This window comes from Stenotrophomonas geniculata ATCC 19374 = JCM 13324 (assembly GCF_001431625.1).
Classification (GTDB): domain Bacteria; phylum Pseudomonadota; class Gammaproteobacteria; order Xanthomonadales; family Xanthomonadaceae; genus Stenotrophomonas; species Stenotrophomonas geniculata.
This window is the reverse complement of record NZ_LLXT01000003.1, coordinates 1-57,398: the sequence shown is the minus strand read 5'-3', so window position 1 is coordinate 57,398 and position 57,398 is coordinate 1. Positions and strand designations below refer to the sequence as shown.

Here is a 57,398-nt window from a genome sequence, read left to right as displayed (position 1 = left end):
CGCTGGACACCGCAGACGTAGGCCAGAAAACCGACGCCGGTTAAATGGCGCGTCACGGCCCAGAATCGCGCCATCTATCTATCCATGCCGTGGATCAAGCGTGTCGACCAAGGTCGACACCCACCAGGAGCAGCATGCCGACCAACGGTCGGCACCTACCAACAGCAGCGGGAAACTGTCGAAGGCGGGGTGGGTCCGGTTGCGGGGGTGTCCGCGGCATGGATGCCGCGGCCAAGCCCCCAAGGACGGGTTTACGGCGTCCCCCGCAACCGGACCCACCCGGCCACCCCTCAGGAAGCCAGCTTTTGACGTTGACGTTGACGTTGACGTTGACGTTGCCTCTGCGGGTGCAGGGCCGCAGGCCCTGCCGCTACCCCTCTTCCCGGCGCCCGCGCAGGATGTCCCGGAACCACTGCCGGTGATGCTTGTACGCCCACCCGTAGGTCACCTTGCCCTGGGTCATCGCCCGCACCGACCCCTTGATCCAGATCGCCGCATAGATGTGCACCACGATCGCGCAGATCAGCACCCAGCCGAACAGCGCATGGGCAAGCACCGAGAAGCGGATCACCCCGATCGGGAAGAAGTGGCTGAAGTACTGCCGCCAGATCACGAAGCCGGTCAGCAGCAGCGCCGACAGGCATCCGATGATGGCCCAGAACAACAGCTTCTGGCCGGCATTGAAACGGCCCACCGGCGGCAGCTTCTCATCCTCGTTGCGCAGTACATCGCGCATGCCGCGCATCCACGCGCGGTCGTCGGCGGTCGGCAGGTTATCGCGCCACATGCGGAAGGCCAGCAAGGCAAAGCCCACCACCATGGCCAGGCCAACGAACGGGTGCAGGATGCGCGTCCACGGTCCACCACCGAACAGCTGGGTCAACGGGAACAGAGCAGGGTGGAACAACGCCAACCCGGACAGCGCGGTCAGCACGAAGCAGATCGCCACGATCCAGTGATTGATGCGGGTCGGCGCACGGTAGCGGATGATCTGGCGCGGGTGCGGGGCGTACTTCATGGCCGCTGCTCCTCTTCGATCTGCTTCGCCTCGTGTTCGGCTTCCTCTTCTTCCTCGTCATTGACCGTGTTGCGGCCGATGCCGATGTAATGCAGGAAGCCGGCGAAGGCGGTGGCGGCGATCGCCAGCACGCCCAGCGGCTTGGCCACGCCCTTCCAGACCTCCACCATCGGGCTGATGCGTGGGTCCTTGGGCAGATCGGCGTACAGCTCGGGTTTGTCCACATGCTGCAGCACGTACATCACGTGGGTGCCACCCACGCCCTGTGGGTCGTACAGGCCGGCGTTCTCGTAGCCGCGCGATTTCAGGTCTTCCACACGGCCGGCCGCATGTTCGGTCATCGCCTGCTTGCTGCCGAAGGTGATCGCGCCGGTCGGGCAGGTCTTCACGCAGGCCGGTTCCTGGCCCACTGCCACCCGGTCCGAACACAGCGTGCACTTATAGGCCTTGTGGTCCTTCTTGGAAATGCGCGGCACGTCGAACGGGCAACCGGTCACGCAGTAACCGCAGCCGATGCAGTTTTCTTCCTGGAAGTCGACGATGCCGTTGGCGTACTGGATGATCGCGCCGGGCGATGGGCAGGCCTTCAGGCAGCCCGGATCGCTGCAGTGCATGCAGCCTTCCTTGCGGATCAGCCACTCCAGCTTGCCCTTCTCGTCCTCGTACTCGCGGAACTTCATCACCGTCCACGACTGGTCGCTGAGGTCTGGCGGATTGTCATAGCTGCCAACGCAGCTGCCCACTTCGTCGCGCAGGTCGTTCCACTCCATGCACGCGACCTGGCAGGCCTTGCAGCCGATGCATTTGCTCACGTCGATCAGCTTGGCGACCTGGCCGGTGTGCGCGCTGCGCGCCTGTGGCGACGGCGTGGTGGTGGCCGAGCGGCGGATGATGTCCAGCGATTGCAGTGACATGGCGTGTCTCCTACACCTTCTCGACCTTGACCAGGATGCACTTCGATTCGGGCGTCTGCGAGTTGCCGTCACCGATGGCGTTGGTCAGCGTATTGGCGATGTAGCCGGGTTTGGCCGCACCGAGGAAACCCCAGTGGATCGGAATGCCCACCTGGTGCACGGTCTTTCCATCGATCTGCAGGGCCTTGATGCGCTTGGTCACCATCGCAACGGCTTCGATATGGCCGCGCTTGGAACTCACGCGCACGCGGCTGCCGTTGTTGATGCCCAGCTCGTCGGCCAGTGCAGCACCGATTTCGACGAACTGTTCGGGCTGGATGATGGCGTTGAGCTTGCCGTGCTTGGTCCAGAAGTGGAAATGCTCGGTCAGGCGGTAGGTAGTGGCCACGTGCGGGAACTCGTCCGGCGAACCGATCTGGGCACGGTCGCTGGCGAACACGCGCGCGGCCGGGTTGTTGAGCGTCTGCGCCTGGCCCGGGCTGAGCGGGTTGCTGCGCAGCGGAGTATCGAAGGGCTCGTAGTGCTCCGGGAACGGGCCTTCGGCCATGCCGGCCTTGGCGAAGAAGCGCGCGATGCCTTCCGGGTTCATGATGAACGGGCCCATGCCGCCGGCCGGGTCTTCGTCGGCCTTGAAGTCCGGCACGTCCACGCTACCCCAGTTCTTTCCGTTCCAGGCCAGCAGCGTGCGCCGCGGATCGAAGGGCTGGCCGGCCACGTCGCACGAGGCGCGGTTGTACATCACGCGGCGGTTGGCTGGCCACGCCCAGGCCCAGCCCAGCGTGTTGCCGATGCCGGTGGGGTCGCTGTTGTCGCGCCGCGCCATCATGTTGCCGGTCGGGCCCCAGGCACCGATGTAGATCCAGCAGCCAGAGGAGGTGCTGCCGTCGTCGCGCAGGTCGCCGAACGCGGCCAGCTGCTCACCGGCCTTGCGCACCAGCTTGGTCGGGTCCTTCGGATCGAACACGTCGGCCAGCGCCTTGCCGTTGTATTCCATCGCCAGTTCTTCCGGCGTCGGCAGTTCCGGGTTGGAATACTTCCAGGCCAGGTCGCGCACCGGCTCCCACCACGCACCGCCGTCCTTCTCGTACATCGCTTTGATGCGATGGAACAGCTCGGACATGATCTCGATGTCGCTGCGCGCTTCGCCCGGCGGATTGGCCCCCTTCCAGTGCCACTGCAGCCAGCGCGAGGAGTTCACCACCGCGCCGTTCTCCTCGGCGAAGGAAGTGGTCGGCAGGCGGAACACTTCGGTCTGGATCGCGCTCGGGTCGACGTCGTTCAGCGCACCGTGGTTCTGCCAGAACGCGATGGTCTCGGTTTCCAGCGGGTCCATGCTGACCATGAACTTCAGCTTGGAGAACGCACTGATCAGCTTGCCCTTGTTCGGCGCCGAGGCCAGCGGATTGAAGCCCTGGCAGATGTAGCCGTGGATCTTGCCTTCGTTCATCAGCTCGTACGCCTGCAGCATGTCGTACGGCTTGTCGAGCTTGGGCAGGTGGTCGAAGCACCAGTTGTTGTCGGCGGTGGCAGCGTCGCCCCACCACGACTTCATCAGGCTGACGTGGAACTTCGGGTAGTTCTGCCAGAACGACATCTGGTTGGCGCGCAGTGGCTTCTGCGTGCGCTTGGCGATGTAGGCGTCGTAGTCCTGCTCGTCCTGTTTCGGCAATGTCAGGTAGCCGGGCAGCAGGTCGGACATCAGGCCGATGTCGGTCAGGCCCTGGATGTTGGAATGCCCGCGCAAGGCGTTCATGCCACCACCGGCCACGCCGATGTTGCCCAGCAGCAGCTGCACCATGGTGCCGGCACGCACGTTCTGCGCACCCACCGAGTGCTGCGTCCAGCCCAGCGCGTACAGGATGGTCATCGCCTTGTCCTTGCCGGCGGTGGACGCGATCATCTCCCAGACCTGCCGGATGCTGTCGGCGGGCGTGCCGCAGATGCGCTCGACCATCTCCACGGTGTAGCGCGCGTAGTGCTGCTTGAGCAGGTTGTAGACGCAGCGCGGGTCCTTCAGCGTCGGGTCGCTGCGCACGAAGCCATCGTCACCGTAGGCATAGTCCCAGCTGGAACGGTCGTAGCTGCGCTTTTCTTCGTTGTAGCCCGAATACAGGCCGTCCTTGAAGGCGAACTCGTCCTTCACCAGGAACGACATGTCGGTGTAGTTCAGCACGTACTCGTGCTGGATGCGGTCCTCGGTCAACAGGTAGTTGATCAGGCCGCCCAGGAACACGATGTCGGTACCGGTGCGGATCGGCGCGTACACGTCGGCCACCGCGGCCGAGCGGTTGAAGCGCGGATCGACCACGATCAGCCGGGCCTTGTTGTGTGCCTTGGCCTCGGTCACCCATTTGAACCCGCACGGGTGCGCCTCGGCGGCATTGCCACCCATGATCAGGATCAGGTCGGCATTCTTGATGTCGACCCAGTGATTCGTCATCGCACCACGGCCTAGCGTCGGGGCAAGACCTGCCACCGTCGGGCCGTGTCAGACACGTGCCTGGTTGTCGAATGCCAGCATGCCAAGGGAGCGGACGACCTTGTGGGTCAGCACCGCGGTTTCATTGCTGGTGGCCGAGGCTGCCAGCATGCCGGTGGTCAGCCAGCGGTTGACCGTCTGCCCGGCCTCGTTCTTCTGCACGAAATTGGCATCGCGGTCTTCCTTCATCAGCCGTGCGATGCGGTCCAGCGCATCGTCCCAGCTCAGCCGCTTCCACTCGTTCGAGCCGGGCGCGCGGTACTCGGGGTAGAGCAGGCGCGACTTGCTGTGGATGATGTCGGCCAGGCCGGCACCCTTCGGGCACAGCGTGCCGCGGTTGACCGGATGGTCCGGGTCGCCTTCGATATGGAAGATGCTCGGCTCGGCGTTCTTGGCGCCATCGCCGAGGCTGTACATCAGGATGCCGCAGGCCACCGAACAGTAGGTACAGGTGTTGCGGGTCTCGGTCGCGCGGGTCAGCTTGTACTGCCTGACCTCCGCGAGCGCGATGCCGGGCGCGAAGCCCATCAGTGCCAGACTGGAGCCGACCAGGGTTGTCCCGGTCACTTTCAGGAACTGGCGGCGGCTCATCGATGGCATGCCGTTCTCCTGGGATGGCGGGGAGGCGCAGGCCTCCGGGCTGTCGTTGGGTACGGCCCGGTTATAGCACAGGCCCCCGCACGCCCATGTGGCACAAGGCCCGGCGCCTGCCGGGCGGGCGCGCAACGGGGCGGCTCTGGTAAAGTTGCGTGCCCGCCCCCCGGGGAAAGCGTCTGCCGGGCCTGGTTCCAGAATGTTCCGCGCAGCCCCCGCCGTCCTGGCGCGATCCTCCGCGCCGGATCTGGAACATCGAGGAAAAATTTTGCGAAATCAACCCGTTGGATCCCCCGCATGAGCGCACCGTCGAAGCCGTCGGAGGCCGTTGCGCGCGGCACGCTGTACATCGTTGCCGCCCCGTCCGGTGCCGGCAAGAGCAGCATCGTCAATGCCACCCTGGCGCGTGACCCGCAGATCGCCCTGTCGATCTCCTTCACCTCGCGTGCGATGCGCCCGGGTGAAGTGAACGGCCAGCACTACCATTTCGTCTCTGCGGAAAAGTTCGAGGAAATGATCGCCGCCGGCGACTTCTTCGAGCATGCCTGGGTGCATGGCGACTGGAAGGGCACCGCCCGCCAATCAGTTGAACCGCAGCTGGCCGCCGGCCAGGACGTGCTGCTGGAGATCGACTGGCAGGGCGCGCAGCAGGTGCGCCAGCTGGTGCCGGGCACGGTCACCGTGTTCATCCTGCCGCCGTCCAAGCAGGCCCTGCAGGACCGCATGCGCAAGCGCGGCCAGGACAGCGAGGCGGTCATCGCCCAGCGCCTGGGCGCGGCCCGTGACGAGATGCTGCACTTCAACGAGTTCGACTACGTCATCGTCAACGAGGTGTTCGACACCGCCGTCGACGAGCTGTGCGCCATCTTCACCGCCAGCCGCCTGCGCCGGGAGGCCCAGAAGGTCCGCCACGCCGGCCTGATCCAGGCCCTGTTGACCCCTGATTCGGGCGCAACTGACTGATTCCAAAAGAATCGGGTGAGGGTTGGCTTGATTTTGTCCAGCCCCTGCCAGTACACTCCGTCCCCTTTCCCTCATTCGACTGAGCGGCCGACCGGTCGCCGGGAGCCCGTATGGCCCGCATCACCGTAGAAGATTGCCTGGAAGTCGTTAACAACCGTTTCGAACTGGTCATGATGGCTTCCAAGCGTGCCCGCCAGCTCGCCAACGGCGTGCAGGCCACGCTGGACAACAGCGAGACCGAGGACAAGCCGACCGTGCTGGCGCTGCGCGAAATCGCCGCCCGCAAGATCGACAACGCGCTGATCGACGAAGTCGAGAAGGCCGAGCGTGAGCGCGCCGAGCGCGAAGCGCTGGAGTGGGCCGCCGCCGAAGTGGTCGCCGACGAAGACATGTCCAAGAACGACGATTGATCGCATCGATCAACGTCATTGCTGGATCGCCGAACAGCCCGCCCCGTGCGGGCTGTTTCGCATTCAGGATTTGCCGTAAACGTCGCGCTGGAATAGGCTTCGGGCATGAACCCAGGCCCCACTGCCAAGGTCGCCGCAGCCCCCGCTGCCGCCGTACCCGACTACGTCCTCCAGCTTGAACGCGCCGCCCATTACCTGCCGCCGGAACAGCTGCCGCTGTTGCGCCGCGCCTGGGAAGTCGGAGCCGCCGCGCACGCTGGGCAGACGCGCAAGTCGGGCGAGCCCTATATCACCCATCCGGTGGCCGTGGCCCAGGTGCTGGCCGAGCTCGGCCTGGACGTGGAAGCGCTGATCGCCGCGATCCTGCACGACACCATCGAAGACACCCCGCTGACCCGTGAGGCGCTGGCTGCCGAGTTCGGCGAAGCCGTGGCCGAACTGGTCGACGGCGTGACCAAGCTGGACAAGCTGAAGTTCCGCGACCGCCAGGAAGCGGCCGCCGAGAGCTTCCGCAAGATGCTGCTGGCAATGTCGCGCGACCTGCGCGTGATCATGATCAAGCTGGCCGATCGCCTGCACAACATGCGCACGCTGGGCGCGCAGAGCCGCGAAGCGCGCGGCCGCATCGCCCGCGAGACGCTGGAGATCTATGCGCCCATCGCCCAGCGCCTGGGCATGAGCCTGGTCAAGAGCGAGTTGCAGAACCTGGGCTTCAAGGCGCTGTATCCGTGGCGCCACGCGATCCTGGAAAAGCACATCCGCAGCCAGCCGGTGGTACGCCGTGAAGCGCTGGCACAGGTGGAAGTTCAGCTGTCGCAGCGGCTGGCGAAGGAAGGCATCGAGCACCGCCTGGTCAGCCGCATCAAGACGCCGTGGAGCATCTACAACAAGATGCGCGACGAGAACAAATCCTTCGACCAGGTGATGGACGTGTTCGGCTTCCGCCTGGTCGTGCGCAGCGTGCCCAGCTGCTACCACGCGCTGGGGTCGGTGCATGCCACCTTCAAGCCGCTGGATGGCCGCTTCCGCGATTTCATCGCCATTCCCAAGGCCAATGGTTACCAGTCGCTGCACACGGTGCTGTTCGGGCCGTATGGCTCGCCGATCGAAGTGCAGATCCGTACCGAGGAAATGGACCTGATCGCCGAACGCGGCGTGGCCGCGCACTGGACCTACAAGTTCGGCGGCGATTCACCCAACAGTGCGCAGAGCCGTGCGCACGCCTGGATCGTCGAACTGATCGATTCGCAGCGTGCTGCCGGTTCCTCGCTGGAGTTCCTCGACAACGTCAAGGTCGACCTGTTCCCGGACGAGGTCTACCTGTTCACCCCGAAGGGCAAGATCCTGGCGCTGCCGCGCAACTCCACCGCGCTCGATTTCGCCTACGCCGTGCATACCGACGTCGGCAACATGGCCGTGGCCTCGCGCGTGGACAAGAAACTGGTGCCGCTGCGTACCAAGCTGGTGTCGGGCCAGTCGGTGGAGATCATCACCGCACGCTCGGCCACGCCGAAACCGCAGTGGCTGGAATTCGTGGTCACCAGCAAGGCGCGCACCGCCATCCGCCACCAGCTCAAGCAGCTGGAGCACGAGGACGCCGTGCAGCTGGGCCACCGCATGCTCGACCGCGCGCTGGAAGCGATGGATTCGTCGCTGGAACGGCTGCCGAAGGGGCGCCTGGATGCGTTCCTGGCCGAGCATCGTTTCCCACGCCTGGAGGCGCTGCTGGCCGAGGTCGCACTGGGCAACTGGATGCCGACCCAGGCCGCGCAGGCGCTGATGGCCTACGCCGAACTGCGTGGCGGCCCGCATTCGCGCCACCACTCGCAGGAAAAGATCCTGATCAACGGCAGCGAGCGCGGCGTGGTCACCTTCGCCGGCTGCTGCCAGCCGATTCCCGGCGACGAGATCATGGGCTACCACACCGCCGGCAAGGGCATCGTGGTGCACCGCATGGACTGCCCGAACCTGGCCGAACTGCGCAAGTCGCCCGAGCGCTGGGTGCCGATCGGCTGGGACACCACCGTTTCCGGCGACTACGACACCTCGCTGGTGGTGGAAGTGGAGAACGGCACCGGCGTGCTGGCGCAGCTGGCTGCCGCCATCGCGCAGAGCCATTCCAACATCGAGCGCGTGGATTACCTGGACCGCGACTTCAACGCCGCCGTGCTGGCGTTCAACATCCAGGTACGCGACCGCAACCACCTGGCCGAAGTGATGCGCCGCCTGCGCCGCTTGTCGGTCGTGCAATCGGTACGCCGGCAGTAGAGCCACGCCATGGGTGAATGCTTTCTGTAGAGCCGAGCCCATGCTCGGCTGCTCCAGCCCGAGGCAGCCGAGCATGGGCTCGGCTCTACAGACGGCGCATCACATGACCGGATTGCCGTAGATCCACGCCATGCGTGGATGCACCCCCAGCCGGTACAATCAGCGCTCTGTTTTCCCCCAAGCACCGGAGCGACCCATGTCCCGCCAGATCATCAACACCGAAAAGGCTCCCGCCGCCATCGGCCCGTACTCGCAGGCCGTGCGCGCCGGCAACACCGTGTACTTCTCCGGCCAGATCCCGCTCGACCCGGCCACCGGCGACATCGTCGGCGCCGGTGACGTCGAAGCACAGGCCCGCCGCGCCTTCGACAACCTCAAGGCCGTGGCCGAAGCCGCCGGCGGATCGCTGGACAAGGTCGTGCGCCTGGGCCTGTACCTGACCGACCTGGGCGAGTTCGCCAAGGTCAACGCGGTCATGCAGGACTACTTCAAGGCCCCGTACCCGGCCCGTTCCACCATCGAAGTCTCCGGCCTGCCGAAGGGCGCCAACTTCGAGGTCGACGCGGTGATGGTCATCGACTGACCGCCACGTGGCACGCAAGGCGGCGGTCACCCCGGTCCTGTCACCGTCCGGCGAAGCATCCCTGGCGATGCTCGCGGGCGTCGGTCCGGCCGTGGCCGCCAAACTGCAGGCGCGTGGCCTGGCCACCCTGCAGGATCTCTGGCTTCATCTGCCGCTGCGCTATGAAGACCGGACCCGGCTGACCCGCATCGAAGACCTGCGCAACGGCGTGCCGGCGCAGGTGGAAGGGCGGGTGGTCGCGGTCGAGCGCGGCATGCGCTACCGGCCGATGCTGAAAGTGGCAGTGGAAGACGAAGGGCAGGGCACCCTGGTGCTGCGCTTCTTCCACTTCCGCCAGCAGCAGGTCGGCCAGTTCGCGGTCGGCAACCGGCTGCGCTGCTTCGGCACGCCCAAACCGGGCCAGCTCGGCCTGGAAATCGTCCACCCCAGCTACCAGGTACTGGGCCGCAACGACGATCCCGAACTCGGTGACCGCCTCGACCCGGTGTATCCCACCGTCGAAGGCGTCGGCCCGATGACCATGCGCAAGCTGATCGGCCAGGCGCTGGACCGCCTGCCCGAGGAAGGCACGCTGGAACTGCTGCCCAGCGGCTGGCTCGATGGCCTCGGCCTGCCGTCGCTGCGCAGCGCGCTGCTGACCGTGCACCGGCCGCCGCCGGATGCCGACCTGGCCGCGCTGGCGGCCGGCACTCATCCAGCGCAGCGTCGCCTGGCGATGGAAGAGCTGCTGGCCCATCACCTCAGCCTGCGTCGCCAGCGTATCGCGCTGCAGGCGCATCATGCGCCGCCGCTGGCCGGCCCCGGCAAGCTGGCCAAGGCGCTGCTGAAGCAGCTGCCGTTCGCCCTGACCGGCGCACAGGCGCGCGTGTTCAAGCAGATCCGCGAGGACCTCGCGCGCCCCAGCCCGATGCTGCGGCTGGTGCAGGGCGATGTCGGCTCCGGCAAGACCGTGGTCGCCGCGCTGGCGGCGATGCTGGCGGTGGAGCAGGGCAAACAGGTTGCGCTGGCAGCACCGACTGAGCTGCTGGCCGAACAACATCTCAACAATCTGCGCGGCTGGCTGGAACCGCTCGGCGTGCGCATCGCCTGGCTGGCCGGCAAGGTCACCGGCAAGGCGCGCGCCAAGGTGATGGAGCAGGTCGCCAGCGGCGAAGCGCAGGTGGTCGTGGGTACCCACGCGCTGATGCAGGAGGCGGTGGTGTTCCAGGATCTCGCCCTGGCCATCGTCGACGAGCAGCATCGCTTCGGCGTGCACCAGCGGCTGGCGCTGCGTGACAAGGGCGCAGGCGGCAACAGCGTGCCGCACCAGCTGGTGATGACCGCAACACCGATTCCGCGCACGCTGGCGATGTCCGAATACGCCGACCTGGATGTCTCGGCCATCGACGAACTGCCGCTGGGCCGCACCCCGGTGCAGACCGTCGCATTGAACAACGATCGTCGCCCGGAGCTGATCGAGCGCATCGCCCTGGCCTGCCAGGAAGGGCGGCAGGTGTACTGGGTGTGCACGCTCATCGAGGAAAGCGAAGAGCTGGACGCTACGCCCGCGCAGGCCACCTACGAATCGCTGCAGGCGCTGCTGCCCGGCGTACGCGTGGGGCTGGTGCATGGCCGCCTGAAAGCTGCGGAAAAGCTGGCCACGATGGTGGCGTTCAAGGCCGGGCAGATCGACCTGCTGGTGGCGACCACCGTCATCGAAGTGGGCGTGGACGTACCGAACGCCTCGTTGATGGTGATCGAGAACGCCGAACGCCTCGGCCTGGCCCAGCTGCACCAGCTGCGCGGCCGTGTTGGCCGCGGTTCGGCGGTGTCGCGCTGCGTGCTGCTGTACCAGGCACCGCTCTCGCAGATGGCACGCGAGCGCCTGCAGACCATGCGCGAAACCAACGATGGTTTCGTCATTGCCGAAAAGGATCTGGAACTGCGCGGCCCCGGCGAACTGCTCGGCACCCGCCAGACCGGCCTGGCCGGTTTCCGCATCGCCGACCTGGCCCGCGATGCCGGCCTGCTGCCCGGCGTGCACGACCTGGCCGAGCGCCTGCTGGCCCAGCAACCCACGCTGGCCGACCGCGTGGTGCAGCGCTGGATCGGCACCGCCGTGCGTTACGCCTCGGCATAATGCCGCCTTGGTGGGTGTGGACCTTGGTCCACACATCCACGCATGGCGTGGATCTACTGTAGAGCCGAGCCCGCGCTCGGCTGCTGTTCGCGCTGCGCGCGGGAGTCGAGCATGGCTCGTCTCCACAGACGGCGCTTTCGATCATCCTCCCGTCATCCACGTATGGCGTGGATCTACAACACCAAGCGTTCCGAAAGGCCGGGAAGCACGAGATACTCGGAGGCCTTCCCGACGCGCTCTTTGCTGACAAGTCCGGCAGCCACCAATCCATTCAGATCCTTCAATGCGGTCGGATAGGTAATGGTGTGTGCCGCCTGGTGGCTGGCGACGGTGTAGGTCCGGTCAGGATCTTTCAGCGCGTTGGCCAGCAACGCGCGCTGACGGTGATTGAGCTGCATACCGCCAAGCCGGGCGGTTCGCAACATACGTCGCGCCGCTTGATCCTCTGCATGCTTCCTGGCGATGTAGGCATGCAGTCCCTGGATCGATTGCTCAATGGCCTCCAGTTGTTGCGCAACGAAGTAGCCAAGATCCCGGTTGTCACTTTCGGTGTACAGGTAGGCCCGCATGTACTTGCCTGGAGACTTCTTCAGCACGCTGGAAATGGAGAAGTACTCGGTCATCCAGTACCCGGCATTCATCATTGCCCAGTAGAACAGTGCGCGCGCCGTACGGCCATTTCCATCCACGAAAGGATGGTCATAGCCAATCTGGAAATGTAGTGCGATGGCTTTGGCGACGGGATGCACGAACGGTGTGCTTTCTTCATTGATGAACGTGCACAGCCGCTCAATCCGTGCAGGCACTTCCTCGGCCGGAGGAGGGGTGTGCAGAAGCGTAGGCGGTGAGCCGCGATCGAAGATCGCAACGTTGTCTTCGGCGGTTCTGAAACGCCCGCTGTCGGTTGGCAGCTCCAGCGTGCCGTCGGTGAGGATGCTGTGCAGTTCCAGAATCTCGCCGGGAGTGATCGGGCGTATGCCGCGCTCGCGGATCACGTTCATTGCCACGTAGTTGTTGTAGATCATGCGCTCGGACTGGTCGCGCGGCGCGCGGCCCGTGCTCAACATTTCCTTTGCCACGGCCCGCGTGGTCGAGGCGCCCTCCAACTGCGATGAGGTCATCGCTTCCTCAATCAGCGACCGGATCATGAACCGTCCTTGGCCGCTGGCAGCATCCACACCCTTCACCGAGCCTGCGGCCTCCCGGTCAATGTAGTGCAGGTGCCGCTGCATTGAATCGGTAAGTGCGAGCTTGAAGGGTTGCTGCGTCTTGTCCAGCAACAGCGGCAGCGGCTTCAGCAATGCTGCGCGCGTCCACGTGATACCCAGCCACCACTGCTCCGCGTTCAGGCCTGCCGGTGGCGCTCTGTGGCGCACCTTGTCCCAGTGCTCATAGGCGCCGTTCACCTCTGGCCCAATCCGGGCGTCCAGTATGGTACCGAGGGTCTCAATGTACTTCCGGGTGAGGGTTGCCAGATCGGGAGCTGGCATGGGCAGCTTCATGGCGGATTTCTATAAAATATGTATTACTTTTTATAGCAGGTGATGTTGAGCGCTCCAAGCGTGCTCAATCAAAATCTGTTCATTTTTGTGAAAGAGTCGGGCGGGGCCGTTAGTGGCGGGCAAGGGAGCCCACGCTCTCCCCGACACCTTATGCCGTTGGGATAGTGCGGTATTGCAACGGTCATCATCCCGGTCCACACTTCGTTGCCGATCTGAAGACGGCAACGATGACCCACAAGATCCCGCTGTTGATCGACACCGACCCCGGTGTGGACGACGCCCTGGCCCTGCTGATGGCCTTCGCCGATGAACGGCACGACGTGGTCGCCCTGACCATCGCCGCCGGCAATGTCGGCCTCGAATACACCGTCCGCAACGCCCTCAAGCTCTGCGACATCGTCGGCCGCGCCGACGTGCCGGTGTTTGCCGGCAGCCCGGATCCGCTGCTGCATCCCTCCGTTGACGCTGCCCACGTGCATGGCCGTGACGGCTACGGCGACGTGGACCTGCCGCCGCCGAGCCGCCAGGCCGAAGCCGAGCACGCCGCACTGGCCATCCTGCGCCTGTCGCACGAGCACGCCGGCGAACTGATGCTGGTGATGCTCGGCCCGCTGACCAACCTCGCACTGGCACTGAAGCTGGACCCGACCCTGCCACAGCGCATCAAGCGCATCGTGGTGATGGGCGGCGCGGTCACCTGCCACGGCAACATCACCCCGGCCGCCGAATTCAACATCGCCTTCGACCCGGAAGCGGCGCACGTGGTGTTCACCTCGTTCAAGCACCTGCTGGTGTCGGACTGGGAAGCTACCGTCGCCCATGGCCTGCCGCTGCAGGACGCCGAGAAGTGGCTGCAGGCCGATTCCGATCGCGCCCGTTTCTACGAGCTGATCTCGCGCAAGACCCGTGGCCTGTCCGAAGACAGCAAGGGCGGCCGCTGGTACACCGCCGATGCGGTGGCCATGGCCTGGGCGCTGAACCCGGAAGGGCAGCTGCGGGTCGAGTCGCGCCCGCTGAACGTGGAGCTGAACGGCACGTTCAGCCGCGGCGCCACCATCGTCGACTGGAACCGCCAGACCGGCCAGCCGGACAACTGCGATCTGCTGATGGCCTACGACCAGCAGCGTTTCGAGGCCCTGGTGCGCCAGGCCCTGGGCGCGGACTGAAGCCGATTGACCCGCACCGGTTGCCCCGAGCGGCAACCGGTGCTTATAATGCCGCTCTTGACCACCAGCCCATTTACGGTGTGAGCCCATGAAGGCCGATATCCATCCGAACTACCGCGACGTCGTCTTCCATGACGTCACCTCCGATTTCAAGATCCTGACCCGCTCGACCATGGCGACGAAGGAAACCATCAAGTGGGAAGACGGCAACGACTACCCGCTGGTGAAGGTTGAAATTTCCTCGGCTTCGCACCCGTTCTACACGGGCAAGCACAAGGTCATCGACACCTCGGGCCGTATCGACAAGTTCCAGAAGCGCTACGCGCGCTGATCTGTCGATCCAGCTTCGAACCAACGGCCGCGCTCTGCGCGGCCGTTTGTTTTTCCCCAACGCCAACCCAACGGGCGTTTGGATGGACGGAACACTGCGTTCGTGTGACAACACTTTTGCCGATCCGGGCCGCTCAACGGCCGGCGTCTGGTCGCCTGTCGTATACGACTTCTGTCTAGCGCCGGGCAAATGCTGCTGTGCGATAATGACCTGATCCCCGGCACAGGCCGAGGACGTCATTCACGTGCCTGACCAATGCGCTTGGGCAGGCGCCTTCCCATGAAGGAGCGCACACAGTGTCCGATCTTGATCAGGTCACGCTCAACGCCGGCGATAAGTCGGTCGTTCTGCCCGTCATCAAACCCACCCTTGGCAACGACTGCGTCGACATCGCGAAGCTGACCAAGGAAACGGGGTATTTCACCTACGATTCCGGCTTCACCGCGACGGCCAGCTGCAAGTCCGCCATCACCTACATCGACGGCGACAAGGGCGTGCTGCTGTACCGCGGTTACCCGATCGAACAGCTGTCGGAAAAGTCGAGCTACGTCGAAGTGGCCTACCTGCTGATCAACGGCGAGCGCCCGAGCGCCGAGCAGCTGAAGGCCTTCACCGATGAGCTGGCTGCCGAAGCCAACGTCGACGATTCGATCAACACCCTGATCGGCAGCTTCGCCAAGGATGCCCATCCGATGGCGATCCTGACCGCCGCCATCGCGCAGCTGTCGGGCATCTATCACGCCTCGCTGGACCTGTCAGACGCCGAACAGCGCCGCCAGGCCGCCGTGCGCCTGATCGCCAAGGTGCCGACCCTGTCGGCGCTGATCTACCGCCACGGCAAGGGCCTGCCGGCCAACAAGCCGGACACCTCGCTGGGCTATGTCAGCCGCTTCCTGAAGCAGACCTTCGAGTCGGCTGACGGCCAGTACGATCTGAACCCGGACGTGGTCAAGGCGCTGGACCTGCTGTTCATCCTGCACGCCGACCACGAGCAGAACGCCTCGACCTCGACCGTGCGCCTGGTCGGTTCGACCGGTGCCAACCCGTACGCGTCGGTCGCCGCTGGCGTCACCGCGCTGTGGGGTCCGGCCCACGGCGGTGCCAACGAAGCCGTGCTGAAGATGCTGGAAGAGATCGGCACTGCCGACAACGTCGAGTCCGCCGTGGTCAAGGCCAAGGACAAGACCTCCGGCTTCCGCCTGATGGGCTTCGGCCACCGCGTCTACAAGAACTTCGACCCGCGCGCCAAGGTCATCGGCGAGATGACCAGCAAGGTGCTCAAGCAGCTGGGCGTGCAGGATCCGCTGCTGGACGTGGCCGTGAAGCTGGAACAGGCCGCGCTGCAGGACGAGTACTTCGTCGCCCGCAAGCTGTACCCGAACGTCGATTTCTACAGCGGCATCATCTACAAGGCGCTGCAGATCCCGACCGAAATGTTCACCGTCATGTTCGCCCTGGGCCGTACCTCCGGCTGGGTGTCGCATTGGCTGGAACAGCAGGTCGACCCGGAAATGAAGATCGGCCGTCCGCGCCAGGTCTACACCGGCAGCGACGTGCGCGACTACCAGGGCTGATCGCCCGCGTAGGTTGTGCCGAGAACGCCCCGCATCCGCGGGGCGTTTTTTTTTGCGCGGACCTGGTAGGTGCGGACCGTTGGTCCGCACGATTTCGGCGCCCGCGAAAAATCGTCCACGCATGGCGTGGATCTACCACCGCATCCGCCTTCGGTAGGTGCCAACCTTGGTTGGCACGCGCTTCACCGCGCCAAGACCGCGTGATTCAAGGGTCTCGCCAGCTTCACGACCGCTCGCGCAGCCTCAGGACGCCAGCTGCATCCGCAGCACCTGAAATGGAGCGTCCATCCCGATGAGTACCCGATTCGACCCACCCGAGCGCGGCCCGCTTGGTCCCGACGTCGCCACTGTCGTCACCGCCCCCATCGTCGCGCCTCCCTGCGAAAGCGCCGTTTCCTGGGGCGCGATTTTCGCCGGTGCCGCCGCTGCCGCCGCACTCTCCCTCATCCTGCTCATCCTCGGTGTCGGCCTTGGCCTCTCCTCGGTGTCGCCGTGGTCGTTCGAAGGCGTCAGCAAGGAAACCTTCGGCTGGTCCAGCATCGCCTGGCTCACCTTCACCGCACTGGCCGCCTCCGGCCTGGGTGGCTACCTGGCTGGCCGCCTGCGCACCAAATGGACACAGATCCATGGCGATGAAACCTATTTCCGCGATACCGCGCACGGCTTCGTGTCGTGGGCCGTGGCCACGCTGCTGACTGCGGGCCTGCTGACCTCGGCCATCGGCGGCGTGCTCGGCACGGGCGCGAAGGTGGCCGGCGCCACTGCGGGCGCCGCTGCATCCACGGCCGGCGTTGCCGCCGCAGGTGCCGGTAGCGCTGCCGGCGCGGCTCCGGAAGGCGACCTCAACTACTGGGTCGATTCGCTGTTCCGCAGCGCGACCAGCGCAGGGCCGTCTGATCCGACAGCGCCGCCGCCGGGTGCGCCGATGGATCCGAATGCTCCCTCGCCGCCGCCGCCGGCCGCTAGTGTCGGCCCGCGCGACGCGCGCATGGGTCCGCCGCCACGCCCGATGCCGGGCAACGGCCCGGTGGGCGACCGCCGCGAAGTCCGCGCCGAAGTGAACCGCATCATCGTCAACAGCCTGCAGGGCGAGGGCCTGGACCCGGCCGACAGCCAGTACCTCTCGCAGCTGATCGCGCGCGAGACTGGCATGAGCCCGGCCGAAGCGCAGGCCCGTGTGACCGATGTGCAGACGCGCATGCGTGCCGCGCTGGAGAAGGCAAAGACCACCGCCAAGCAGGCGGCCGACGATGCCCGCAAGGCCGCAGCGTATGCCGCGCTGTGGCTGTTCATCACCCTGCTGATCGGCGCGTTCTTCGCCAGCCTCAGCGCCACCTGGGGCGGCCGCCGCCGCGACCTTTGAACGAGGAGACCTGAGATGAAAATGATTCTGCTCTGGCTGTTGGGCGTGCCGATTCCGCTGCTGATCCTGTACGCAATTTTCTTCTGAGATTGCATCGTTGAGTGGGACCCGTCAGGCGGCCGCACGGCGGCCTGATGCCATCCCGTCGTGCGTGAGCATGTGTCTGTAGCGTCGAGCCCTGCTCGACGCTACAAAAGCAAGACGCGGCAGCTGAACTACGACTCCGCATACCGGCTCGGCGAACACCCCAGCGCATGCCGGAAGGCCGCGGAAAACGCACTCGGGCTTGCATAGCGAAGGTCCAATGCCACACGGGTCACCGCCTGCCCCTGTCCCAGCCGCTCGATGGCCGCCAGCAGGCACACCTGCTGCCGCCACTCGGCAAAACTCACCCCGGTATCGGCGCGGAACAAGCGGGTGAACGTACGCCGGCTCATGCCTGCGTCGGCCGCAACGTCATTGAGGCGGGCCGCCAGCGAGGGAGTATCGAACAGGGCACGGCAGACACGTGCAAGGCGTGCATCCGAAGGCAGGGGTGCGTGCAGGGAAAGTGCCGGCATCGACGCGATCTCCGCTGCCAGCAGCTGCATCAGTTTGCCTGCCCGCCCGTCCTCGTCGTACAGCGCAGGCAGATCCACGGCGGCCTCCAGCAACTGTCGCAACAACGGCGATACCGCATACACGCGGCACTGCATTGGCAGCGCCACCGCCATCGCCGTCCCGACAGAGAGAAAGGCATTGAGCATCGTCACCGGACCGCGCATCGTCATCTCATGCGCCAGGCCTGCAGGTACCCAGCAGGCACGCTGCGGTGGCACCAGCCAGCGTCCCTGTGGCGTCGTCACGCTGATGGTGCCGCGCGCAGCGAACGCGAACTGCCCGCGTCGATGGGCATGGCGGGGAAACGTGAACTCGGCTGCGTAGTCGTTCGAGGTGACCACGACATCGCGTGGCAGGTCTTCGTACGGATCAAGCAGCGAATGGCGCATGGCCCGGATTCTATAGTCATTGACCCGTCATCGACAGTGGGCCGGATCCGCGCTGCCTAGCATCAGCACTCCTCTCAGCTGCAATGGAACTCCATGGCCAACACTTTCCATCCCGTGGGGCACGGCCCTCACGCTGTCCTGGTGCTGCATGGCTGGTTCGGCGACGCGCACGCGTTCGAGCCGATCGAGCCATGGTTGTCACGCGATGACTTCAGCTACTTCTTCATGGACTGCCGCGGCTACGGCGGCATGCGCGATGCGCAAGGGGCCTACACCATCGACGAGATTGCATCCGACGCATTGGACCTGATGACGTCCCTCGGCCTTGAACACTTCAGCCTCGCAGGTCATTCGATGGGCGGCATGGCCATTGAACGCGTGGCGGTGCTTGCGCCGGAACGTGTGCGCGGCATGGTGGCCATTGCGCCGGTGCCCTGCGGCGGCATTGCCTACGACGCTGCGACGCGACGCCTGCTTGAAGCGGCAGCCGGAGACGTCGGCATCCGCCGGACCATCATCGATCGCAGTACCGGCGGACGGCTGCCTGCGCAATGGCTCGACTGGAAGGCCGCGTATTCGGCGGCACATGCGTCACCTGCGGCATTTGCTGCCTATCTTCCGGCGTGGGCGGATACCGACTTCAGCAGCGAGGTCGTCGGCAACCATCGGTTGAAGGTGCTGGTAGGTGGGCACGATCCCACCTTCAACCGTGCACTGATGGAGCGCACCCATCTGCGCCGCTACCGGCAGGCCACGATGGATGTCCTGGCCGATGCCGGGCATTACCCGATGAATGAGGCGCCGCTGGCCCTGGTGGCGGCGATGGAATCATTCCTGAAAGACGCGTCGGGTCCGCGATGAATGGTTTCTGACATGGGATGTCGTTTTCACATCTTTTCGGAGTTATTGCATGGGCGTCACTTTCGAGGCGAGGGAAGCTGTGGGCACTTATCCCTGCATGGACAACACCATGAACCGACGACTCACCCTTGCGCTCATCGCCACCACGTTGAGCCTGCTCAGCGCTGGGGCCTTTGCCCAGTACACCGGCCCGGGCGCCACCCATGCCGTCACCACGGTTGCCGAGGCGCGCGCCCAGCGTGACGATCAGCCGGTGGTGTTGCGGGGCACGCTGGTGGCCAGGATCGGCCACGAGCGCTACCGCTTCAAGGACGCCACCGGCGAGATCGATGTGGAAATCGACGACAAGGATCTGCCCAGCCACCAGGCCGTCAGCGCGACCACCGTGGTGGAGCTGCACGGTGAGGTGGATACGCACCGCTTCAAGCCCACCGACATCGACGTGGAGTACGTCGCCGTGGTGCCTGCGCATTGAAGGTCGTTCGCGATTTCTACACGTAGCGTCGAGCCGTGCTCGACTCATGCGCACACGGTGCGCCTCAAGCGACAGTCGAGTATCGCTCGACGCCACAAATGCAACGCAATGAGGTTTCTTGCATTCAAGTCGTGAGGAAATTTGCATAATCCTCAAACATTGAAAGCCCTCAAGAATTCTTCTTAACGTCCAGCTATTTAGGAATTGTTGCATGGCCTGCGTGCGGTAGGCCTACCTACCATTCTCTCGTCGCCCGTGACCACCTCCACGGGCGGCGCCTCCCTCCCTTTCTCCTTGGGGAGGGGGGCTTTCAAATTCCCCCTGTCCGAGAGAGACACACATGCACGCCATTCTGAAGAAGGCCACGCTCGCTGCAGCGCTGGCCACCGTTTCGCTGTCCGCCAACGCGTTCGACGCCGACATCAAGGTCTGGGCCAACGTCGACCCGACCCTGGCCCTGCTGAAGGCCGATGGTACCGCGCTGGACTCCGTCGTGAACCTGGTCCACAACCCGGTCAGCGGCCTGGTGCCGTGGACCCAGCAGGTGCGCATCTACTCCAACGACGAAGACAAGGACATCGAAGTGCGCGTCGGCAGCGCCCCGCAGCTGCTCAATACCGATGGCAGCGGCGCCCCGGTACCACTGACCGTCAGCCTCAACGGCAAGGCGCTGACCGTGGCCGCACAGGACTTCACCGCCTCCGACCTGTTCGACGGCGCGCTGCCGGGCGCATCGATCCCGATGCCGCTGCGCATTGCGCAGACCACCCAGGCGCCGATCGCCAAGGGCGGTACCTACGAAGGCATCGTCACCATCGCCATGCAGCAGAAGACCGCCAGCCCGTAAGGCGCCCGCGCCGGCCCGCATTCCGGGCCGGCCGCTTCCGGTAACACCCCCATGAAATTTCCCGCACCCGCCGTCACCCGGCTGGCGGTCGCGCTCGCCCTGTCGTTGGCCACGCCCCTGGTCGCGGCGCGAGGCGTTCCCGCCGGTTTCGAGGATCTGGTCGAAGGCCAGACCGAACAACTTGAGGTGCGCCTGTTCGGTCGCTCGACCGGGCTGGTGCCGGTGCGCGTGACCCTGGAACACGTGCAGCTGGAAGCCCCGGCCGAGGCGCTGCAGGCATTGCAGCTGCCCGCCGAGGCACAGGCCGCGTTGTTGCCAGCGCTGTCGCAGCCGCTGCCGCGCAACAGCCATCTGGCCTGCCGTTACGGTGGCGCCAGCGCCGGTTGCGGTTACATCGATCCCCCCGAGGAGCCCACCGCCGTGCGCGCGCTGTATGACGAAGGCGAGGGCGCCGTGCGCCTGTTCGTCGCCCGCCAATGGATTCCCGGCGAACCGGCCGCCGAGCGCTACCACCAGGTCAGCGCCAATGCCGAAAATGCCTTCCTGCACCAGCACACGTTCAACGTCAGCGGCGGCCGCGGCTACCAGTCGCTGGCCGCGCAGGGCATGGGCGCGCTGGGTGTGTTCCAGCGCGGGCACCTGTCTGCCGATTGGACCTTCAGCCAGCAGCACTATCGCGGCGGCCGCGCCAACCGCGATTTCCAGCTGGACAACGCCTATTACCGCCATGACCTAGGGCAGCAGCACTACCTGCAGGCCGGGCGCATGGACCGCCGCAACCTGAGCAGTCCGCAGGGCGGCACCTTCAGCTTCAGCATGCTGCCGATGGACCGCTTCCAGGGCCTGCGCCTGGGCACCACGCAGGCCTACGTGGATTCGGCGGCCGCCGTACAAGCCACGCCGCTCACCGTGCTGCTGGCACGCGATGCACGGGTGGATGCGTTCGATGGCGAGCGCCTGCTGCAGACCTTCTACCTGCAGGCCGGTATCAACCAGCTCGATACGCGCCGGTTTCCGCTGGGCAACTACACCGTCACCCTGCGCATCTACGAAGACGGCGTGCTGGTGCGCAGCGAGGACGCGCCGTTCGACAAGGGTGGCGACTGGACCGACAGCAGCGTGCAGTGGTTCATGCAGGGTGGCCGCCGTAACGAGCGCCGCAGCGACCGTTTCAACGACGAGCTGGCGGCGATGGCCGGCCTGCGCGTGCCGGTATCGCGCAACGTGGCAGTGACGGCCGGCATCGCCGACCTCGGCGGCTTCAGCTATGGCGAACTGCGGCTGGACCTGCGCCATGTGTTCGCCACCCAGGAGATCCGCGGCACCTTCAGCGGCATGCACGGCAGCGATGGCAGCCGTGGCCAGCAGCATCAGCTTTCGTATCGTCGCCGCGCCTCGTGGAATGTGTACCACCAGCGCATGCGCGGCCGCGCCTGCCAGTTCGAGGACGACGCGCGCGACCGGCTCGGCTGTGCAGACTCGCTCAGCGCCTCGATGGCGCTGCCAGTGGCGGGCGGCAATGCCTACGTGGCCTACACCCGCCGTCAGACCTGGCGCGCAGGCACGCTGCAGCCGGGGCTGGGGGATGACCCGCTGGCCGGGCTCGACCCGCTGTTGCCGCCGTGGGTGCCACAGCCCACGCGCGTGCCGCAGCTCAGCCGCACCTGGCAGGCCAGCTACAGTCGCAGCCAGCGCTGGGGCGAGTTCAGTGTCTCCAGCCGCATCGGCGTGTGGCAGCAGACCAGTGGCGGCGGCCTGCGCGATGGTCGTGACCGCGGCATCTATTTCAACGTCAGCCTCAACCGCCTGCAGCGCGGTGATCGCGGCAGTTCGCAGCGGCGTTACGGCCTGGATGTGCGCCAGCCGCAGCACGCACGACCGGATGTCAACTACAGCGCCGGCCAGACCCTGCGCCAGGAATACGAAGACCAGTACCGCGAAGTGTCGGGCGAACTGCGCGGCGGCAACAACGAACGCTACAGCGCCACGCTCAGCGGGCAGCTGCAGAACCGCATCGGCCAGACCGGTGCCACGGTATCGCGCTACCAGCACCAGGGTGGCAATGAAGTGGCGTACAGCGCCACGCACAGTTCCGGCCTGGCCATCGGCTCGCGTGGGCTGTACTGGGGCGCAGGCGTGGGTGCCGACGCCGGGCTGGCGGTGCAGGTGGATGACACCGACGACCTGGACCTGACCGGCGTTGCGGCCGAACTGCAGGTGGGCGGACTGCGCCGGCAGCGCCTGAAGCTGGGCGAACGCCGCCTGCTGCCGGTGTCCGCCTACCAATCGCACCGCGCTGAAGTGCAGGACGCCAGCGCACTGGACAGCATCGCCGCGGTGCGTGTGAGCGGTGTGGGCGGTGCGCGCCCGCTGTTTCTCTCGCCCGGGCGGCTGGTGCGCATGCCGGTGCCGATTGAAGTGACCTACACCTTCATCGGCAACGCCCACGACATCGCCGGTGCACCGCTGCGCGGCGCCCGCATTCTCAACGCGCCGGTGCCCGGCACCGGCAGCAACGGAGGCTTCGTGGCCGACTTCCCACGACGTGAAAAGACCCTGTACCTGCTGCAGGACGACCGGCTGCTGCACTGCCCGCTGCAGGTGCGCGAGCGCCGCAGCGTGGTGATGCTGGTGGGCACCGTGCAGTGCGAACCGCTGGCCGTGGCGCAGCTGCCTGCCGACATCCGCCATCAGGCACGGGTGACGCGACTGCTGCAGGAGCAGGCCTTGATTGCCGCCACGCCGCAGACCGCGGCCGCAGGAGGTGCGCAGTGAACTGCCGGGTGTGGTGGGTGATGGCGGTGCTGTGTGCGCTGGTGGTGTTGGCGCCACGGGCGATGGCGCAGCAGCCGCCGGAGACCGATCCGCCAAGTGGAGACATTGTTCAGCACATTGCCCAGCGCTGGGACAGATCAGCACTTCCCGTCGAAGTTGAATTGCTTGCCCCCAAAACACTACTTGGCTATAGCAAACGGCCCGAAATGGGCTTGGGCGAGCTACATCTTACTTGCAGATCCAACTCGGATCCGGCGACAGGTAGCTGTCCTGTAAGTGATACCGGTGAGAACGGCTCGTATAGGAGTCGCGTCCCCCTTCGATTCGTTGAGCAACGGAGTGGACTACCAACTGAAGTGAATGTAGAGGGATGGCTTGACCGCGCTGAGTCCGGGCGGGGATGTAATGACTACTGGCAGCCTCATGTGCGGCCTCTCTGGACCACGTTCTCGGCAGCCTGCGTTACGCCCGCAAGTGGCACGGCTCTGTCACTCCGGATTCCAGCTGCTGAACTCCGTCAGCTCGTTGCTGGCCGCTGGAAAGCAAATCTTGAGCTGTCGCTGAGAGATGGCTCCGGAGGATCGCTCGCGCGCTACATATTCGTGTTCGACTTCACCATCACCGACTACAACGCGGTCTCCATCTACTTCCCGCTCTTCGACCAGGTCACCCCGCACGTCGGCCTGAACCTGCAGTACGACCCGATCGCACAGACCGTCGGCGGCCGAACCCAACTCGACATGTGCCTGTATGACGGTCTGGGCTCGCAAAGCCAGTACCTGGGCGTCACCGTGCGCGACAGCGGGCCGCGTCCTCCGGGGCCTTCCGGCTATTCGGTCTGGCATACCGACGGCGGCAGTGACGCTACGCAACGCGTGGACTACACCGTCACCCTCGATCACAACGGCAGCGCCTTGCCCATGCGCAACGGTGTGGAGCAGCTGCTGCATGGCATCGATACCGCAAAGCTGCGCCTGGTGCTGTTACCCGGCATGACGCAGCCGGTGTTCTGCGTGCCCACGCCTTTGACGCTGGATACCCCCCGTGTGCCGGTCAGCAGCAAACGCCCCGGCTATTACGACGGCGATCTCAAGGTGGAACTGCGCGTTCCCACTGTCACGCCCTGATTCCCATGGAGCCCCCGATGAAGCCTCTCATTCGCTGCCTGCTTCCCTTGTCGCTGCTGATGGCGATGCCTGCCCACGCCAACCTCACCGTGCACCCCATGCGCACATCGGTAGACGTGAAGAAGGGCGCGCAGATCCGCATCTATTCGCAGTCCACCCAGCCGCAGTACGTGCAGGCTTCAATCAAGCGCATCGTCAATCCTGCCGGTGCAGACGAACAGGAGGTTGAGGTTGAGCCCGGCGAAGCGGCCATCGCCATCACCCCCGGAAAGTTCGCGCTGGCCGGTGGTGGCAATCGCCTGATCCGGGTGATTCCGCTGCAGCCGGTCGAGAAGGAAACCGCCTACCGCGTGTATTTCGAAGGCGTGCGTGGTCCAGACGGCATTGAGCGCGCAGGCGAGGGTGAGCGTGCACAGGCCAACATCGGCGTCAGCCTGGTCTGGGGGGCGCTGGTCAATGTGCTGCCCGCGCAGCCTGCCATGGCGGTACAGGTGGAAGGCAATCGCCTGCGCAACACCGGCACGGTGCGCGTAGGCATCACCAGCATCGCCGACTGCGATGGCGCGCGCTGCACCGCGCACGATGTGTCGCGAAGCCTGTACCCCGGCAGTGCGTTGGAGCTGCCGTTCCCCGTGCAGCCGGGACACACGCTGCAGATGCGTTACCGGCTGACTCGCGATGGCTATCGCGAGCACGTACAGACCCTGGCGCCCAGCGCCGGTTGATTCCCCAGCCCCGCCAGCGGGTGCTGGCGGGCTTTCACTTGAACTGGCTGTTAAGGAGTAAGCAATGAACCGTATCTACAGACGTGTGTGGAATCGAACCCGCCAATGCTGGGTTGTCGCCAGCGAACTGGCGTCGACCGCAGGTAAGCCGCGGTCAGCGGCTGCGGGCGCAGTGTTGCTTGGGCTTGTTCTTGCGGTTCCCTCTGCGGAAGCCAGCGACATCATCGCGGCTGATGAGTGCGATGAGTCCATCTGGCAGGCGCTTTGCCTGAACGCGGGGGTTCGCGCAGGATCCTCTTCCGCATACTCGCTGTTCTCAGCTACGCCACGTGCAGGCGGACTTGCGTTGGAGCTTGGCTATCAAGCCAAGGCCAATGGCTATGGAAGTTCGGCCGTGGGACCTAACGCGCGATCCGAGGACTTCTACTCCGCTGCGTTCGGCTGGAGGGCGCTTGCCAGTGCTTCCTACAGTGTTGCCGCAGGTTCCAATGCCCAGGCAACCGAGTCTTTCACCATAGCGATGGGTAGGGATTCAAAGGCGTCCGCCATGAGTGCAGTTGCTGTTGGCAGCCAGGCCGCCGCCAGTGGACGGTCATCGGTCGCACTTGGAAGTTCTGCTGTTGCCTCAGCCGAGACCGCACACGCGCTTGGCTACCTCAGCCAAGCAACCTCACAGTACGCGACCGCGGTGGGGGCCGTCTCCAAGGCATTCGGTGCATACTCAATCGCAGTGGGCAACCACGCGACGGCCATTGGCGACGACGCCATCGCAATTGGGCGAAGTGCAAAGACCGTGGACAGTTCCGCTGGCGTGTCTCGCATCGCCATCGGCGGGGGCTCGTTTGCCGGCTCGGATGGATGGACGGGGGCAATCGCACTGGGCGGTCTGTCCAAGGCCGAGAATGATGCTATTGCCCTGGGCTATGAAGCGCGGGCGTTGGGCGAGGGCGCGCTTGGCATGGGGCGCGGGGCTCAGGCATCAGGGCGAGGAGCGACTGCCCTTGGAAAATATGCCTTGGCCAGTGATGAGTATGGAATTGCCGTTGGCTTCGAAGCGCTGGCTGGCAGTACTCACACAACCGCCGTCGGCACTCGTTCGAGTGCGGTGGGCATTGGTGCGACAGCCTATGGAAATTCGGCCTATGTAAATGGACGCAATGGTGTCGCGGTAGGTAGTGGCTCTCGTGTCGACAATGGAAGTTCCGAGGGCGCGATAGCGATTGGCGCCGATTCGCGCGCGGGCGCAGATGGATACAACGGCGCCATTGCCCTCGGCGGTAACAGCACTGCCAGCCACGACAGCATTGCCATTGGCTACGGCGCATCCACGAGTGCTGCCGGCGCCATCGCACTGGGTCGGGGTTCTGTTGCGACCGAAGCAAATACGGTTTCGGTAGGTAGCGGGGCCACCAAGCGCCGGATCGTCAATCTGGCCGATGCGAGGCTGTCCAGTACCAGTACCGATGCGGTTACCGGCAAGCAGCTCAATTCCACCAACACCAACGTGACCAGGGCCCAGACCGCTGCCGATGCAGCGAAGACGACAGCCACGGCAGCACAGTCCACGGCCAATACGGCCAATACCAATGCCAACACAGCGTTGGCCAAGGCCAATGCGGTCAGTGGCCTGGTCAGCCAGGTCTCGGCCAGCGGCAACGTGCGTATTGGCGGCGAGAACACCGGCACCGTGCTGGATGTGCGCAACAAGTCCAACGCAGTTCGCAGTATCTCTGGTTTGAAGGATGGGGCGCTGAGTACGACCAGCACCGAGGCAGTCACGGGCAAGCAGCTCAACGCCACCAATGTGAATGTCAGCAAGGCGCAGGCTGCAGCCGACGCAACGACTGCGCGGCTGAACGCCAGCGCCGTGGCCCTGGGCGCGGGAGCTGTCGCGGAGCAGGCCAGCTACGGCATCAGTACGGCGCTGGGTAACAACGCCAAGGCCTACAACGGCAAGAGCGTCGCCATGGGCGCGGACGCTCGCGCGACGGTGGACGACGCAGGCAACAAGATCAGTGGCAACGCGGGTGTGTCCATCGGTGCTGGCACCCGCAGTGGCAACGGTGCGGTGGCGCTTGGATTGGATGCCGTCGCAACGGGTGATCGAGGCGTTGCCGTCGGCCATGAGGCCTCCGGCAAAGGCACGCACGCCACCGCTCTGGGCTTCCAGAGCAACGCGTCGGCCAACCAGGCCACGGCGGTCGGGCGCGGCGCCGTAGCCAGCAGCCTGTATGCCTCGGCGGTGGGTAATCAGGCGAGCGCCACGGCGCAGAGCGCGTTGGCCCTTGGTGATCGCGCCAATGCGGCACATGCGGGCGCTGTTGCGCTCGGCAATGGCTCAGCCACGACTGGGACCAATCAGGTCTCGGTGGGCAATGGCTCGTTGAAGCGCAAAGTGGTCAATATGGCCGATGGTGCCTTGAGTACGTCCAGCAGTGAAGCGGTGACCGGCAAGCAGCTGCATGCCACCAACACCAGCGTGGCTGCTGTGAAGGCGACCGCGGACGGTGCGCAGGCGCGCGTGGCGGTGCTGGATGGTCTGGTGGGGCAGGTATCGGCAAGTGGCAACGTGCGCCTGGGCGCGGACAACACCGGCACCGTCGTCGACGTGGCCAACAAGAGTGGCGCCAAGCGCAAGCTGCAGAATCTGGCTAATGGCGTGCTCAGTACGTCCAGCACGGATGCAGTGACCGGGCAGCAGCTCAATGCCACCAACAGCGAAGTGACCAGTGTGCGCACCGCCGCAACCGCGGCGAAGACGGCGGCCGACGCTGCCCGTGGCATAGCCGATGGCGCTGTGCAGAAGGCTGATGCCTTGGGCGGACTGGTGGGCCAGGTGTCTGCCAGTGGCAATGTCCGCCTGGGTGCAGAGAACACCGGCACGATTGTGGATGTCGCCAACAAGAGCGGTGGCAAGCGGCGCATCTACAACATCGCCAACGGCACGCTGAGTGCAGGCAGCACCGATGCGGTGACCGGGCAGCAGCTGTTTGCGACCAATGCCACGGTGGAGACACAGCGACAGGCTTTGGCTGGGCACGCGCAGCAGCTGACGGATCAGGACGGGCGTATCACCGACAACCGGGTCGAGCTGGATGCGCTGCGTGCGGACTTCGATAACTTCGATCCGGATCTGGATGGCGTGGTCAAGTTCAGTGCTGATCGTCACCTGGTGGACATGGAAGGTGCGCGCGTATCGGGGGTGGCAGCGGGGGATATCAGTTCTGCGGCCAGTACGGATGCAGTGAATGGTGGGCAGTTGTTTGCGACCAACTTGGCTCTACGCAAGATTGAAGAGCGTGGCGAGTTCGTTCAGGTGGGTTGGGACGCGCAAAGCAGCAGTGCTGAGGCTGGGAGTCTGGCTGTGGCAATTGGCAGTGACGCTAAGGCAATCGGGAGTGGTGCAACTGCCATTGGCGCGTACTCACTTTCTTCTGGAATCAACTCTGTCGCTATCGGTAGGGGTTCGCAGGTTGCTCTTGGTGCTGAGGGCGGATTTGCGCTGGGGAGTGGAACAAAGGTTGCTGCTACATCGGGCGTGGCAATTGGTGTAGCAAGTCAGATCGCCAGTGGTGCGGATGGGGCAGTTGCATTGGGAGCGACGTCGATTGCCACCGAAGCGAATGTCGTTTCAGTGGGCAACGATACTTTGCGCCGGCGTATCGTGAACATAGATAGGGGGCGTGGAAGTAGTGACGCAGTAGTCGTTGCGCAACTTCGCGAATCTTTGGCGTTTCTTGGTGGTGGAGCCACATTGGACCAGCAAGGCAACGTCATCGGCCCTATGTACAATATTCAAGGAGGGGTCCATAGCACTGTCGATGAGGCCCTCACCGCCTTAGACTCCGCCGTAGTCACCACCGGTTCCCGCGTAGACCGCGTCGAAACCCAGCTCCGCTCGGTCTTCCAGGAAACGCCCTCCACCCGCAGCGACGGCACTGCCCAGCTCACCCTGGCCGGCGCCAATGGCATGGTCATTTCCAACGTGGCCAACGGCCTGATCGCGGCCGGCAGCCGCGAGGCGGTCAACGGTGGCCAGCTGCACGCCGTGCAGCAGCAGCTCAATGGCCGCATGGATGGGCTGGAGCAGCGCGTGGATAGCCAGCCGCAGTCGCGTGCGCTGGCAGCGGCTTCGGCCGCGCCGACCGAACAGGTCACGCCAACGCCGGAGGCCAGCGATTCGCCGCAGGTGGCCTCGGCAGGCGAGGGCGCGTCGCCCACGCCGCGGCCGAAGTCGAAGAAGGACGACGCGCCGTCGCCCACGCCGCAGGTCGATACCGCCGAACTGGAGAAGATGCTGGCCCGCGCCAACGAATACACCGATGGTGCCATCAGCAACTTCGAACGCCGCCTGGACAAGATGGACAAGCGCTTCAACCGCATGGCGGCGATGAGCAGCGCGCAGACGGCCATGGCCATGAATACCGCTGGCTTGGCCACCTACAACCGCCTCGGCGCGGGCGTGGGTTATGCCGAAGGCGAATCGGCCATGGCGGTGGGCTACCAGCGCGTGCTCAACGAAAAGGGCTCAGCCACCTTCAGCCTCAATGGTGCGTTCACCAACAGCGGTGAACGCAGCATGGGCGTGGGTGTGGGCATCGGCTGGTAAGCCATGCGGCCCCGGCGTGGTGCGCGTAACAAACCCCGCCGCGCCGGGGTCCTTGCCGAGGAGAAGGCAATGTACAGATGGGTAAGTGGAATCGTCAGCTATCGCACGTTCTATATCTGGCGGGCGCGCTTTCGCTACTACACCCGGAACCTGGATCTGTGGACGCTGATGAGCGGGCTATGCATTGCCGGTCTGCTGCTGGTGCTGTGGTACCTGTGGCAGATGCTGGGCGTACCGCCGCCGCGCGTGCAACCGAAAGCCGCGGCGCTGCGCATCGAAGGCGTCACCCGCGAGGCGATCCATCGCATCGTGCTGGTGCGTCACGCTGGCAGCACGCGGGGGGCCGAGTTCACCACGCCGGAGGACGTGCGGGCGAGTACGCTGCGCACGATGCGGGTACGGCAGGTGATGGACAGCGAGGTGGTGTGGCGTCTGAAGGCCGATATGCTGGCGGACATCGCTGACTACATCAACGTCACAGGCGGGTGCTTCCCCTACGACTGCCGGCAGATTCGGGATCGGTTGGACCCCGTGCGCAAGGCCGCTGTGGAGAATGCGCAGATCAACGCCTCACTGGCGACGATCCTGGACGTGCCGCTGGACCAGATGCCGCTCTTGAAGGGCGGCGAGCGTGAGCGGGTGAAGAGTGGGTGGTCGGATACGTTCAACGACGTCTACTTTCAGGCCGGCTTGCTGCGGGACCTGCAGGCCATGCATGCGCATATGATGCGGGAGTATCCACAGCGGGCCCCCGCGCCCTGGTTGCCACAGTTGCTCAGCGACCCGCTGCGCGATACCCGTTTCGTCTGGTAGCGGGAGCATGATGGGCGCCATCTGCCAGAGCAGGTAGCGCAGCTTCTGTAGAGTCGAGCCGCGCTCGACTGCTCTTCGGCCAGCAATCGATTGCCTGAAGCACGGTGCGGACCAACGGTCCGCACCCACCAAAGGCAGGTACCGCTGCGCTCGCCGGCCATGGGCCGGCGCTGCCGTCATCCGCCGATGTACGCGGTGATCTCGGCCTCGGCCAGCACCTGCCGCAACTGCGCGACAGACGCGCGCCGCATCGGCTTCTCGTCCACCGGCGACAACGGTGCCTGACGCAGGGCGTCGTACGGCAGCACGGCCAGGTCGAAGGTCAGTTCCTCGGCACTGAACACCCACACCGGCACGTCCAGGCAGCGTTCGCGGTCCATGCGCAGGCGGCGCGTCCGTGATTCGGCGGGAATGCCGTGCTCGTCCAGGAAGCGGTGCACGGCTTCCGGGTCGTCGCTGTGCAGGTGCAGCTGCACGGGGCTGTTGGCGTCGGCGGTGCCGTCCAGCACTGGGCCAGCCAGGCGCGGGGAGAAGCCGTGCAGGAACTCCAGCGCACGCATGGCAGCCTCTCGGCGGCGCTGCAGTTCGTTGCCGTGCCGGGGCCCGGAAAACAGCCGCTGGTACTCGCGCAGCGCGTCTTCGATCTCGGTGTTGCGGGGCAGGGAGGCATCGTCGTGGATGCCGAGCCGGCTGGCGGCCTTCAACTTGGCCTGGTGGTAGTCGCGGATGCCGCCTTCGGCCATCAGGCGGGCGGCTTCGTGGGCGAGGCGGTGGCGCCGCTCGCGGGTCTGGTTGGCAGCATGCTGACGGGCGCGATGCATGCGATGACTCCCTGTTGCGACCTGGCTACAGAGTAGCGCAGGGATGTGACATCTGCGTGGGTATGGCGCAGAGATGCCAACCAACGGTTGGCACCCACCACGGCAAACGGGTGCCGTTGATCCTGTAGAGCCGAGCCCATGCTCGGCTGCTCTACGGCGGGCCCCCGAAGCCGAGCATGGGCTCGGCTCTACAAAGGGCAGTGCCAACCAACGGTTGGCACCCACCGAATCCTTCGTCAGAAGATATCGAACGCGGCGGCGTCGGCCTGCGGCGTATTGAGGTTCAGGTCGTAGTCGGTCAGGCGGTCCATGTCTTCCACCTTCACCCACTCGGTCGCGCCGTTGAGGGTGGCCTGGACCATGCCGCTGGGCGGTTCGTTCTGCGCAATCGGGGTGTCCTTCAGCGCGGTGCGCATGTAGTCGATCCAGATCGGCAGGGCGGCCTTGCCACCGTATTCGCGGTAGCCCAGCGAGCGGAAGTCGTCGCGGCCCACCCACACAGTGGTCACGTACGGGCCGCCGAAGCCGGAGAACCAGGCATCGCGGTGGTCGTTGGTGGAGCCGGTCTTGCCGCCCACGTCCTCGCGGCCGAGCACCTTGGCCTGGGCGCCGGTACCGCGCTGGACCACGTCGCGCATCATCGACACCAGCTGGTAGGCGGTGCGGGCGTCGATCGCGCGCGGGGCGGTGCGGGCATCGGGGTTGACCGGCGCGGCCGGGGTCTCGGCCTTGGCTTCGGCCTTGGCCGCAGCAGCCGGGTCCACCTTCGGGGCCGGGGCGCCGAAGTTGAAGCCGTCCACCACCTGGTTGACCGGCTGGTCGCTGCTGCCGGCGCAGTCGCGGCAGGCCATCGCCGGGTTTTCCTTGAACACCAGGTTGCCGTCGCGGTCGTTCACCTGGTCGATCAGCCAGGTGTCCACGCGCGAGCCGCCGTTGGCGAACACGGCGTAGCCACGGGCCACCGACAGCGGGGTGAGCGAGGCGGTACCCAGCGACATCGACAGGTTCGGCGGCAGTTCCGATTCGGCGAAACCAAATTCGCTGATGTACTTGCGCGCGTAGTCCACGCCCATGCCATCGAGCAGACGCACCGAGACCAGGTTGCGCGACTGCACCAGCGCTTCGCGCAGGCGCATCGGGCCGCGGAAACCGCCGCCGTCGTTCTGCGGGGCCCAGGTCTTGCCGCGGCGGTCGCGGAACACGACCGGGGCGTCGAGCACGATCGAGGCCGGGTTGTAGCCCTTGTCGAAGGCCGCGGCGTAGATGAAGGGCTTGAAGCTCGAACCCGGCTGGCGGCGGGCCTGGGTGGCACGGTTGAACTTGTTGCCGGAGAAGCTGAAACCGCCAACCAGCGCCTTCAGCGCGCCGCTGTGGGCATCCAGCGAGACCAGCGCGGACTGGCCGCGCGGGAGCTGATCCAGCAGCCACTCACCTTCCTTGGCACCGGCACGCACGCGCACGATGTCACCGCGCTGCACCAGCTTGCCCGGGGTCTTGTTGGTCCACTTGGCGGCACCGGCCGGCAGCACGATCTCGCTGCGGTTGGCCAGCACCACGGTGGCGCTGCCATCGGCACCGGTGCTGGCAACGATGGCCGGCAGCAGGCCGGCCTGGCCGTACAGGCCACGCAGGTGCTCGGCCAGGGCGGCGGCGTCTTCGCCGGCACCCACCTGCACCTGCTTCTCCACGCCGTGCCAGCCGTGGCGGTGGTCGTACAGCAGCAGGCCGTCGCGCACCGACTGGTTGGCGGCGGTCTGCAGGGTCGAATCGATCGTGGTGGTGACGTGGTAGCCCTTGTTGACCACGTCACCGCCGAAGCGGGCGATCATTTCCTGGCGCACCAGTTCGGCCACGTACGGGGCATCGACCTGCACCGGCGGCTCATGAGCGGTGGCGTGCATCGGCACGGCCTTGGCCGCGTCGGCCTCGGCCTGGCTGACGAACTTCAGGTCGGCCATGCGCTGCAGCACATAGTTGTCACGACGCTGGCGGGCGCGCTCCGGGTTGGAGATCGGGTTGCCCGAGGACGGGAACTTGGGGATGCCGGCCAGCGAGGCCATCTCGTCCAGGTCCAGCTCGTTCAGTTTCTTGCCGTAATAGAACTCGGCGGCAGCGGCGACGCCGTAGGCGCGGTTGCCGAAGAAACTCTTGTTCAGGTACAGCTCGAAGATCTCGTCCTTGCTCAGCTCGGACTCGATCTTCCGCGCCAGCAGGATCTCGGCCAGCTTGCGGGTGTAGCTGTACTCGGAGCTGAGGAAGAACTGGCGGGCCACCTGCTGGGTGATGGTGGAGCCACCCGGCACGCGCTTGTCGTTGGTGGTGGCCAGCAGCCACACCGCACGGCCGATGCCCATGTAGTCCACGCCGCCGTGCTCGTAGAAGCGGGCGTCCTCGGTGGCCAGGAAGGCCTGCTTCAGGCGCTCGGGCACGTCCTTCATGGTGATCGGGGTACGCCGGGTCTCGCCGAACACCGCCATCAGCTTGCCGTCGGCAGCGTAGACGTACATCGGCTCCTGCATTTCCACGTCGCGCAGGGTCTGCACGTCGGGAAGCTTGGAGGACACGGCGTAGTACAGACCGCCTACGGCGGCCGCGCCGATCAGCGCCAGGACCAGGACAATCAGGAAGATCCAGCGCAGCCAGCGGCGGAGTCGAGTCATCGGGTTCAGATTCCGATTGCGAATTTCGTGGTCGCAGAGTATAGATTACGCAAGGTGGCGGCTGGGGTCGTCGCCGGGGAGCGCAAGGGGAACAGTCAGGGGCTGCATGGTGAATCCGTGAGGGACTTCACAGCAGGGCCGTTGCCATTTGCTAAGAATACGTTATTAATGCTCGGGCGCAGGTCTTGCGTCCAAGTGCCCGTCGGCAGGGGAGAAACCGTGGGGCTCATCCCAAAAAGTCAGTCGCCGCTTGTAGGCGTCGACATCAGTTCGACTGCGGTAAAGCTTTTGCAGCTGTCCCGCAGTGGCAACCGTTTTCGTGTGGAACATTACGCCGTGGAACCTCTTCCGCCGAACGCGGTGGTGGAGAAGAACATCGTGGAAGTGGAGGCCGTGGGTGAGGCCATCCGCCGTGCGATGAACCGCTCGGGGAGCAAGGCCAAGCTGGCCGCTGCCGCCGTCGCCGGTTCGGCGGTGATCACCAAGGTGATCCCGATGCCGGCCGAACTCGACGAAAACGACATGGAAGCCCAGATCGAGCTGGAAGCGGTCAACTACATTCCGTACCCGATCGAGGAAGTGAACCTGGACTTCGAGGTGATCGGGGCGATCCCGAACAACCCGGAGATGGTCCAGGTGCTGCTGGCCGCGTCGCGTTCGGAGAACGTGGAACTGCGCCAGTCGGCCCTGGAACTGGGGGGGGCTGCAGGCCAAGGTGATGGACGTGGAGGCCTTCGCGGTCGAGAACGCCTACGCCCTGGTCGCCAGCGAGCTGCCGGTGTCCATCGAGGGCGTGGTCGCGCTGGTCGATATCGGCGCCACCATGACCACCCTCAACGTTCTGCGCGGCGGCCGCAGCCTGTACAGCCGCGAACAGGTGTTCGGTGGCAAGCAGCTGACCGACGAGATCATGCGCCGTTACGGCCTGAGCTACGAGGAAGCCGGCCTGGCCAAGCGCCAGGGTGGGCTGCCGGAAAGCTACGAGATGGAAGTGCTGGAGCCGTTCAAGGAAGCCACGGTCCAGCAGATCAGCCGCCTGCTGCAGTTCTTCTACGCAGGCAGCGAGTTCAACCGCGTTGACCACATCGTGCTGGCCGGCGGCTGCGCCGTGCTCGGCGGCCTGCCGGAAATGGTCGAGGAACAGCTGGGCGTGCCGACCGTGGTCGCCAACCCGCTGGCGCAGATGACCCTGGGGCCGAAGGTGAACGCACATGCGCTGGCCCAGGATGCCCCCGCGCTGATGATCGCCACCGGTCTGGCGCTGAGGAGCTTCGACTGATGGCACGCATCAATCTATTGCCCTGGCGCGCCGAGCGGCGCAAGCAACGCCAGCGCGAGTTCTACGCAATGCTGGGCATGGCCGCGATCGGTGGCCTGCTGCTGTCGCTGGTGATCTGGTTCTATTACGACCGCCAGGTGAGCGGCCAGATGGACCGCAACGCCTATCTGGAAGCCGAGATCGAAAAGGTCAAGGAACAGAACAAGGAGATCGACCGCCTCGACGCGCAGAAGGAACGCCTGCTGGCCCGCAAGAAGGTCATTGAGGAACTGCAGGCCAAGCGCTCGCAGATGGTGCACCTGTTCGATGCGCTGGTGCGCACGATTCCCGATGGCCTGGTGCTGACCGCGCTGAAGCAGGAAGGCGACGTGCTGACCCTGGAAGGCCGCACCCAGTCCAACGCCCGTGTTTCGGCGTACATGCGCAACCTGGAGACCTCCGGTTGGATGACCAACCCGGAACTGTCGATCATCGAAGCGCGTGATCCCGAGAAGGACAAGGACGGCAAGGTTGGCCCGCTGGCCGACATCAAGGCGCTGCCCTATGTGTTCGTGGTCAAGGTGAAGCTGCCGGCACAGAGTGAGGAAGTGGCCGGTACGCCAGGCCTCAACGCCGATGGTTCGGTGGCAACGCCGGCGCCGCCCGCAGTGGCCCCGCTTGCCGCCGGCCCGGATGCAGCGGCGCCTGCTGCACCGGCCGCAGGCCAGCCCGCTGCTGCTCCGGCTGCACCCGCCCCCGCCGCCGCTCCGGTCAACGCACCTGCTGCCACCCCGGCCGCGCCGAACCAGCCGGCAGCCCCGGCTGCCAAGCCTGCGCCGAAGCCCGAGGGCAGCCGCCTGGCGCAGCCGCCGCAGGCCTTCAACGCCCCGCTGCAGGGGGATCGCGCATGAGCCAGAAAATCGATCTGAAGAACCTGGATTTCAACGACATCGGCAACTGGCCGCAGAAGGCCAAGATCGTCTTCTGCTCGCTGTTGGCGCTGGTGATCATGTTCGTTGCGTGGATGCTGCTGATCAGTGGCAAGCGCGAGGAGCTGGCCGGCCTGGAATCGAAGGAAGTCGATCTGCGTGCCGAGTTCACCAAGCAGCAGGAGCGCGCGGTGAACCTGGCACCGCTGAAGCAGCAGCTGGCACAGATGGAACAGGTGCTGCAGCAGATGCTGCGGCAGCTGCCCAGCAAGACCGAAATGCCGGACCTGATCATCGACATCTCGCAGACGGCGTTGTCCAGCGGCCTGACCAACGAGCTGTTCGAGCCGGAGCAGGAGCAGGTCAAGGAGTTCTACGCCGAAAAGCCGATCAAGCTGCGCATGGTGGGCAGTTACCACCAGTTCGGTGCTTTCGTCAGTGGCGTGGCGTCGCTGCCGCGCGTGGTCATCCTGACCATGCACGACATCAACCTCAAGCCCAAGGACAAGGCCACCGGCAACGCCCGCAGCGGTGCGCTGGAACTGTCCGGCACGGTCAAGACCTATCGTTATCTGGATGAGACCGAGGTGCAGGCACAGCAGGCGGCTGACGCCGGCAAGGAGGAGAAGAAGTGATCCGTTCCCTCTTTGCGCGTTGTGGGATGGCAGCCGTCGTGCTGATGCTGGCCGCGTGCGGCCGCGATGTGACCAGCACGCCGGGTGATGCGCCGAACCTTGAAAAGTGGGTGGAAGGCGAGCGTGCCCGACCGGCGCAGCCGCTGGAGCCGCTGCCGGTGATGCAGCAGTTCGAAACCTTCGAATACTCCGCACAGGGTCTGCGCGACCCGTTCACCGATGCCTGGACCAATCCGCAGCAGGGGAATGGCGGATTGCGTCCGGATCCGAACCGGCGCAAGGAGCCGCTGGAAGGCTTCCCGCTGGATGCACTGGACATGGTCGGTACCATCGGCACCGGCGCCGCTACCGTGGCGCTGGTGATGGGGCCGGACAAGGTGACCTACCGGGTACGCCCGGGCGGGTACCTGGGGCAGAGCGACGGGCGGGTCACGGCGGTCTTCGAGGACCACGTGGAGCTGATCGAACTGGTGCCGGATGGCGCGGGCGGCTGGCTGGAACGGCCGGCAACGCTCTCGCTTGAAGATCAATGATCGTTTACTGGGGATAGCACGATGACCTTTCACCAAGCCAAGGGGCTGCGTCCCATCCGGCGCTCTACCTTGAACCGTGTCAGCGCGTTGGGAGTCGCGCTGATGCTGGCCTGCGCTCCGGCGCTGGCCGCCGCACCGGCCGAGAAGCCGGTGGGCGCCACTGTGGCACCGGCGGCAGCGCCGGCGGGCCTGTCGGTGGCCAAGATCGATTTCAAGCGCGGCGATGATGGCGCCGGGCGCCTGATCGTCCAGTTCGACGGCCAGGGCGCGGTCCCGGACCTGCGGACGCAGGGCAACAGCGTGGTGGTCGATGTCGGTAACGCCCGGCTGCCGGCCAACCTGCAGAAGCCGATGAACGTCACCGACTTCGCCACGCCGGTGCAGCGCATCGACGCCAAGCCGTCCGGTGCCGGTACCCAGCTGGTGCTCAGTACCGGTGGCGCGGTGGAGTCGCTGGCCTACCAGAGTGGCAACGAGTACGTGGTGGAGATCAGCCCGCGGCAAGCGCCCGCCGCGGTGGGCGCGGTCACCGCCGGCAGCGTCACCCAGGCTGCCAAGGCGGTGGGGCAGCGTGGCTTTACCGGCAAGCCGGTGACCTTCAACTTCCAGGACGTGCCGGTGCGCACCGTGCTGCAGTTGATCGCCGAAGAATCCAATCTCAACGTGGTGGCGTCCGATTCGGTACAGGGCAATGTGACCCTGCGCCTGGTCAACGTGCCGTGGGACCAGGCGCTGGACATCGTGCTGCGCGCCAAGGGCCTGGACAAGCGTCGCGATGGCAGCGTGATCTGGGTCGCTCCGCAGGCTGAGCTGGCCAAGTTCGAGCAGGAGAAGGAAGACGCGCGCATCGCCATCGAGAACCGCGAAGACCTGGTCACCGATTACGTCCAGATCAACTACCACAGCGCCACGCAGATCTTCAAAGCGCTGACCGAGGCCAAGGGCATCGGCGGCGGCAGTGGCGGCGGCAATGGCGGTGGTGGCGGTTCGTCGCAGGAAGACAGTGGTTTCCTGTCCTCGCGCGGCCGTATCGTGGCCGACGAGCGCACCAACACGCTGATGATCAGCGACATCCCGAAGAAGATCGCGCGCATGCGTGAGCTGATCGGTGTGATCGACCGTCCGGTTGACCAGGTGCTGATCGAAAGCCGCATTGTCATCGCCACCGATACCTTCGCCCGCGAGCTGGGTGCGAAGTTCGGCATCAGCGGCAGCCGCGACAACGTGTACTTCAGCGGCAGCCTCGCTGCCAACGAGGAAACCCGCAAGTCGCAGGTCGATACGGCACTGGCCAACGCCAAGGCGGTCCGTGAGTGGCAGGCGGGTGGCAGCGTCGGCCCGGCCCCGGTTCCCAGCGGCCCGACCATCAAGCGCGGCCTGAACTGGAACCTGCCGGTGGCTACGGCCAGCAACCCGGGTTCGTTGGCGCTGTCGATCCTCAACGCTGGCTACCTGCTGGACGTGGAGCTGTCGGCCATGCAGGAAGAGTCGCGAGGCGAGGTGATCTCCAACCCGCGCGTGGTCACCACCAACCAGCGCGAGGCGATGATCAAGCAGGGCAAGGAAATCGGCTACGTCACCATCAGCGGCACCGGTGCTGCCGGTGGCGCGGGCTCCACCCCGAACGTGCAGTTCAAGGAAGTGGTGCTGGAACTGCGGGTGACCCCGACCATCACCAACGACAACCGCGTGTTCCTCAACATGCAGGTGAAGAAGGATGAAGTCGACCGCCTGATCGAGCTGCAGGGCTACGGCACGGTGCCGTCGATCAACCGCCGCGAGGTCAACACCGCGGTGCTGGTCGAGGATGGGCAGACCGTGGTCATCGGTGGTGTGTACGAGTTCACCGACCGCAGCAGCATCAGCAAGGTGCCGTTCCTGGGCGACGTGCCGTTCCTGGGCAACCTGTTCAAGAAGCGCGGCCGCAACAAGGACAAGGCCGAGCTGCTGGTGTTCGTGACGCCGAAGGTGTTGCGCGTGGCCAAGCAGAACTGAGCCCGCGCCACCCGCGAAACGAAGAAGGGCCGCCATGCGCGGCCCTTCTTCGTTTCCACCCGTAGATCCACGCCGCCCATGTCCAGTAGATCCACGCCATGCGTGGATGGGCCGTTCAGCCGTTCTTGATGCCAATCGCAGGGCACCCTGCGATGATGTCGGGAACCCGTGCCGTCCCGCGCCGGTCAAAGGCCCCCATGAACCTGCCACCGCCGATGCCCGAAACCGTCTCGCCGCCGCCCGCGCCGGCCACCTCCCGCCTGCATGGCGCCTTCACCCAGTTGCGCGATGCCCTGTCGGCCGAGATCGTCGGCCAGGCGGCACTGGTCGAACGCCTGCTGATCGCGCTGCTGGCCGATGGCCACCTGCTGGTGGAAGGCGCTCCGGGCCTGGCCAAGACCACGGCGATCCGCGCGCTGGCCTCGCGCCTGGAAGCTGACTTCGCCCGCGTGCAGTTCACCCCGGACCTGCTGCCGGCCGACCTGACCGGCACCGAGATATGGCGTCCGCAGGAAGGTCGCTTCGAATTCGTACCCGGACCGATCTTCCACCCGATCCTGCTGGCCGATGAAATCAACCGCGCGCCAGCCAAGGTGCAGTCCGCACTGCTGGAAGCGATGGGCGAGCGCCAGGTTACCGTTGGCCGCCACACCTACGCGCTGCCGCCGCTGTTCCTGGTGATGGCCACGCAGAACCCGATCGAACAGGAAGGCACCTTCCCGCTGCCGGAAGCACAGCTGGACCGCTTCCTGATGCATGTGCGCATCGGCTACCCGGACCAGGCTGCCGAATCGGAGATCCTGCGCCTGGCCCGCGAGCGCGCCCGTGGCGCACTGGGCGAAGCCGCACCGGCGCCGGAAAAGCTGCCGATGCAGGATGTGTTCGATGCCCGCCGCGAAGTGCTGGACCTGCACATGGCGCCGGCGCTGGAGCGCTACCTGATCGAGCTGGTGCTGGCTTCGCGTGATCCGGCGCGCTATGACGCTGGCCTTGGCCGCCGCATTGCCTGGGGCGCCAGCCCGCGCGGTTCCATCGCACTGGAACGCTGCGCGCGTGCGCGCGCCTGGCTGGCCGGCCGCGATTTCGTCACCCCTGATGATGTGCGTGCGGTCGCTGCTGACGTGCTGCGCCATCGCGTGCTGCCCAGCTACGAAGCTACTGCCGAAGGCTGGGATGGCGAACGCCTGGTGCAGGAGCTGCTGGCCCGGGTGCCGGCACCCTGAGCCTGCGCATGACCGATCCATCCCTGGACCACGCCTCCTCCGTCAGCGACGGTGACGGGCTGCGCCCGCAGCTGTCCGAACTGGTGGCGCTGCGCCGCCTTGCACAGCGTCCGCCGCCGCCACGCCGTGGCCGTGCCGGCAACGCCGGGCAGGCGCCGTCACCGCTGCGTGGGCGTGGCATGGAATATGCCGAGTCACGCGAGTACGTGGCCGGTGATGATGCGCGGCATATCGACTGGCGGGTGACCGCACGGACCGGTCGTGCCCATACCAAACTGTTCCAGGCCGAACGCGAGCGGGTCAGCCTGATCGTGGCCGATACCTCGCCGGCCCTGTACTTCGGCACCCGCGTGCGCTTCAAATCGGTGCAGGCCGCACGTGCAGGCGCCGTCGCCGCGTGGTCGGCGCAACGTCGTGGCGATCGCATCGGAGCCCTGCGTGGCAGCGACCGTGAACCACCGATCGCACCGGCAGGAGGCCCGCGCGGCGTGCTGCGCGTGCTGGATGCGCTCACCCGCTGGTATGCGCAGCCCCCGGCCGATGACCTTGGCCTGGAACGCGCGCTGGACCATGCCGGTCGCGTCCTGCGCCCCGGTGCACGTGTGCTGGTGCTGGCCGATCCGCAGCAGGCCATCCGTATTCCGCCTGCGCGCTGGAGCGCGTTGGCCCAGCACCATGACCTCAGCCTGGTGCTGCTGGTCGATCCATTGGAACTGCAGCCTCCGTCGGCCGCGCTGCAGTTCCAGACCCTGCACCAGCGCATCGGCCTCGACCTGCGCCGCAGCGAAGTGCAGGCGCACTGGCAGGCGCATTTTGTCGAGCCGCTGCAGGAACTGCGGCGCCAGCTCGGCGCGCGCCGCGTCGACGTACAGGTGCTGTCCACCGATGCGCCCAGCGATGCCTGGCTGGCACCATCACCCACCGAGGTGCCGGCATGAGCGCGAACCTGCCGCTGCGCGATGTGCAGCTGCCGCCGGCCCCATCGTGGTGGCCACCGGCACCGGGCTATCTGATGATCGGCGGCGTGGTGCTGCTGTTGCTGGTGGCGATGGCCTTCCTGTGGTGGCAGCGCCGCCGACGCAGCCAGCGCTGGTTGCAGCTGTTTGATCAGGAGCTGGCAACCACCGCCGATGCGGCTGCCGAACTGGCGGCGATCGCAGGGCTGCTGCGTCGCGCTGCACGCCAGGCACAGCCCGGCAGTGAATCCCTGCGCGATGACGCCTGGTGGCAGCGCGTGGATCCGGAAGGCACGCTGCCCGCGGCACGTCGCAGTCTGCTGGCCGAAGGTGCCTATCGCCCGCGGGTGGACGCCAACGATGTGGCGGCGCTGCGCAGCTGGGCGCGCGAGCGCTACCTGGCCATGCTGCTGGAGCGCCGCCGATGAACCTGCTGGCAAGTTACTGGCCATGGCCGGACCTTCAGCTGGCGTGGCCGCTGGCCCTGCTGGCGCTGCCGTTGCCGTTGCTGATGCGCTGGTGGAAGCGTCGTGCCGACCCCGGCGCTGCGCTGCGCGTGCCCTATGCAGCGACGGAACTGGAAGCGCTGGCCGGTGGCGGCCGCGTCGATGTGTCGTGGCTGCACACGCTGCTGTTGTGGCTGGGCTGGTGCGCGCTGTGCATCGCACTCACGCGCCCGCAGCAGTTGGGCGAGGCCATCACCCCGCCGCAGCAGGGCCGGCAGATGATGCTGGCGATGGACGTGTCCGGCAGCATGGGCGAGGGCGACATGGTGCTGGGCGGGCAGGCGGTGGATCGCCTGACCGCGGCCAAGGCCGTGCTCGCCGATTTCCTTGATCGTCGTGCCGGTGATCGCATCGGCCTGCTGATCTTCGGCGACCGCGCCTACACGCTTACGCCGCTTACTGCCGATCTGGCCAGCGTGCGCGACCAGCTGCGCGACAGCGTGGTCGGCCTGGCCGGGCGCGAGACGGCCATCGGTGATGCCATCGGCCTGGCAGTGAAACGCCTGCGCAGCCAACCGGAGGGGCAGCGCGTGCTGATCCTGCTGACCGACGGCGTCAGCAACGCCGGGGTGCTGGAGCCGCTGCGTGCGGCGGAAGTGGCCCGCGCCGAAGGTGTACGCATCCACACCGTCGCGTTTGGTGGCGATGGCAGCATGCGCCTGTTCGGCATTCCCATTTCCGCCGACCAGGATCCGGTCGACGAGGCCACGTTGAAAAAGATTGCCAGCATGACCGGTGGCCAGTTCTTCCGCGCCCGCGATACCGCGCAGCTGGCCGGCATCTACGCCGAACTGGACCGGCTGGAGCCGATCGCGGCGAAGGGGCCAAGCCTGCGACCGCGCGAGGAGCGCTATGCCTGGCCGTTGGGCCTGGCGTTGTTGCTGGGTGCGTTGGCATGGGTGTGGCCGGAGCGCCGCCGATGATCGCGTTGGCATCCCATCTTCCCGACTGGAATGCGCTGCACTTCCTGCGCCCGGAATGGCTGTGGGCCTTGCTGGCATTGCCGCTGATCCTCGCGCTGGCGTTGTACCGGCAGCGGCGCAGCGATGTGTGGCGAACAGCAGTCGATGCCCACCTGTTGCCGCATCTGCTGGCTGCGGGCACGCGCCGCCGTGCACGCCTGCCCTGGGCCGTGCTGCTGGGCTGGACGCTGGCCTCGCTGGCCATGGCCGGGCCGAGCTGGCGCCAGCAGGCACAGCCGATGTTCCAGGCCAGCGCACCGCTGCTGGTCGTGCTGGATCTGTCCAGCCGGATCAATGCCACCGACCTGCCGCCGTCGCGCCTGCTGCAGGCCCGGGCGAAAGTGGGTGAGCTGCTGCGTGCCCGCCAGGGCGGACAGGTGGGCCTGGTGGTCTACGCCGAGGATGCCTACACCGTGGCGCCGCTGACCGACGACGGCAGCAACGTTGCGCTGTATCTGGACGCGTTGTCGCCGGATGTGATGCCACGCGACGGCCAGCGTGCCGACCGCGGTATCGACTGGGCGACGCGGTTGATGCGCCAGATCGGGGCATTGCGGGGGCAGATCCTGCTGGTCAGCGATCAGGCGGATGATGAAGCGGCACTGGCCGCCGCGCAGGCGCGCAGCCTCGGCCTGCAGGTGTCGGTACTGGGCCTGGGCACATCTGCCGGTGCGGCGTACCGGGATGGCAGTGGGCAGATCCGCCAGGCCACGCTGGATGAAGGCAGCCTGCGTGCGGTGGCTACGGCCGGTGGTGGCCGCTATGCCCGCATCGCCGCCGATGACAGTGATCTGCGCGCACTGGGTGTACTGGATGCACGCGAAGGTACTGCGGCGCAGCGGCCCGGGGAGGGCAAGCAATGGCGTGATGAAGGGTTCTGGCTGCTGCCACCGGTGATGCTGCTGGCGCTGCTGGCCTTCCGCCGCCGCGCGCTGCTGGCGGCGGTGCTGGCGGTGGGCCTGCTGCCGTGGATGAGTGATGTGCAGGCGCAGGCACCCGCCGTGCCGGCTTCACCGCCGGTGCAGGGCACACTCTGGAAGCGCGCCGACCAGGTGCAGCACCAGCGTCTGGCCGAAGGTGCGCAGGCGTACCGCAATGGCGATTTCGCCAGTGCCCGCAAGCAGTTCGAGGGCATCGACAGCGATGCGGGCTGGTACAACCTGGCCAATGCACTGGCCCGCCAAGGCAACTACGACGAAGCCATTGCCGCCTACGACCGCGCGCTGGCACTGCATCCCGGCATGGCCGACGCGGTCGCCAACCGCGCCGTGGTCGATGCCGCGCGCAAGCGCAAGCAGTCGGGTGGCAAAGGCCAGGATCAGCAGAAGCCACCGCAGAACGGGCAGCAGAAGCCACCGCAGAACGGCCAGGGGCAGCAGAATCCGCAGGGCCAGCAGCCGCAGCAGGGCCAGCAGAATCCCGGCCAGGGCCAGCCGCAACCGGGCCAGCAGGGGCAGCCCAAGCCCGGTGACGACAAGAACCCGTCGAGCCCGCAGCCCGGCGAGCGCGGGCGCGATGGACAGCAGGCGCCACCACAGGTGGAGGATGCCAAGGCACAGGCCCAGGCGGATGAGCAGCAGCGCCAGCGCATGCAGCAGGCAATGCAGCAGGCACGTGAGGGCAAGGGCGAACAGGATGGCAAGCCCGTGCCAGGCAGCGACGGCACCACCCCGCGCCAACGCGAGGAGCAACAGGCGGTGGAGGCGTGGATGCGGCGCGTACCGGATGATCCGGGCGCATTGCTGCGGGCCAAGTTCCAGCTGGAAAACGAACGCAGGAAGAGGGAAGGGCGATGACGCGGGCGACGAACATGCACGGGCGCTGGCCGCTGCAGGTGTTGGCGGCACTACTGCTGTGGCTGCCGCTGCTGGCGTGGGCGCAGCCGCGCGCGTGGCTGGACCGCGACCGCATCGCGATGGGCGACACGGTCACCCTCAATGTCGAGAGCGATCAGGGCGCGCCAGACTTCACGCCGTTGCGTACCGATTTCGATCTCAGCGGCCAGACCAGCAGCCGTCAGGTGGAGTGGAGCAATGGCAGCATGCAGCAGCGCAATCTGTATGGCGTGGCACTCACGCCGCGGCGTAGCGGTGCACTGGTGGTGCCGGGCCTGCAGGTGGGCAGCGTACGTACTGCGCCGTTGACCCTGCAGGTGGATGCCGCTGCCGTGGCCGGCCCCGACAGCAACGCAGTGGCCTTCATCGAAACCGTCGTCGATGACGAGACGCCGTATGTGCAGCAGAGCGTAGGCGTGGTGGTGCGGTTGTATTTCGCTTCGCAGCTGGCCTCCGGCGAACTGGTGCTGGATACCCCGGCCGGTGCGTCGTTGCAGCGGGTGGGCGATGACCGCACCGATGTGCGGCAGGTCAATGGCCGCCGCTACAACGTGGTCGAGCGGCGCTTCCTGCTGATTCCTGAGCGCAGCGGTGCACTTCGGCTGGCCGGTGCGCGTTTCAGTGGGCGCAGTGCCGGTGGCTTCTTCGACGACTTCTTTGGCGGCGGCGACGGGCGGATGAATGCCACCGGCGCCGACCGCACGTTGCAGGTACAGGCACAGCCGGCACAGGCGCCGCAGCCGTGGCTGCCGCTGCAGGGCCTGCAGCTGCGCTACACCAGTGCACCGACCAGCGCACGTACCGGTGAGGCGGCCAACGTGGTGGTCGAGGCGATTGCCGACGGTGCCACCCGCGCGCAGTTCACCGACCTGCCGGTGCCCGACGTCGGCAGCGCCGCACAGGTGTTCGCCGAACCGGCGCAGTACGAAGAGACCTTCAACGGCAGCACGCCGCGCCTGAAGATCACCCGCCGTTATTCGATCGTGCCGCGCCAGCCGGGTTCGCTGGTGGTGCCGGGGCCGCGCCTGCCGTGGTGGGATGTTCGTGCGGGCAAGCCACAGGAAGCGAAGCTGCCGGACCTGACACTCGCCGTCGCAGCCGGTAATGGCGGTGGCAGTGCTTCACCTGCGCCGCTGCCGCCGATCGACACAGATGCTGCGCTGCCGGGGGGCGATGGCCAGGACAGCCGTATCGCGGCTACCGATCCGCGCGCCAGCGGCCTGGCCGAGCGTCCGTGGCCATGGATGGGCGCCGCCATCGGCCTGGCGCTGCTGTGGCTGCTGACCCTGCTGTGGGGTTGGCAGCGTGGCCGTCGCCCGCGCGTGGCGCCGCCTGAGGCGGGCAGGGGGGCTGTGCCGGCTGTGGCGACTGGACGTGCCGGCCTGGCCGAACTGCGCCGCGCGCTGGATGGTGAAGGCTTCGATCAGGTAGAAACTCAGCTATGCGCGATGGCCGGCGTTGAACGCATTGAGCAGGTCATCGCGCGGTTGGATGACCCGGCCCAGCGCCAGGTGCTGCAGGACCTGCAACAGGCCCGCTGGGGCGGGCAGGGTGATCTGGCGCCGCTGCGCACGCGCCTGCGCGGGGTCTTCCGTGACGGACCGCACTGGTCGGCGGCTGCCGGCCCCGCCGACACTGGCCTGGCGCCGCTGTATCCACCGCGGCGAACCTGAACCGGCGCCGCTTGCGCGCTTTGTTAGAGTGCATTCATTTTTCGAGGAAACCCGCGCATGACAGCAGCTGCTGCCGACAAGAAGAAGTTGCCCCTGCATTGGAAGATGGGCATCGGCTTTGCGATCGGCCTGATCCTGGGACTGATCGTGCACGCCCTGGGTGGCAGCGTCGATGGTCTGCAGGCCGGTGCCAAGTGGGTAATGGACTACATCACCACCCCGGCGTCGGGCCTGTTCCTCAACCTGATCTTCATGCTGATCGTGCCGCTGATCTTCTCGGCGCTGATCATGGGCGTGTCGGAGATGGGCGACATCCGCGCCCTCGGCCGCATCGGCTGGAAGACCCTGGCGTATACCGTGCTGCTGTCCGGCATTGCCGTGGGCATCGGCCTGGTGCTGGTCAACCTGCTCAAGCCGGGTGCCGGCGTCGACCCGCAGGTCGCCGCGATGATGCTGTCGGAGAACGCCGAGCGCAGCAAGGAAATCGTTGCAGGCATCCATGGCACGCCGAAGGGCATGGACATGCTGCTGTCGATCGTGCCGAGCAACGTGCTGCAGGCTGCATCGGATAACGGTGCGATCCTGTCGCTGATGTTCTTCGCGCTGATGTTCGGCATCGGCATGGTGCTGACCGACAACGAGAAGGTCGCACCGCTGCGCCGCGCCATCGAAGGCGTGTTCGAAATCTCGATGACCCTGATCAACCTGGTCATCCGCCTGGCCCCGTATGCGGTGGCCTGCTTCATGTTCAACCTGGCCGCGCTGTTCGGCTTCGAACTGATCATCCGCCTGGGCGCCTACGTGGGCGTGGTGGTGCTCGCGCTGGGCCTGCACATGATCGTGACCTACGGCACCGCCGTGTGGCTGTCCGGCCGCTCGCCGCTGTCGTTCTTCCGCGATACCCAGGAAGCGACGGTGATGGCGTTCTCCACCGCCTCCAGCAACGCCACCCTGCCGACCGCGCTGCGCGTGGCCGACCAGATGGGCCTGCCGCAGCGCGTGTCGCGCTTCGTGCTGACCGTGGGCGCTACCGCCAACCAGAACGGCACTGCGCTGTTCGAGGGCGTGACGGTGATTTTCCTGGCCCAGTTCTTTGGCGTGGACCTGAGCATCGGCCAGCAGATCATGGTGATGGCGGTCTGCATCCTCGGTGGCATCGGCACGGCCGGCGTGCCGTCGGGCTCGCTGCCGGTGGTGGCGATGATCTGCGCGATGGTGGGCGTGAACCCGCTGGGCATCGGCCTGATCCTGGGCGTGAACCACTTCCTGGACATGTGCCGTACCGCCCTGAACGTGACCGGCGACCTGGCCCTGACCACCCTGGTGGCCAAGGGCGAGTCCCACGACGGCCCGGCGCTTACGCCCCACCAGGACTGAGTCCAAGGCCACTGCTGGCGACCTGATCGGGGTCGGATTCCTTTCCGCAGGGAAAGGTATCCGACCCCTTTTCACATGCGGAATCCGGCGGAGATCATGAAAGTGCCGGCCAGCGGCCGGCACTACCGGACAAGGTGAACCGACCCCCCGCCCGGCGACTATGGGACAATAGGCCGCCCGCACGTCCGCGGCCGCCTCCCGATTCCGACAGAACCATGACGCAGCCTACCCGTCGCCAGTTGGCCAACGCCATCCGCTTCCTTGCCGCCGATGCGGTTGAAACCGCAAAGTCCGGCCACCCCGGCATGCCCATGGGCATGGCCGACATCGCCGAAGTCCTCTGGAACGACTACCTCCGCCATAACCCGAGCAATCCGCACTGGTTCAACCGCGACCGTTTCGTGCTGTCCAACGGCCACGGTTCGATGCTGCAGTACGCGCTGCTGCACCTGAGCGGTTACGACCTGCCGATCGAGCAGCTGAAGCTGTTCCGCCAGCTGGGAAGCCACACCGCCGGCCACCCGGAACGCCATGAGACCCCGGGCGTGGAAACCACCACCGGCCCGCTGGGCCAGGGTTTCGCCAACGCCGTGGGCTTCGCCCTGGCCGAGAAGCTGCTGGCACAGCGCTTCAACCGCCCGGAGCTGGAAGTGGTCGACCACCGCACCTGGGTGTTCATGGGCGATGGCTGCCTGATGGAAGGCGTGTCGCATGAAGCGGCGTCGCTGGCCGGTACCTGGGGCCTGCACAAGCTGGTCTGCTTCTGGGACAACAACCACATCTCCATCGACGGCAACGTCGAGGGCTGGTTCACCGACAACACCCCGGAGCGTTTCGAAGCCTATGGCTGGAACGTGGTCCGTGACGTCGATGGCCACGACCCGGAAAGCATCAAGGCCGGCATCGAGGCCGCGCTGTCGCAGAGCGACAAGCCGACCCTGATCTGCTGCCGCACCACCATTGGTTTTGGTTCGCCGAACAAGGCGGGCAAGGAATCCAGCCACGGCGCACCGCTGGGCAAGGACGAACTGGAAGCCACCCGCAAGCAGCTGGGCTGGGAGTACGGTCCGTTCGAGATCCCGCAGGCGATCTACGACGGCTGGCGCGCCAATGGCGCCGGCACCCTGCGCCAGGCCGAGTGGGAACAGCTGTTCGACAAGTACGCCAGCCAGTACCCGGGCGAGGCCGCCGAACTGACCCGTCGTTCGCACGGCGAACTGCCGGCCGACTTCGTTGCCAAGGCCGATGCCTACATCGCCCAGGTGGCGGCTGAAGGCCCGACGATCGCCTCGCGCAAGGCCTCGCAGCTGGCCATTGAAGCCTATGCCCCGCTGTTGCCGGAAATCGTCGGCGGCTCGGCCGACCTGGCGCACTCCAACCTGACCCTGTGGAAGGGCAGCAAGTCGGTCGCCAGCGACGACGCCAACGCCAACTACGTGTACTACGGCGTGCGCGAGTTCGGCATGACCGCCATTGCCAATGGCCTGGCCCTGCACGGTGGCTTCATTCCGTTCGACGCCACCTTCCTGGTGTTCAGCGACTACGCCCGCAACGGCGTGCGCATGAGCGCGCTGATTCCGGCCCACGCCATCCACGTCTACACCCACGATTCGATCGGCCTGGGCGAAGACGGCCCGACCCACCAGCCGGTGGAGCACCTGGCTTCGCTGCGCTACATCCCGAACAACGACGTGTGGCGTCCGTGCGATGCGGTCGAGTCGGCGGTGAGCTGGAAGGCCGCGATCACCCGCCAGGACGGCCCGAGCTGCCTGGTGTTCAGCCGCCAGAACCTGCCGCACCAGCCGCGCAACGCCGAGCAGATCGCCCAGATCGAGCGCGGTGGCTACGTGCTGGCCGATGCCGCCGGTACCCCGGACGTGATCCTGATCGCCACCGGTTCGGAAGTCTCGCTGGCCACCGAAGCCAAGGCCCAGCTGGATGCGGCCGGCCTCAAGACCCGCGTGGTCTCGATGCCGTCCACGGACGTGTTCCTGCGCCAGGATGCGGCCTACCGTGAATCGGTGCTGCCGAACGCCGTGCGCAAGCGCGTGGCCGTGGAAGCTGGCGTCACCGGTTTCTGGCGCCAGTTCGTCGGCCTGGACGGTGCCGTGATCGGTATCGACACCTTCGGTGCCTCGGCCCCGGCCGACCAGCTGTACAAGCACTTCGGCATCACCACCGCCCACGTGGTGGAAGCTGCCAAGGCGCTGTAAGCAGCATCGCAGCGTGATGAAGGAAAGGCCGGCGCAAGCCGGCCTTTCTCGTTTTCCTGGGTAGATCCACGCCATGCGTGGACGAGAAAAGGGGACGGCGTGTTCCGCCCGACGGCGCCGCTGTCGCGTTGGCCTCTTCATCTGGCCTGCGTTCCTTGCGAAAAGGAGAGTCTGCCGAGACAACCTCAATAGCAAAAAATGGTCAACAAGCGCGGCGCAGAAACCTATACTGGATTTGCGGAGTGTAAGGTGTGGCCTTACACTGGTGCTGCATGATCGTCAGCTTCAGGCATAAGGGCCTGAAGGCGCTCTATGAGCGGGGCGACATTTCCGGAGTCCGTGCCGATCATGTGGCTCGGTTGCGGCGTTTGCTTCTGCAGTTGGATCAAGCCCGGCTGCCTGGAGACATGGGGCTGCCCGGAAATCGCCTGCATCCCCTGCACGGAAGCTATAGCGGCTACTGGGCTGTGAATGTCTCGGCGAGTTGGCGATTGGTGTTCCGCTTTCGTGGGCTCGACGTCGAACTGGTCGATTACCTTGATTACCACTAGGAGTCTGCTCGATGCCGTTGCATGATCCGCCGCATCCAGGAGAATCGCTGCGCGAAGACATCCTGCCGGCGATCAGCATGTCCATCAGTGCGCTGGCGCAGCACCTTGGTTATTCCCGTGGACAGCTGTCGACCATCATCAACGGGCACGCCGGCATCTCTGCTGAACTCGCGTACCGTCTTGAACTTGCGGGCCTCGGCAGTGCTCGTATGTGGCTGGCGATGCAGGCGGCCTATGACCTGTGGCAGGTCGAGCATCGAGAGCATCCGCCCATTGCCCGCCTGTATCTTGAGGATGCAGTGAGGATCGGACAGTAGATCCGCGCCATGCATGAATAAAGAAGGGGACGGAGGGGATCAAGTCGTCTGTGCATGAACGACTTGATCCCCTCCGTCCCCTTTTCTCAGGCAGTGCGTGCCAGCGCCAGGCGCAGCAGTCGCGCGTCCAGGCGCTCTGCGAAATCCGTCGGAGCCTGCAGGCCCATGCGCTGCAGGTACACCGCATCGCCGTCGCCGGCCGGTTGCCGCAACGCTGCCCAGACGGTACGCAGCTTGTCGCCGCGGGTCTGCGTGTTGGCCTTCAGCCAACCCAGCGCTTTCACCAGCACCTGCTCGATCTCGTTGAAGTCGCTGCCCAACGGATAGTCCGGCAGGCTGCCATCGGCGCGGAACGGTGCCAGCGCTGCCGCCAATGCCTGCGGCGTATTGCGCTGCAGGCGCACCGGGTGCGGTTGCGCGGTCGCCAGCAGCTTGCGCGCGGCATGTGCCTGCTGCAGCAGATCGCCCTGGAACGGGGCTTCGGTGATCGCGGTCATCGCATGCACGCAGTCCTCGTCGGTCAGACCGCGCAGGTCGGCGATGCCGTACTCGTTCAGGTAGATGTCGCGCAGGTGGCGCGGGATGGTGGTGTGGCCGTAGTTCCAGCGCACGTTGGATTCACGCCGGCCCTTGTCATCGCGCGCGGCGCGGAACATCAGCACGCTGCGCGCTTCCGGCAGGGCATGTGCCATCGCCACGAAGTTGTACTGGCCGCCCACGCCGGACACCACGCGTCCATCGTCCAGCGCATCCGATACCGCCGCGCCCAGCGCGGTGGCCATCATGCAGGAGTTGAAGAAGCGCGCGTGCCGGCGCTGCAGGCGTTCCAGCGTCTCGTTGCCACCGTACAGCTGGTTGATCTCGCTGATGCGGCGCATGCCGATCGCCCGGCATTCATCTTCCGGCAGCGTGCGCAACCACTCGTAGAACTCCGGCGAGCCCAGGTAGAACGCGCCGTGCAGGTACTCGCCCTCGGCGGCCAGGGTGGCGTGGTCGATGGACAGCGTGCTGCCATTTTCGATGCGCTGCATCAGCGCCAGGTCGTCGTGCACCTTGCGCTTGATCACCCCGGTCTGCACCAGCCGGCGGAAGCCCTCGTTGAGCATCTCGCTGCAGCCGTACAGGCCCACTTCGAACGGATCCAGCCCGCCGATCTCCTGCACCAGCGGGTGGCTGGCCAGCTGCGGATCCAGCGCGTGCAGCACGCGGCGGTAGCGGGCGTTGTCGGTGTGGCGCAGCACAAGCGCATGGCTGAGTGCATCGGCCAGCGTGCCGATACCGATCTGCAGGGTGCCGCCGTCGCGCACCAGCGTGCTGGCGTACAGGCCGATGGCGTAGTCGGCATCGCCGACCGGCTGCCGCGGCAGCCCGAACAGCGCCGGGTACGGCGGTGGCGGAGTGATCACCAGATCGAAGAACGACACATCGACCGTTGCCGAGCCGCCCAGATAGGGCAGCTGCGGATCGATCTCGGCGATCATCAATGGGCGCGGCAGGCCGCGCGCGGTCATCGCATCCAGGGTGTCCTGGGTGATGTCGTTGTTGCACGACAACGACAGCCGACGGTCATCCGGCCGCATCGCCACCTTCTGCACGATCACCTGCGGCGCGCGCTGGGCGACCGCATCGGCGGCGTGGGTGTAGTTCAGGCTGGTGTAGCTGGACTGCGCCTGCCGCGAACCGAGCAGGGCGCCGGACTGCATGTAGAACTCTTCCACCTGCACATGTGCCGGCAACGCGTCGCGCGCGATCGCATCGGCATAGGCCAGGCGCGGGAAATCATCGCCGAAATGGCGCTGCGCGAACGGTGCCATGAAGCGCGCTTCCAGACCGTTGCCGCGCGCCTTCGGCGGATTCAGCGACAGTGCGGTATACAGCTGCAGCGGCCGCGAAGGGTCGTGCTCGACGCGTGCGTAGAGGGCATTGAGCAGCCGGTGCGGCTTGCCCAGCGCCAGCGGTGCTCCGATCCGCAACGGCCCGTCCACGCGCGCAAACAACCAGTCGACGGCGGCGTCCAGGTCGGTGACGTGTTCGGTCATGCGGGGCGGTCCTGCGTATGGGGGAGTGCTGGCATTACAGCATGTCGGGCTTGAACCGCCGTCGACGCGAGACTTCCGCGCCGGACACCATGAACTGCCCATCGCCGCGGTAATGCACCGTGCGCGGCAGCTTCGGCCGTGGCGCGACGTGGGCACGCACGATTTCCCAGATGAACAGGTTGCTCGATTGCACCTGGCTGTCGTCGTAAAGACGGCATTCGAAGCACGAATGGCATTGTCCGACCAGCGGCGCGCCAACCTCGCGCGCAGGTACTGCATCCAGCCCGAAACGCGCGAACTTGTCGACCTCGCGGCCGCTGCAGTTGCCGATGTCGACCACGGTATCGAGCAGCTCCACGCCGGGTACGTTGATCACGCACTCGCCACTACTGACGGCCAGTGCATGGCTGTGGTTTTCATTCCACAGGTAGGTGGCGACCAGCGACGGCGAAAAGCCCATCACCATGTGCCAGCCCATCGTCATCAGGTTGCGCTGGCCCTGCCACGCGGTACTGACCAGCACGATCGGGCCGGGTTCGAGGAAGCGGCGCGCCTGCTCGACCGGGAAATCCTTCTTGGACAGCGCTTTCATCCGGGGCCTGGGGCGGGAGGAATCGATGCTGGCGCAGCCGGGATGAACCCGGAGTCGAGGGGCTTGACAGATGATTCGATTACGCGGGTAATCGGGCTGTCGATTACGGATGTAAACCATGACCCCGATCAGCGAAGCCGAAGCCGTTGTGATGGAGGTGCTGTGGCAGCAGGCACCGCGTAGCGCCGACGAAGTGGTCGCCGCGCTGGCCCACCGCGACTGGGCCGAGCCGACCATCAAGACCCTGCTCAACCGCCTGCTGACCAAGGGCGCGATCGCCGCCGAGCGCGATGGCCGGCGCTACCTGTACCGGCCGCTGCTGCAGCGCCAGGCATGGGTGGAGGCGCAGAGCCAGGACTTCATCGGGCGTGTCTTCGAGGGGCGCGTGGCGCCGCTGGTCGCGCACTTCAGCGAGCGCGGCCAGTTGAGCGCGCAGGACATCGCCGAACTGAAGAAGCTGATCCAGGAGCTGGACCATGACTGAGCTGCTCGACGGATTGTGGCAGGCCAGCCTGTGGCTGGCGGTGGGCGCGGTCCTGCTGGCAGTAATGCGACCGCTGCTGGTGCGGATGGGCGGCGCGGGGCTGGCCTACCGCAGCTGGTGGCTGCTGCCGATGCTGCTGGTGGCACTGATGCTGCCGTTGCCGCAGGTTGCGTTGTTGCAGCAGGTGCCCACGCTGCCGCTGAAAGTGATGCCCGGTGCCATCGATGCCCTGAACGGGCCGTCGTTGCCATGGGCCGGGCTGTTGCTGGTGCTGTGGGCATTGGGCACGGGCCTGTGCCTGCTGCGCGACCTGCGCGCACAGCGTCGTTTTGAACGGCGGATGGGCCCACTGAAGCCGCGCGCCGATGGCAGCTGGCAGGCCAGCGGCGACCCCGGCCTGCCGGCCCTGGTTGGCCTGTGGCGGCCGCGCATCGTGGTCGGTCCGGCATTCGACCAGCAGTTCAGCGCACAGGAACAGGGGCTGATCCTGCAGCACGAGCGCAGCCATCGCCGCCATGGCGATCACTGGGCCAACGGCGCGCTGCTGCTGGCGCGCGTGGTGTTCTGGTTCCACCCGCTGCTGCCATGGGCGGCACGCCGCTTCCTGCGCGATCAGGAATTGGCCTGCGATGCCCGAACCATCGGTCCGCAGCCTGCGCTGCGCGGCCTCTATGCCAGCACGCTGCTGAAGGCGCAGCTGGTCCACCCGGTTGCGCCCGCGGTTTGCCATTGGCGCAGCCAACCCGTGTTGAAGGAGCGTATCGCCATGTTGAAGCAGTCCAAGCGGAAGGCATTGCCGTGGGTGTCCGGGCAGGTGCTGGTGGTCGGGTTGTGTGTGGGCATGGGGGCGGTGGCATGGGCCAGCCAGGGCGGTGCGGCCGGTGGCACCCGGATCGGTGTCGAGCCGTTCGAACATGCGCAGGACGATGCGGCCAAGGCGGGGTTGGACCGGCCGATCCAGGTGGACAAGATGCCGCCGCCGTCCTATCCGAAGTCCGCCGTCGAGCAACGCCAGGTAGGCGTGGTCAATCTGCGCATCGAAGTGGATGCACAGGGCCATCCGACCGATGTGCGGGTACTCAGTGCGACCAATCCGGGGGTGTTCGACGCCGTCTCCGTCGCCGCCGCGCGCAGCTGGACCTATCGTCCCGCGGTGAAGAACGGCAAGCCGGTGGCCGGTGCCGTACGCATTCCGATCACCTACGCCATGGATGACACCGAGGACGCGAAGTGAAGTCCGCGCCGCTGTTGATGATGGCGGCGCTGCTGGTGGGGTGTGCAACCCAGGATCGCCTGACCACCGTCGATACCCGCAGCGAGAATGTCGGTCACCAGCGCCTGCAGCCGCAGACGGGCGGCGGCAGTGGGCAGCTGCAGGTGTATTCGCTGGGTGCGACCGAGGGCTACCGGATGCCGCAACTGTACGCGGCACCGGACCCGGAGGTCGGTGATCGCGACCCGCGCGCGGAACTGGCGCCGACCACCATCTGCCTGCAGGTGGTGGTTGATGCCAACGGCGACGTCGAGCGCAGCCTGCCATTGACCGATCGCCCGGAGTGCGCGGCAGGTGCTGCGGGCGAGAATGCGCCCCTGCTGCAGGCAGCGCAGGAAGCCGTGGCGATGTGGAAGTACTCGTCCGCAGCGGTCTGCCACTTCGCGGCCGGCAAGGTGCCTGCCAATCGCGGTGACTGCCGCGGCGCCGAGCGTGTCGAACCGGTGGCCGTCACCCTGCAATATGCCTTTACCTTCGAGATCGTGAAGGGCCAGCACGTGGTGCGCACGCAGGGAAAATGATCGCTCGCGATGACCGGGGTAGCGCCGGGCCATGCCCGGCGGGCGCAGCGGCGTGGATCAGGCCCCGCCCTGGATGTTGGCCTTCACTGCGGGCTGCATCAGCTTCGGTTCTTCCAGCGTCGCATCGCGGGCCTGGCGCACGCTGACGAACTCTGCCTCGGCTACGCCGTCGTGCACGTGGATGTTGTGCGCGCGCTGTTGGCCGATGGTGGTTTCGTTGGCGAACCCGCGGCCACCGGGGCCGTAGTCGTGGCAGACAAACACGCGCGTCGCATCGGGCAGGGCCAGCAGGCGCTGGATCGAGCGGTACAACTGCGCGGCATCGCCGCCCGGGAAGTCGCAGCGGGCAGTGCCGCCGTCGGGCATGAACAGCGAGTCGCCGGTGAACAGCGCATTGTCGATCAGATAGGCGATGCTGTCGCTGGTGTGGCCGGGCACGGCGATCACCTGGCAGCGCAGTTCACCCAAAGCGAAGGTCTCGCCATCGCTGAACAGGTGGTCGAAGATCTCATCGGCCACGGGAAGCTGCAGCCCATAGCGCGGTGCGAACGTAGCCTGCACCGCGCGGATGCCTTCACCGATGGCCAGCGTGGCCTGTGGGAAGCGTTGCTTGAGCCGGCGCCCGGCCGACACATGGTCGGCGTGGGCATGGGTTTCCAGCAGCCAGCGCAGCTGCAGGCCCTGGTGTTCGATGGCCTGCAACGCGGCATGCAACGGCGCTTCACTGCTGGCATCGGTATCCGGGTCGTAGTCCAGGACCGGGTCGATCAGCGCCGCCTCGCCGCTGGCCGGGTCGCTGACCAGGTAGCTGAAGGTGTTGCTGTCACGGTGGAAGAACGACTGCACCTGGACCGACATCGGAACTCTCCTCAGCGCGTGCCGAGCACGCGGTTCAGCAACTGCGCCAGGTTCTCACCGGCCAGTCGCAGCTGCGCTTCGGCCAGCGGCCGGTAGCGCTCGGTGTATTCGTCACCGATTTTACGCGTGGCCGGATAAACGCCAGCTTGCATGGAGATGCGGCAGCTGGCTTCGGCCCACGTCTGCGGGTCGCGCTGCGGGTTGGACTGGCGCGCGAGCTTCGGTGCGCGCTGGCTCTGCAGCACCGGCAGGTAGCCGGCGTCGTCCAGCTTGCGGGTGTTGAGCATGCCGCTGTCCCACAGCGAGTGCAGGTTGGTACCGCGGTTGCCGAACTGCAGCTGGAAATCGTTGCCGCCCTTGTCGTGGGCGTAACCGGCGTGCATCGGCTGGTGGATGTCGCCGACCAGATGCACCACGAACTTCAGCGCCTGCAGGCGCTCGCCGTCGGTCAGGCTGCGATCGCCGAGGATGGCGCTCTGTGCCTTCAGGGCCTCGACGATGCAGTTGCCGTTTTTGCAGTGCTTCGGTGCTTCGTAGTGGCAGTTGTCTTCGGCGATGTTGACGTAGTGCCAGCCGGCCGAGCGGCGGCCCAGGCCCGGGTCCTTGGCGCGCAGCTGGTCGGCCCACGGCGCGATGCTGGCCAGCGTGGCGTCCGGTTCGGTGGCCAGCATCGCGCCGTGGG

General features: G+C 66.2%; 45 protein-coding genes and 2 pseudogenes. 36 read left to right on the top strand and 11 right to left on the bottom strand.

Going from position 1 to position 57,398, the window contains the following annotated elements:
- Window positions 1-370: 370 nt before the first annotated feature.
- Genes ARC63_RS00435 through fdnG form a run of 3 tightly spaced genes read right to left on the bottom strand, consistent with a single transcriptional unit; the run spans window position 371 to window position 5,011 of the window.
- Window positions 371-1,018 (bottom strand): formate dehydrogenase subunit gamma, encoded by a 648-nt coding sequence (locus ARC63_RS00435; RefSeq protein WP_043400330.1) that lies wholly within the window; start codon window positions 1,016-1,018, stop codon window positions 371-373.
- On the bottom strand, window positions 1,015-1,932 hold the full coding sequence (gene fdxH / locus ARC63_RS00430; protein WP_010484042.1) for a formate dehydrogenase subunit beta: 918 nt from the start codon (window positions 1,930-1,932) through the stop codon (window positions 1,015-1,017). Before fdxH ends, ARC63_RS00435 begins: the two co-directional genes overlap by 4 nt.
- A 10-nt stretch (window positions 1,933-1,942) precedes the next feature.
- Entirely contained in the window at window positions 1,943-5,011 is a 3,069-nt protein-coding gene (fdnG, locus tag ARC63_RS00425) for a formate dehydrogenase-N subunit alpha (RefSeq protein WP_139042347.1), read from the bottom strand.
- Between the two features lie 291 nt (window positions 5,012-5,302).
- Here fdnG and gmk point away from each other — a divergent pair, with 291 nt between their 5' ends.
- The 5 genes from gmk (at window position 5,303) to recG (ending at window position 11,348) form a co-directional block, all read left to right on the top strand.
- Complete coding sequence (gmk, locus tag ARC63_RS00415) at window positions 5,303-5,968, top strand: guanylate kinase (RefSeq protein WP_010484044.1); 666 nt, start codon at window positions 5,303-5,305, stop codon at window positions 5,966-5,968.
- Window positions 5,969-6,078: 110 nt separating this feature from the next.
- Complete coding sequence (gene rpoZ / locus ARC63_RS00410; RefSeq protein WP_005410877.1) at window positions 6,079-6,378, top strand: DNA-directed RNA polymerase subunit omega; 300 nt, start codon at window positions 6,079-6,081, stop codon at window positions 6,376-6,378.
- A 105-nt stretch (window positions 6,379-6,483) separates the two neighbouring features.
- Window positions 6,484-8,646 carry a RelA/SpoT family protein gene (locus ARC63_RS00405; RefSeq protein ID WP_010484045.1) on the top strand — a complete coding sequence of 721 codons (2,163 nt, stop codon included), beginning with the start codon at window positions 6,484-6,486 and terminating at the stop codon, window positions 8,644-8,646.
- Window positions 8,647-8,842: 196 nt separating this feature from the next.
- Window positions 8,843-9,229 (top strand): RidA family protein, encoded by a 387-nt coding sequence (locus ARC63_RS00400; protein ID WP_057502248.1) that lies wholly within the window; start codon window positions 8,843-8,845, stop codon window positions 9,227-9,229.
- A gap of 7 nt (window positions 9,230-9,236) precedes the next feature.
- Window positions 9,237-11,348, top strand: coding sequence for an ATP-dependent DNA helicase RecG (gene recG, locus ARC63_RS00395; protein WP_057502247.1), 2,112 nt, complete (start codon window positions 9,237-9,239; stop codon window positions 11,346-11,348).
- A 173-nt stretch (window positions 11,349-11,521) separates the two neighbouring features.
- Here recG and ARC63_RS00390 read toward each other — a convergent pair whose 3' ends face one another.
- A complete protein-coding gene (locus tag ARC63_RS00390) occupies window positions 11,522-12,850 on the bottom strand; it encodes a Fic family protein (protein ID WP_057502246.1) in 1,329 nt (442 codons plus the stop codon).
- A gap of 227 nt (window positions 12,851-13,077) precedes the next feature.
- Here ARC63_RS00390 and ARC63_RS00385 point away from each other — a divergent pair, with 227 nt between their 5' ends.
- The 4 genes from ARC63_RS00385 to ARC63_RS00370 all read left to right on the top strand — a co-directional run bounded on the left by ARC63_RS00385 (window position 13,078) and on the right by ARC63_RS00370 (window position 17,284).
- Entirely contained in the window at window positions 13,078-14,016 is a 939-nt protein-coding gene (locus tag ARC63_RS00385) for a nucleoside hydrolase (protein WP_010484048.1), read from the top strand.
- 88 nt (window positions 14,017-14,104) lie between these two features.
- Window positions 14,105-14,347: a type B 50S ribosomal protein L31 gene (locus tag ARC63_RS00380; protein WP_010484049.1), complete on the top strand. Its 243-nt coding sequence runs from the start codon at window positions 14,105-14,107 to the stop codon at window positions 14,345-14,347.
- 296 nt (window positions 14,348-14,643) lie between these two features.
- Complete coding sequence (locus ARC63_RS00375) at window positions 14,644-15,921, top strand: citrate synthase (RefSeq protein ID WP_057502245.1); 1,278 nt, start codon at window positions 14,644-14,646, stop codon at window positions 15,919-15,921.
- Between the two features lie 292 nt (window positions 15,922-16,213).
- Window positions 16,214-17,284 carry a hypothetical protein gene (locus tag ARC63_RS00370; protein ID WP_057502244.1) on the top strand — a complete coding sequence of 357 codons (1,071 nt, stop codon included), beginning with the start codon at window positions 16,214-16,216 and terminating at the stop codon, window positions 17,282-17,284.
- Window positions 17,285-17,499: 215 nt separating this feature from the next.
- Here the strand turns inward: ARC63_RS00370 and ARC63_RS00365 are convergent, their stop codons facing one another.
- The gene (locus ARC63_RS00365; protein WP_057502243.1) at window positions 17,500-18,273 is read right to left on the bottom strand and encodes an AraC family transcriptional regulator; all 774 of its coding nucleotides are present in this window, start codon (window positions 18,271-18,273) and stop codon (window positions 17,500-17,502) included.
- A 93-nt stretch (window positions 18,274-18,366) separates the two neighbouring features.
- Between ARC63_RS00365 and ARC63_RS00360 the strand changes: the two genes are divergently transcribed.
- From ARC63_RS00360 to ARC63_RS00325, 9 genes and pseudogenes are all read left to right on the top strand, one after another.
- On the top strand, window positions 18,367-19,134 hold the full coding sequence (locus ARC63_RS00360) for an alpha/beta fold hydrolase (protein WP_057502242.1): 768 nt from the start codon (window positions 18,367-18,369) through the stop codon (window positions 19,132-19,134).
- A 109-nt stretch (window positions 19,135-19,243) separates the two neighbouring features.
- Window positions 19,244-19,609 (top strand): NirD/YgiW/YdeI family stress tolerance protein, encoded by a 366-nt coding sequence (locus ARC63_RS00355; RefSeq protein WP_029379914.1) that lies wholly within the window; start codon window positions 19,244-19,246, stop codon window positions 19,607-19,609.
- Window positions 19,610-19,949: 340 nt separating this feature from the next.
- Window positions 19,950-20,456, top strand: coding sequence for a CS1 type fimbrial major subunit (locus tag ARC63_RS00350; protein ID WP_049453695.1), 507 nt, complete (start codon window positions 19,950-19,952; stop codon window positions 20,454-20,456).
- A 51-nt stretch (window positions 20,457-20,507) separates the two neighbouring features.
- A complete protein-coding gene (locus ARC63_RS00345) occupies window positions 20,508-23,231 on the top strand; it encodes a TcfC E-set like domain-containing protein (protein ID WP_057502241.1) in 2,724 nt (907 codons plus the stop codon).
- A 20-nt stretch (window positions 23,232-23,251) separates the two neighbouring features.
- The gene (locus ARC63_RS00340; RefSeq protein ID WP_338141126.1) at window positions 23,252-24,358 is read left to right on the top strand and encodes a CfaE/CblD family pilus tip adhesin; all 1,107 of its coding nucleotides are present in this window, start codon (window positions 23,252-23,254) and stop codon (window positions 24,356-24,358) included.
- Between the two features lie 17 nt (window positions 24,359-24,375).
- Window positions 24,376-25,083 carry a pilus assembly protein gene (locus ARC63_RS00335; protein WP_057502239.1) on the top strand — a complete coding sequence of 236 codons (708 nt, stop codon included), beginning with the start codon at window positions 24,376-24,378 and terminating at the stop codon, window positions 25,081-25,083.
- Between the two features lie 64 nt (window positions 25,084-25,147).
- Window positions 25,148-25,861 (top strand): annotated as a pseudogene (locus tag ARC63_RS23875) (ESPR-type extended signal peptide-containing protein); the annotation flags it as partial.
- 15 nt (window positions 25,862-25,876) lie between these two features.
- Window positions 25,877-29,692 carry a YadA-like family protein gene (locus ARC63_RS22565; protein WP_425513152.1) on the top strand — a complete coding sequence of 1,272 codons (3,816 nt, stop codon included), beginning with the start codon at window positions 25,877-25,879 and terminating at the stop codon, window positions 29,690-29,692.
- A gap of 69 nt (window positions 29,693-29,761) precedes the next feature.
- Window positions 29,762-30,505: a hypothetical protein gene (locus ARC63_RS00325; protein ID WP_049453335.1), complete on the top strand. Its 744-nt coding sequence runs from the start codon at window positions 29,762-29,764 to the stop codon at window positions 30,503-30,505.
- 176 nt (window positions 30,506-30,681) lie between these two features.
- Here the strand turns inward: ARC63_RS00325 and ARC63_RS00320 are convergent, their stop codons facing one another.
- Together ARC63_RS00320 and ARC63_RS00315 are read right to left on the bottom strand one after the other, a co-directional pair.
- Entirely contained in the window at window positions 30,682-31,326 is a 645-nt protein-coding gene (locus ARC63_RS00320) for a hypothetical protein (RefSeq protein ID WP_057502238.1), read from the bottom strand.
- A gap of 236 nt (window positions 31,327-31,562) precedes the next feature.
- A complete protein-coding gene (locus tag ARC63_RS00315) occupies window positions 31,563-33,986 on the bottom strand; it encodes a penicillin-binding protein 1A (protein WP_010484060.1) in 2,424 nt (807 codons plus the stop codon).
- A gap of 219 nt (window positions 33,987-34,205) precedes the next feature.
- Here ARC63_RS00315 and ARC63_RS00310 point away from each other — a divergent pair.
- The 15 genes and pseudogenes from ARC63_RS00310 (at window position 34,206) to ARC63_RS00240 (ending at window position 50,949) form a co-directional block, all read left to right on the top strand.
- A pseudogene (locus tag ARC63_RS00310) lies at window positions 34,206-35,265 on the top strand (pilus assembly protein PilM).
- Window positions 35,265-36,155 (top strand): PilN domain-containing protein, encoded by an 891-nt coding sequence (locus ARC63_RS00305; RefSeq protein WP_057502237.1) that lies wholly within the window; start codon window positions 35,265-35,267, stop codon window positions 36,153-36,155. The pseudogene ARC63_RS00310 and the gene ARC63_RS00305 overlap by 1 nt, the downstream one beginning before the upstream one ends.
- Window positions 36,152-36,808, top strand: a complete 657-nt coding sequence (locus ARC63_RS00300; protein ID WP_010484063.1) for a type IV pilus inner membrane component PilO — start codon at window positions 36,152-36,154, stop codon at window positions 36,806-36,808. The genes ARC63_RS00305 and ARC63_RS00300 overlap by 4 nt, the downstream gene beginning before the upstream one ends.
- 26 nt (window positions 36,809-36,834) lie before the next feature.
- Complete coding sequence (locus tag ARC63_RS00295) at window positions 36,835-37,341, top strand: pilus assembly protein PilP (protein WP_010484064.1); 507 nt, start codon at window positions 36,835-36,837, stop codon at window positions 37,339-37,341.
- 21 nt (window positions 37,342-37,362) lie between these two features.
- Window positions 37,363-39,336, top strand: coding sequence for a type IV pilus secretin PilQ (locus ARC63_RS00290; protein WP_049437119.1), 1,974 nt, complete (start codon window positions 37,363-37,365; stop codon window positions 39,334-39,336).
- Between the two features lie 197 nt (window positions 39,337-39,533).
- Window positions 39,534-40,559: an AAA family ATPase gene (locus ARC63_RS00285; protein WP_019659996.1), complete on the top strand. Its 1,026-nt coding sequence runs from the start codon at window positions 39,534-39,536 to the stop codon at window positions 40,557-40,559.
- Between the two features lie 8 nt (window positions 40,560-40,567).
- Window positions 40,568-41,497 (top strand): DUF58 domain-containing protein, encoded by a 930-nt coding sequence (locus tag ARC63_RS00280; RefSeq protein WP_043400365.1) that lies wholly within the window; start codon window positions 40,568-40,570, stop codon window positions 41,495-41,497.
- Window positions 41,494-41,943, top strand: coding sequence for a DUF4381 family protein (locus ARC63_RS00275; protein WP_057502236.1), 450 nt, complete (start codon window positions 41,494-41,496; stop codon window positions 41,941-41,943). The genes ARC63_RS00280 and ARC63_RS00275 overlap by 4 nt, the downstream gene beginning before the upstream one ends.
- The gene (locus tag ARC63_RS00270; RefSeq protein WP_057502235.1) at window positions 41,940-42,944 is read left to right on the top strand and encodes a vWA domain-containing protein; all 1,005 of its coding nucleotides are present in this window, start codon (window positions 41,940-41,942) and stop codon (window positions 42,942-42,944) included. The genes ARC63_RS00275 and ARC63_RS00270 overlap by 4 nt, the downstream gene beginning before the upstream one ends.
- Window positions 42,941-44,779, top strand: a complete 1,839-nt coding sequence (locus ARC63_RS00265) for a tetratricopeptide repeat protein (RefSeq protein WP_057502250.1) — start codon at window positions 42,941-42,943, stop codon at window positions 44,777-44,779. The genes ARC63_RS00270 and ARC63_RS00265 overlap by 4 nt, the downstream gene beginning before the upstream one ends.
- Entirely contained in the window at window positions 44,776-46,491 is a 1,716-nt protein-coding gene (locus tag ARC63_RS00260) for a BatD family protein (protein WP_057502234.1), read from the top strand. The genes ARC63_RS00265 and ARC63_RS00260 overlap by 4 nt, the downstream gene beginning before the upstream one ends.
- A gap of 57 nt (window positions 46,492-46,548) precedes the next feature.
- Window positions 46,549-47,868, top strand: a complete 1,320-nt coding sequence (locus tag ARC63_RS00255; RefSeq protein ID WP_043403118.1) for a dicarboxylate/amino acid:cation symporter — start codon at window positions 46,549-46,551, stop codon at window positions 47,866-47,868.
- A 215-nt stretch (window positions 47,869-48,083) separates the two neighbouring features.
- Entirely contained in the window at window positions 48,084-50,081 is a 1,998-nt protein-coding gene (tkt, locus tag ARC63_RS00250) for a transketolase (protein WP_010484072.1), read from the top strand.
- Between the two features lie 272 nt (window positions 50,082-50,353).
- Window positions 50,354-50,632: a type II toxin-antitoxin system RelE/ParE family toxin gene (locus ARC63_RS00245; protein WP_010484073.1), complete on the top strand. Its 279-nt coding sequence runs from the start codon at window positions 50,354-50,356 to the stop codon at window positions 50,630-50,632.
- Window positions 50,633-50,643: 11 nt separating this feature from the next.
- The gene (locus tag ARC63_RS00240) at window positions 50,644-50,949 is read left to right on the top strand and encodes a HigA family addiction module antitoxin (RefSeq protein WP_010484074.1); all 306 of its coding nucleotides are present in this window, start codon (window positions 50,644-50,646) and stop codon (window positions 50,947-50,949) included.
- 86 nt (window positions 50,950-51,035) lie between these two features.
- Here ARC63_RS00240 and ARC63_RS00235 read toward each other — a convergent pair whose 3' ends face one another.
- Both ARC63_RS00235 and ARC63_RS00230 read right to left on the bottom strand, forming a co-directional pair.
- Window positions 51,036-52,988 carry an acetyl-CoA hydrolase/transferase C-terminal domain-containing protein gene (locus ARC63_RS00235; protein WP_057502233.1) on the bottom strand — a complete coding sequence of 651 codons (1,953 nt, stop codon included), beginning with the start codon at window positions 52,986-52,988 and terminating at the stop codon, window positions 51,036-51,038.
- A gap of 34 nt (window positions 52,989-53,022) precedes the next feature.
- On the bottom strand, window positions 53,023-53,580 hold the full coding sequence (locus tag ARC63_RS00230) for a flavin reductase family protein (RefSeq protein ID WP_019660006.1): 558 nt from the start codon (window positions 53,578-53,580) through the stop codon (window positions 53,023-53,025).
- Window positions 53,581-53,698: 118 nt separating this feature from the next.
- Between ARC63_RS00230 and ARC63_RS00225 the strand changes: the two genes are divergently transcribed.
- From ARC63_RS00225 to ARC63_RS00215, 3 genes are read left to right on the top strand one after another with little or no spacing between them, the layout of a single operon-like run.
- Window positions 53,699-54,064, top strand: coding sequence for a BlaI/MecI/CopY family transcriptional regulator (locus tag ARC63_RS00225; RefSeq protein ID WP_012481135.1), 366 nt, complete (start codon window positions 53,699-53,701; stop codon window positions 54,062-54,064).
- The gene (locus ARC63_RS00220; protein ID WP_057502232.1) at window positions 54,057-55,298 is read left to right on the top strand and encodes a M56 family metallopeptidase; all 1,242 of its coding nucleotides are present in this window, start codon (window positions 54,057-54,059) and stop codon (window positions 55,296-55,298) included. Before ARC63_RS00225 ends, ARC63_RS00220 begins: the two co-directional genes overlap by 8 nt.
- Window positions 55,295-55,858: a hypothetical protein gene (locus ARC63_RS00215; RefSeq protein ID WP_049481686.1), complete on the top strand. Its 564-nt coding sequence runs from the start codon at window positions 55,295-55,297 to the stop codon at window positions 55,856-55,858. Before ARC63_RS00220 ends, ARC63_RS00215 begins: the two co-directional genes overlap by 4 nt.
- A 57-nt stretch (window positions 55,859-55,915) precedes the next feature.
- On the opposite strand, the gene ARC63_RS00210 is transcribed toward ARC63_RS00215, so the two are convergent.
- Together ARC63_RS00210 and ARC63_RS00205 are read right to left on the bottom strand one after the other, a co-directional pair.
- Window positions 55,916-56,716 carry an MBL fold metallo-hydrolase gene (locus ARC63_RS00210; protein WP_057502231.1) on the bottom strand — a complete coding sequence of 267 codons (801 nt, stop codon included), beginning with the start codon at window positions 56,714-56,716 and terminating at the stop codon, window positions 55,916-55,918.
- 11 nt (window positions 56,717-56,727) lie between these two features.
- Window positions 56,728-57,398 (bottom strand): S1/P1 nuclease (locus ARC63_RS00205; protein ID WP_057502230.1); only part of this gene is annotated, 671 nt, incomplete at its 5' end.

Bases quoted from the DNA above. Each gene is read 5' to 3' on its own strand.
- ARC63_RS00365 (WP_057502243.1), bottom strand. From the start codon at position 18,273: ATGCGCCATTCGCTGCTTGATCCGTACGAAGACCTGCCACGCGATGTC.
- ARC63_RS00340 (WP_338141126.1), top strand. From the start codon at position 23,252: ATGGCGGTGCTGTGTGCGCTGGTGGTGTTGGCGCCACGGGCGATGGCG.
- ARC63_RS00260 (WP_057502234.1), top strand. From the start codon at position 44,776: ATGACGCGGGCGACGAACATGCACGGGCGCTGGCCGCTGCAGGTGTTG.
- ARC63_RS00370 (WP_057502244.1), top strand. From the start codon at position 16,214: ATGAGTACCCGATTCGACCCACCCGAGCGCGGCCCGCTTGGTCCCGAC.
- tkt (WP_010484072.1), top strand. From the start codon at position 48,084: ATGACGCAGCCTACCCGTCGCCAGTTGGCCAACGCCATCCGCTTCCTT.
- ARC63_RS00390 (WP_057502246.1), bottom strand. From the start codon at position 12,850: ATGAAGCTGCCCATGCCAGCTCCCGATCTGGCAACCCTCACCCGGAAG.
- ARC63_RS00345 (WP_057502241.1), top strand. From the start codon at position 20,508: ATGAAATTTCCCGCACCCGCCGTCACCCGGCTGGCGGTCGCGCTCGCC.
- ARC63_RS00220 (WP_057502232.1), top strand. From the start codon at position 54,057: ATGACTGAGCTGCTCGACGGATTGTGGCAGGCCAGCCTGTGGCTGGCG.
- ARC63_RS00335 (WP_057502239.1), top strand. From the start codon at position 24,376: ATGAAGCCTCTCATTCGCTGCCTGCTTCCCTTGTCGCTGCTGATGGCG.
- fdxH (WP_010484042.1), bottom strand. From the start codon at position 1,932: ATGTCACTGCAATCGCTGGACATCATCCGCCGCTCGGCCACCACCACG.
- ARC63_RS00225 (WP_012481135.1), top strand. From the start codon at position 53,699: ATGACCCCGATCAGCGAAGCCGAAGCCGTTGTGATGGAGGTGCTGTGG.
- ARC63_RS00400 (WP_057502248.1), top strand. From the start codon at position 8,843: ATGTCCCGCCAGATCATCAACACCGAAAAGGCTCCCGCCGCCATCGGC.
- ARC63_RS00230 (WP_019660006.1), bottom strand. From the start codon at position 53,580: ATGAAAGCGCTGTCCAAGAAGGATTTCCCGGTCGAGCAGGCGCGCCGC.
- ARC63_RS00285 (WP_019659996.1), top strand. From the start codon at position 39,534: ATGAACCTGCCACCGCCGATGCCCGAAACCGTCTCGCCGCCGCCCGCG.
- ARC63_RS00355 (WP_029379914.1), top strand. From the start codon at position 19,244: ATGAACCGACGACTCACCCTTGCGCTCATCGCCACCACGTTGAGCCTG.
- gmk (WP_010484044.1), top strand. From the start codon at position 5,303: ATGAGCGCACCGTCGAAGCCGTCGGAGGCCGTTGCGCGCGGCACGCTG.
- ARC63_RS00275 (WP_057502236.1), top strand. From the start codon at position 41,494: ATGAGCGCGAACCTGCCGCTGCGCGATGTGCAGCTGCCGCCGGCCCCA.
- ARC63_RS00295 (WP_010484064.1), top strand. From the start codon at position 36,835: ATGGCAGCCGTCGTGCTGATGCTGGCCGCGTGCGGCCGCGATGTGACC.
- ARC63_RS00305 (WP_057502237.1), top strand. From the start codon at position 35,265: ATGGCACGCATCAATCTATTGCCCTGGCGCGCCGAGCGGCGCAAGCAA.
- ARC63_RS00210 (WP_057502231.1), bottom strand. From the start codon at position 56,716: ATGTCGGTCCAGGTGCAGTCGTTCTTCCACCGTGACAGCAACACCTTC.
- ARC63_RS00280 (WP_043400365.1), top strand. From the start codon at position 40,568: ATGACCGATCCATCCCTGGACCACGCCTCCTCCGTCAGCGACGGTGAC.
- ARC63_RS00255 (WP_043403118.1), top strand. From the start codon at position 46,549: ATGACAGCAGCTGCTGCCGACAAGAAGAAGTTGCCCCTGCATTGGAAG.
- ARC63_RS00350 (WP_049453695.1), top strand. From the start codon at position 19,950: ATGCACGCCATTCTGAAGAAGGCCACGCTCGCTGCAGCGCTGGCCACC.
- ARC63_RS00435 (WP_043400330.1), bottom strand. From the start codon at position 1,018: ATGAAGTACGCCCCGCACCCGCGCCAGATCATCCGCTACCGTGCGCCG.
- ARC63_RS00325 (WP_049453335.1), top strand. From the start codon at position 29,762: ATGTACAGATGGGTAAGTGGAATCGTCAGCTATCGCACGTTCTATATC.
- ARC63_RS00240 (WP_010484074.1), top strand. From the start codon at position 50,644: ATGCCGTTGCATGATCCGCCGCATCCAGGAGAATCGCTGCGCGAAGAC.
- ARC63_RS00360 (WP_057502242.1), top strand. From the start codon at position 18,367: ATGGCCAACACTTTCCATCCCGTGGGGCACGGCCCTCACGCTGTCCTG.
- ARC63_RS00385 (WP_010484048.1), top strand. From the start codon at position 13,078: ATGACCCACAAGATCCCGCTGTTGATCGACACCGACCCCGGTGTGGAC.
- ARC63_RS00405 (WP_010484045.1), top strand. From the start codon at position 6,484: ATGAACCCAGGCCCCACTGCCAAGGTCGCCGCAGCCCCCGCTGCCGCC.
- ARC63_RS00380 (WP_010484049.1), top strand. From the start codon at position 14,105: ATGAAGGCCGATATCCATCCGAACTACCGCGACGTCGTCTTCCATGAC.
- ARC63_RS00320 (WP_057502238.1), bottom strand. From the start codon at position 31,326: ATGCATCGCGCCCGTCAGCATGCTGCCAACCAGACCCGCGAGCGGCGC.
- rpoZ (WP_005410877.1), top strand. From the start codon at position 6,079: ATGGCCCGCATCACCGTAGAAGATTGCCTGGAAGTCGTTAACAACCGT.
- ARC63_RS00245 (WP_010484073.1), top strand. From the start codon at position 50,354: ATGATCGTCAGCTTCAGGCATAAGGGCCTGAAGGCGCTCTATGAGCGG.
- ARC63_RS00235 (WP_057502233.1), bottom strand. From the start codon at position 52,988: ATGACCGAACACGTCACCGACCTGGACGCCGCCGTCGACTGGTTGTTT.
- ARC63_RS00265 (WP_057502250.1), top strand. From the start codon at position 42,941: ATGATCGCGTTGGCATCCCATCTTCCCGACTGGAATGCGCTGCACTTC.
- ARC63_RS00315 (WP_010484060.1), bottom strand. From the start codon at position 33,986: ATGACTCGACTCCGCCGCTGGCTGCGCTGGATCTTCCTGATTGTCCTG.
- ARC63_RS00300 (WP_010484063.1), top strand. From the start codon at position 36,152: ATGAGCCAGAAAATCGATCTGAAGAACCTGGATTTCAACGACATCGGC.
- ARC63_RS00290 (WP_049437119.1), top strand. From the start codon at position 37,363: ATGACCTTTCACCAAGCCAAGGGGCTGCGTCCCATCCGGCGCTCTACC.
- ARC63_RS00270 (WP_057502235.1), top strand. From the start codon at position 41,940: ATGAACCTGCTGGCAAGTTACTGGCCATGGCCGGACCTTCAGCTGGCG.